Below are 40,571 nucleotides of genomic sequence, written 5' to 3' on the forward strand. Positions count from 1 at the left end.
CTATGAAATTAAAAGCACGAAATTATGCCCTAACTCAATCTTGGTCGGTCATTTTCGGGAACTTGTTCACGCATTATGAAGAAGTTGCTTACAAGAAGAACAAAAGCAAAACCATTATTGCTTAACAAGAACCTATAAAACGAAGGATTACTCATTTTGAAGGAGTAAATCCTTTTTTTGTACTCTTCACTTGACGGGAATAGAGTCTGTTTATTGTTTATTGAGTCTGAATACAAATTATTGAGTCTATTTTCACTTTATTGGGTCTAATTTTACTTTATTGAGTCTAACTACTAATTAATGAGTCTTTCTTCAAAATTCGACACTTTCGGGCATGCATGAAAGCATAAAAAAACAGACTCCCAAACGGAAGTCTGCCTCAGCATATCATTAAATATTCGCTTGTTTCTTAAGCTCTTCTGCTTTATCTGTTTTCTCCCAAGGAAGCTCAACATCTGTACGGCCAAAGTGACCATAAGCAGCAGTTTGCTTGTAGATCGGACGGCGAAGATCAAGCATCTTGATGATTCCAGCCGGACGCAGGTCAAAGTTGTTGCGAACTAGTTCTACAAGAACTTCTTCAGATACTTTCCCTGTTTCGAATGTGTTTACAGCAATGGATACCGGTTGAGCAACACCGATTGCATATGCAAGCTGAACTTCAACTTTGTCAGCAAGACCAGATGCAACGATGTTCTTTGCCACATAACGAGCAGCGTATGCAGCAGAACGGTCAACTTTTGTAGCATCCTTACCAGAGAATGCACCGCCACCGTGACGAGCATATCCACCATAAGTATCAACAATGATCTTACGGCCAGTAAGTCCAGCGTCACCTTGAGGTCCACCGATAACGAAACGACCTGTTGGGTTGATGAAATATTTTGTGTTCTCATCGATTAATTCAGCAGGAACAACTGGCTTGATTACTTTTTCTTTAACATCTCTTTGAATTTCTTCAAGCGTGTTTTCCGGGTGATGCTGAGTTGAAATTACGATTGTATCGATACGAACAGGTTTGTCGTTCTCATCATACTCAACTGTTACTTGAGTTTTTCCATCTGGACGCAAGTAAGGAATCTCTTCAGACTTACGAACTTCTGTAAGACGGCGAGATAATTTATGAGCTAATGAGATAGGAAGAGGCATAAGCTCTTCTGTTTCGTTACAAGCGAATCCGAACATAAGACCTTGGTCACCTGCACCGATTGCTTCAATCTCAGCATCTGTCATAGAACCTTCTCTAGCTTCTAACGCTTGGTCTACACCCATAGCGATATCAGCAGATTGCTCGTCGATAGAAGTTAGTACTGCACAAGTTTCAGAATCGAAACCATATTTCGCACGATCATAACCGATTTCTTTGATTGTTTCACGTACTACTTTCGGGATATCTACATAAGTAGAAGTTGTGATCTCACCTGCAACAAGTACTAGACCAGTTGTTACTGATGTTTCACAAGCTACACGTGCATTTGCATCATGAGTTAAGATTTCATCTAAGATCGCATCTGAAATCTGGTCACAAATCTTATCTGGATGCCCTTCTGTAACGGATTCAGATGTAAATAAACGACGACTTACTTTTTTGGACAAATTAATATCCTCCCTTTAACTGCTTTCAGTATGATACGGTACTTTATTCTTATCTATTTTGCACAGTTTATGTTCTTTACTTGAAAAAGGCATAAAAAAAGCCCTTCCCTGTTCAACATATCTTAACGAGGGAAAAGGTTTAAAAAATCCACATGCCTTCAACCTCTTATTGTCCAAGGTTATTTTCACCTTGCAGGTTAGCACCTTTTCATTTCAAGTGGAGCGTTTTACCACCACTTTCATGTCGGTTGCTGGGTTTCATAGGGCCTGTCCCTCCACCTACTCAGAATAAGAGTAGCCGTTCTCGAAATATGATAGCGCAATGGGACATCTATGTCAATAGAAAACACTAGGAATAACAAGAAGTTTAGAGTGTTGAGACGTTACTATTGAAAGCGTTTTTAATATGAGTGATAATACACTTGGATTTATAATCTTTTTTTGTGAAGTACGAACTTTTTTGATGCACAATCATAAAATAGTATACATTATTTAATTTAATGTGTTATACTAATTTTCGAATATATCACTCTAGGATAAAGGATGGTACTGTCTGATATGAATACTTTGGAATTTACGACAACCTTAAATGAGCTTGTGACCCGCGAAACAACTCACCAGAACTTACCTGTTCCGGTTTTAGTAGAAAAATCTCTTAAGCGCAAAGAGGGCATCCTGACATCCACAGGAGCACTTCAAGCTACTACGGGAAAATACACTGGCCGTTCCCCTGAGGACAAATTTATCGTTGAAGACGCTTCCGTTAAAGATTCAATTGACTGGGGAAAAGTAAATAAGCCCTTTTCACCCGAAAACTTTGATAAATTATACAAAAAAGTACTTCAATACTTAGGCAGCAAAGAAGAGTTATTTGTATTTAAAGGATATGCTGGTGCAGACCGTGAGTACCGCCTTCCTATTCAAGTTATTAATGAATACGCTTGGCATAACCTGTTTGCTCATCAAATGTTTGTACGCCCGAACCAAGATGAGCTGGCTGCTCACGAATCTCAATTCACGGTAGTTTCCGCGCCTGGATTCCAAGCGAATCCAGCAGAAGATGGAACAAATTCTGAAACATTTATCATTATATCCTTTGAGAAACGCATCATCCTTATCGGTGGTACAGAATATGCTGGTGAAATTAAGAAATCCGTATTCTCAGTTATGAACTACATTCTCCCCGAAAAAGGAATTCTCTCTATGCATTGTTCAGCAAATGTTGGCAATGAAGGAGACGTAGCGCTTTTCTTTGGTCTCTCTGGAACTGGAAAGACTACCCTTTCTGCTGATCCAAACCGCCGTTTGATCGGTGATGATGAACATGGCTGGGCTAACACAGGAGTCTTTAATATTGAGGGCGGATGTTATGCCAAAACAATCGATCTATCGAAAGAAAAAGAACCCCAAATTTGGAACGCGATCCGTTTTGGTAGCGTATTGGAAAATGTAATGATCGATCCTGATTCAAGATTAGCTGATTATAAGGACTCAACTTTAACTGAAAATACTCGAGCTGCATATCCAGTAGATGCAATACCGAATATCATTCAACCGAGTGTTGCGGGTCACCCTAATACGATTATCTTCTTAACAGCTGATGCATTCGGAGTATTGCCTCCAATCAGCAAACTAACGAAGGAACAAGCGATGTACCATTTCTTGTCTGGCTACACAAGTAAACTTGCTGGAACTGAAAGAGGTGTAACATCACCACAAGCAACGTTCTCTACTTGCTTCGGTGCGCCTTTCCTTCCATTACCAGCAACAGTTTACGCTGAAATGCTTGGAAAGAAAATTGATCAGCATAATGTGCAAGTGTATCTTGTTAACACTGGCTGGTCTGGCGGTGAATACGGGGTAGGAAGCCGTATGAACTTAGCCTACACTCGCTCAATGGTGCAAGCAGCACTTGAAGGTGAACTAACTTCTGTTGAAACGGTTGTAGATCCAATCTTTGGTCTTCATATCCCAACACATTGTCCAGGTGTACCTGATCAAGTTCTTCAACCAAAGAAAACATGGGAAGATCAAGATCAGTATGATGTGAAAGCAAAAGAACTTGCGCATAAATTTAAAGCAAACTTTGAAAAGTTTGACTCGGTGTCATCTGAGATCTCACAAGCTGGACCATTAGTATAATCAAAGAAACAGTCTCCCATTGTTAAGGGGAGACTGTTTTTTTGTATTTATTGGAATTTTTTCCTTGCAAACTGACACTAGTGTCATTTATAATAGTGACATAGATGTCAATTATATTTTAGGGGCTGATCAATTGGAACAATCTTCAGAAACACTTCTGCGTAACAAACCGTATCGATACTTAGTTTCTGCTCAACTTATTTCGAACCTTGGTGACTGGATATCCATACTAGCCATATTTACTCTTGTAGGGCTAAAATGGAATGCAACACCACTTGAAGTTTCTTTGATTATCTTATCCCTCGCAATTCCCATGACATTATTAGGACCGATCACGGGGGTTTTTGCTGATCGTTTAGAAAGAAAATACATCATGATCGCATCTGATATCGCAAGAGGATTTGTCATTATGGGTTTGATTTTTGCTGATCAATTATGGCACATCTATTCGTTATTATTTTTACTTGGTGTATGTTCTTCTCTTTTCAATCCCGCAAAAAACGGAAAGATTAAGGAAATTGTACCAAATCAGCATATGCAGCAAGCGGCATCTATAAGCTCTTTGATTGAAAATGGCACAAAAATTATCGGTCCTGCATTAAGCGGATTTCTTCTTCTTCTCTGGGATATCAAAATGATCTTTGTCATTGATTCGTTATCATTCTTTCTATCTGCTCTTCTATTGCTTATGATTCCAGTCAACCCTTCCAAACTCCAAACTTCATCAATAGAAAATAAAGCTTCACAGAGTTTTACAGGAGAAATGAAAAATGGTTTTTTGTTTATTAAATCTGTTCCATTCATTTTTTATGGAACGATATTAATGGCCGTGATGATGTTCGTATTGCAGATGGCCGACTCACAGTTTGTTGTTTTATTTAGAGACCTTAAAGAGGTTTCCTCGAGCTTGATTGGAACAGTTATGGCAGCATCAGGTGCTGGATTTATTATTTCAGGTCTTTTACTAAGCAAGATCGAAGTAAAAAAAACAGTGAACAGTATGATAAGCGGTTGCTTCATATTAGGAGCAGGTTTCGGAAGCATCGCATTTCTTACTTATTTTCAGTTGCCATTCCCTTATGTATGGGCGTCTATCTTGGCATGCATCGGCTCATTAGGAGCAGGTTTCGTCTTTATTCCGTTCCAGTCAACTGTTATGAAGGCTACACCTTCTGAAATGAGCGGACGAACACTTGGCACAATCGGGAGCATCATGATGTTTTCAAGTTTAACGGGACCTCTTGCCGGCGGAATTCTAGGAAACTATATTGGCGTCGTTCCTTTGTTCCTGGCAGCATCTAGTGGATTATGCCTAATAAGTGTGATAGCCTTTTTCTTAAGAAAATCATTTGGAAAGGAAAAAGCAGAATATGTCACCGAAAGTAACAGAGAGTCACAAAGAGCAGCGGAGGCTCAGCATTCTTAATGCGGCTAAAGAGATCTTTGCGAAAAAAGGATACGAAGCTTTTGTTATGCAAGATGTAATCGATGCCGTTGATTTGAGCAGAGGTGGTGTGTATTCTTACTTTTCCAATAAGGAAGATTTGTTTGAATCCGTCTTGCACTCCATGAATGAATCGTTTCGTGATGGAATTGAACGGCTAGCTCATACAGATTCGATCTGGCAATCTCTTTCTAACGAATTTGAGAGCTTTAAGGAGATTGAAGACAAACAAGATTCATTTACTGCTGTACAGATCGAATTCTTTCTGATTAATCGAAGAGTACCAGAGAAAGCTGCTTATTTTAAAAACCGTTACAAATATGCGACTGACCAATTTGTTTGGCTGTTTCAGCAAGGGGTAGAAAAAGGAGAATTTCAGCCAAGATATCCGGTAGAGGCCATCGCAAGATATTATATTACCTTTAACGACGGCATTCATATTTCAACGATATTCGTATCAAAACAAGATATTGATTACAACCAGCAAATTGACCTTTTCTTGTCCCAATTGGCATACATGTTAGGCGTCAAACAAAAGTAAAAGGAGCTCATTGAGCTCCTTTTCCATGTTCCTTCATCCATTCACAAAGTGCGTATGTAATTTTCCGATTTTCTTTTGGCGGGAAGTAGTGCGTATATTCGGGATAGATCCATGTTTCACATGGCTTTCCTAGCTCTTTTAACCTTTTTTCAATTCTATGTGTATGCTCCACACTTACGTTTTCATCCTTCATTCCATGGATACAAAGCAATGGCGCTTCTAACTCCCCTATATAATTTAGAGGTGATCTCCACTCAAATTCTTCCGGGTATTTATCTGGTGTTCCTCCAATAACCCGCTTCATCATCCTCCGCAAGTCTTCTCTCTCTTCGTACGTAACAGCCATATCCGTTACTCCACCCCACGTTACAACCGAGCGAATCTCTGGAAACTTTATAGCAGTAAAAAGAGCCATCGGCCCCCCTCTTGAAAAACCAAACACATGAATGTTGTTTTCATCTACTTTTGGGAACTGTTTTAGTACTTCAAATGCAGCAAAAGCATCTGTTCGGTCTTCGCCAGCAAAATCCTCGTTCCCCTCACCACCTTGGTTGCCACGATAATAAGGAGCCATAACAACAAACCCTTGAGAAGCGAACTGAATGATTCTAGCAATCCTTACCATTCCTACCGATTTAATTCCGCCTCGAAGGTATAAAAATCCCGGAAATGGCCCTTTTCCTTCTGGTAAAGCGGCAAGTCCTTTAATTTTCAATCCATCATTTAAATAAGTGACCACATACAGGCGAATGGTTGGATGTGGGGAAGGAAATCGCTGCCACTCTATCATTTTTGCTTTTTTCATTCCGACACTCCTTGTTTTTTAGTAGGCAAACACACATTTAACGCAATCACATACATTATTACATAAAAGTCATGACTTCATCCCTATTTGCAGGAGGATCCGATATGATACAGATTAAAAGAAATTTAAGCATACTGTTCACTTGTTTATTAGCCTTCTCCTTGCTCTTTGCTGGGTGCAGCACTTCAAGCCCTAAACAAGAAAAAGTCCGGATTGCAGAAGTAACCCGCTCCATCTTTTATGCCCCTCAATATGTTGCTATTGAAAAAGGATTTTTTAAAGAAGAAGGTTTGAATGTAGAGCTGACAACCACCTGGGGCGGGGACAAAACGATGACTGCCTTATTATCAGATGGTGCTGATGTTGCACTTGTTGGTTCAGAAACAACAATCTACGTACATGCACAAGATTCAACAGATCCAGTTATCAATTTCGCACAATTAACCCAAACAGACGGTACGTTTTTAGTGGCCCGTAAAAAGCCTGAGTTCTTTTCTTGGGATCAGTTAAAAGGCAGTACGTTCTTAGGACAGAGAAAAGGCGGCATGCCGCAAATGGCTGGTGAGTTTGGTCTTAAAAAGCATGGCATCGATCCAAAGAATGACTTAACGATGATACAGAATATTGATTTCGCCAATATCGCAAACGCGTTTGCATCTGGCACAGGTGATTACGTTCAGCTTTTCGAGCCTCAAGCAAGCCTTTTTGAACAAGAAGGAATCGGACACATCGTAGCCTCTTTCGGGACAGAATCAGGCAAGATTCCTTATACCACATTCATGGCAAAAGAAAGCTACATGAAAGAGAACAAAGAAACCTTAGAAAAGTTTACAAAAGGGTTATACAAAGCACAGCTCTGGGTGGAAAACCATTCTTCTAAAGAGATCGCTGAAGTGATTGCACCATATTTTGAAGATACCCCTGTTGAACTAATCGAAACAGTTGTTGAACGCTATAAAGGTCAGCACAGTTTTGCACTCAACCCTATTTTAGATGAAGAGGAATGGAATAATCTTCAGACGATTATGGATGAAGCTGGAGAGCTTCCGAAAAAAGTGGATTATAACGTTCTTGTTAACACCTCATTGGCAAAAGAAGCCATTAAATAAAAGGCTGTTATTGTATCGTTCTTAAAACCGTTGAGTCTCGTTACAGATGCTCCCCCGTTGTGAGGTGAGCATAAGCAGCTAAAGCGGAACAAAAAAATCAGGAGGGATCGTCGTGGCTTTTTTACAACTAAAATCAGTCGGGCAAACCTACTTTTCTAAGACCTCTGCCACAACGGCCTTGGAGGATATAACGCTTTCTGTCAATGAGGGAGAGTTCATTTCCATTCTAGGACCTAGCGGATGCGGAAAATCCACACTTCTATCGATTATTGCAGGCTTGTTGCTTCCCACTGTCGGTTCAGTCATGGTAAACAACCAACGAATTACTCAGCCACATCCAAAGATAGGCTACATGCTGCAGCAAGATTACTTGTTTCCTTGGAAAACCATAGAGGATAATATTACGATTGGTTTGAAATTGAGAAATCAATATTCATTTGAACACATTCAAGGTGCATTCACATTATTAAAAGAAATTGGATTAGACCATACAAGAAGCAAATACCCTTCAGAGCTTTCTGGAGGAATGAGGCAGAGGGTTGCGCTTGTTCGCACTTTAGCTACCCATCCGAAGATGCTTTTACTAGATGAACCCTTTTCTGCACTTGACTATCAAACCAAGTTAAAGCTTGAGGACCTTGTATCTTCTACTTTAAAAGAACACGGTAAAACGGCTATTCTTGTAACACATGACATCGGTGAGGCGATTGCAATGAGCGACACTGTTATCTTGTTATCAAGCAACCCAGGACGTATCTTCAGAACATTTAAGATTCCAGAAACCCTGAGAGCACTCCTGCCCTTTGAAGCACGACAGCATCCAGACTTTTCTGCAACCTTTCAGCAAATATGGGAGGAGTTGGAGCACATTGAACAAAACGATAATGAATGAGAAACATAGAGAATACCTTCAATCCTTAAAAAAAGAAAAACGAAACATCCGATTTGTTCAGCTGCTCATATTTATCAGCTTTTTCCTACTATGGGAAATCTCTTCAGTTAAGGGGTGGATTAATCCTTTATTGTTCAGCTCACCAACGAAAATATGGACGCTCTTTCTTGAAAAAGCCAGCGATGGCTCACTATACCTCCACGTTATCTTTACCCTTGGAGAGACTGTCTTAGGATTTATTTTAGGAACTTTGTTAGGTACCTTGCTGGCAGCTTTACTTTGGTGGTCACCATTCTTATCAAAAGTACTTGATCCCTATCTTGTCGTTTTAAACGCTATGCCGAAAGTAGCATTAGGACCGATATTAATCGTTGCGATCGGTCCGAACTTCGGGTCCATTATCGCTATGGGGATCCTCATTTCCATTATTATTACTACACTTGTCGTATACACGGCATTTCAAAATGTTGATGCTAATTATGTTAAAGTCATTCGGTCTTTTGGAGGAAATAAAAAACAGTGCTTTAAGGAGGTTATCCTTCCAGCCTGTTTTCCAAATATTATCTCATCTTTAAAAGTAAATGTAGGGTTATCATGGGTTGGGGTAATTGTAGGAGAGTTCTTAGTCTCAAAACAAGGGTTGGGATACATGATCATATATGGTTTCCAAGTCTTTAATTTTACCCTTGTATTAATGAGTCTTCTCATTATAGCTATAATGGCAACAGTTATGTATCAAGGAGTAGAATTATTAGAACGGAAACTTATTAAACACCGCTCATGAATCAAGAAGATTAGGCCAGGGAATGTTTGAGTGCATATTTCATGCTCTCACTCAGAACCTGGTCTTTCATCATGAAGCTAAACGACTTATTCGTAGATACATCTTCAGGAAGCTCGCTCAATAAAACAGGTCCGTTCGTTTCAAAATATCGGTTTTTTAACAGAATCTTATCTACAGTTGCAACATATATATTCTTAATAATTTTTCCGCCTTTTCCATCCACGTAATATTGACCAATATATTTGAGATTTGAAACTCTTCCACCTGTTTCTTCAAACACTTCACGAATAGCAGCTTCATCTGCAGTCTCACCTGGTTCCACTTTTCCACCTGGAAACTCTATTCCACGCCTTGGATGCTCGGTTAGCAACCATTGATCTTTAAACTTACACAAACACCATACATGTTTAGGTGTTTCCGAAAAGGGGTGGTCTGAAAACGACAATTGTACAGTGTTGTTATAAAAGTCTTTAAACGTAATTATATCCATCACACTACTCCATCTCGACTGTTTCCTTTATTGTAAAGTTCACAACATTTAAAGTCCATTTGTTTTAATCGTGAAAAAACATGGGAAGGGATACCCCATGTTTAATCAACAGATGCAAATGTAATAATCCAATTTCCATCCAAATATTCATAACCTAGTGTAATCTCATATGTACCATAGAGATCTGATGTGTTCTTCTGATAGACCCGATAAGAAGTATCAGAAAGCTGTTTAATGTTAACGGGTTCATTTTCCTCAAGCCATGGTGGGAGCTCTGTAGGAATAATGTACAACGAACTCTCTTTTTCCTCAAATAATCCGTCTGTATAATATGCAGCTATATCTTTTGACACAAAATTCATTAAGTATGTCATATATTCCTCTTTTGTGGAATAATGTAAAACTCTATAGTTTTCATCTGTTTCTTGTTTTAAAGCTTCAATAAAGAGATTTGCTCTTTTCTTCGCAATCTCCTCCGTAAAGGCTGGAATCTCTTGATTATTGCTACTTTTATTGTTTTCCTCAGCCTTAACAGGTTGATTGATTATTTCATCCGGAGCACCGGGTTTCTCTTGTACGTTCTCTGAAATGTTAGGGACAATTAGAAATGATAGCATAACAGCAAAACAAAGTGCTATAAAAGCTTTCATGATCATTCACCGCCTGACATTGTTTTCTTACTATAATCTATTCACTGTATCCGTATTTTTAAACATTTTTTAAAAAGAAGATTTTGGAAAGCTTTATTGCTTTTGGAAGCGGTTGATTTTCTGCTCCAGGATGCTCGCTTTCCGCGCGGTCCTCGTCGCATGCCTTGCTCGATGTATCTCAGGTAGTAGGCGGTAGTAGGCACGCTCCAATCAACTTATCAAGGAAGAAATTCGAATAAAAAACCTCTAAAGCAAATTTCTTTTTGGAAAGTTCAATTCAAATATACGAAATAAAATAAAACAAATTTAAAATTCTAACAGGTTCTTTTTGATTTTTTACTTTTCTTGCCGATTTCATACAATCCAGTTGCTGCCAAGCCGGCTATTCCTCCAGACCACAGCCTTAGTTCGGCATTCATATTCGTAAAAGGGGAAGCTAGTAAACCGATAAATAGCCCTACAAAAAAACTGCAAATCGGTATATATTTTTTCGGAAACGGGAAAGTACGTTTTAAGAGCTCCATCATCGCTGTCACCAAAGGAGCCAATAGTGACGAAAACATGAGTACTTGCTCCAACAGGACCACCCCTCCCTATTTTCTAGCACGACCTTCCTTTATGTATTTTAAAGATTCAAGCTTCATAACTTATTTCCTGCCAGACAAAAAAATACTTTTTGTCCTAAACAGAAAAAAAACACCATGCATAAAATAACGTGTTATGATTTTTTTCGATTATTTTATTGAAATGAGTCCATACTAAATTGTAACGAAAGGCAAGACAGGAGTGAGTTTTATGGTAAAAGGCGACGATCTATTTTTAATACGTTTGGAAGCAAATGAAATCTCTTGGTGGGAATATGCAAGAAATGTCTCCCCAGTGTCTAGACCAAAACAATACTTAACCTACTGGTCATTTTTAAGAAATAGAGGGAAACTTCCCAGAAGAGTAGTAAAAGAAGCGGAATGGCGTATGGAAGCCAGAAGAAAAGGATTACTCGATACTTAAGTACAAAAAAGCAAAAGACCTTTAAAAAGGCCTTTTGCTTTAATTTTTTGTATGGTTAGGCTGTATCGTTACTTCTTCTTACTAATCCAGCATCCTTTGCCTGATCTGTTTTATCCATCTAAATGTTATTAGTTATGTAATTTTCTTAACAGACCGTTCAATTTCCGTACTTTTGATTCATATTCAGGCTTTAACTCATATTCCAAATCTTTCAGTTCAGAGTCTACCACTTCATAAGCATATCCCTGACTAAGTAATGCATCAATTAATAGTTCTTTATCCTCGTCTGTAAGGTTATTTTTCGTTTTTGTATTCATTGATGTGCCCCCTCTCGTATATAAAATCATTATAACGTGAGGCTATCTAGCGTATCCTTACTAAAAATTTGGAAATTTTAATTTTATCGCTAACTTGTAATCACAACCCAAGCAATAGCACCTAGTATGATAAGAATGTTTGTAAAAATATCTAGAATTCGAGTGTCCTTTTTAAGGATATTTCCAGTAAAAAATAATAATAGGCAAATACAGAAAATGATAGCTAAATAAAACCCAATAGCTGACCATGAAACGTACAGTAAGTGATTATACATAGATATCCCCCTAATATCAGATTTCATAAATCGAAGGATAAGTCTCGTAAGGTAGCTGGCTGGCATATTGACTAAAATGAAGCCCCTATAGCTTTGCGTCCTCACTTTTCAGCGAGTTTGCCTTTATCAAACGATTTATGGCAGATCATCTCGTATTTTGTCGTAAAGACAAGACATATTTCCCACTCATAGGGATATTATACCAAAGAAACACTTATTTAGATGCATATTTTTTTACTATTTAAAAAAATCAGCTAATATGGTTTTCTTGATCAATGTATTGAGCATTCTTCCATTCTAACTCTAGTTCACTTAGTGTGAATTCGGTTAAATGTCTGTGATCTTCATATCCATACAACCCTTTATGAATCAGATGTTGAATCAATCGCTGTTTGCGGCCTTCAACAGCTCTGCGAAGCTGCCCTTTATTATGATTCATTTAAATCTTCTCCTTTTTGTTAGCTGTTAAACATTTTAACCACATAAAAGAAGATTCAAGCCTTATTTTTCTAAACAAATAAAAAAGTCCCTTCGAGGAAAGGAACTTTAATGTAAACCGCGTTTAATGCAAGACAGATTTACTCCACTGTTCATAAACAGAATTAGGCGCATTCCAGCACAACCAGGAAACCATTGTTTTAATACCTTGTTGACTAACTTCCCAATATTCCCAGCGCCTCTTGGAGAGATTCTCATAGATTCCTGTTTGGTTTACCCAATCATCCACATTAAACGCCTCCTATTTATTTGCTTTATAAAAACTTCTTGTTACATTCCTTATTTCCTTTTTTTTACGTTTGTAAAACTTCGACAAAAGGAAACATAATACTACAATCCTATCGTTATTGTACTTATATAAAGCAAAAGTCATACATATGAGGAGAATAAAATGGACTTATTTTGTTTACCAACACTAGAACTTGCAAAAAAACTGTTAGGTATGGAGCTTATTCATCAGGATGATAATGATGGTTTAGTTTCAGGATATATTGTTGAAACAGAAGCATATCTAGGGCCTGAAGACCGTGCAGCCCACTCTTATGGAAACCGAAGAACACCAAGAACAGAAGTAATGTTTCATGAGGCAGGAACGATTTATACCTATTTCATTTATGGAATGCACGTATGCTTTAACATTGTTTCAGGACCATTTAATAAGCCTGAAGCAGTATTAATAAGAGCAATACAGCCGGTAAAAGGGATAAAGAATATGAGGGAAAGAAGAGTAAATATAAAGAATGATATTCAGCTGACAAACGGGCCGGGCAAGCTTTCTAAAAGTATGAATTTTACTTTATCTGATAACGGAAAGAAACTAAATGAAAGCAAAATAAGAATTGAAGAAGGATTTAAAGTAAAAGAAGGAGAAATCGCAGCAGGTCCACGAATTGGTATTCAATATGCTGAAGAAGCGGTCCATTATCCTTATCGATTCTGGATAAAAAACAACCCTTACGTATCGCGCTAATACGCAGGGTTGTTTTCTTTTTCTTTCGTGTCTGAAGCTTCTTCATCATTCATATAATCAACATTTACAGCTCTATTCGTTTCCTGCATCCAACCCAGGTGATAGTAGGTCTGTTTTTTAATCGATACATATTTTGCTTGCATAATGAAAAGCCAGACAAGTACAAACAACGTTGTTTTTAAGACATTTTCAGCAGTGAACGCTGCAGCTTCAAGGGGCAGGACGTTAACTGCAATACTTGAGATCAAACCTATTAATAGAGCAGTCAATATAAACAAAGGGTGGTTTGTACGTAAAAATTTCAAACGCTGGTGAAGATAGGTTTGAACGAAAAGACGCTCTTGTGCATTGAATTGAAGATATCGGCTTTTGGCTGACTTTGCGTTAGCTAACAATCCCTTAGATTTATCACTCTGCCAAAGCGATTTTAAGAATAAGGTAAATTCAATATCTTGAGAGGATTCAATGACCATTTTTCGATGGATAAAATTATGAGCCTGATAAAAAGTAATTCCATTAATCATAAGGCTTAAAAGTGCCGCCCCTGCGACGATAGTGACCGCAAAAACAAACCAAAAGTTATTCGCCCCACTTTGTATTAACTCTATGAGAGGAGTAGTAACAGTCTGAATCTGTACCCATATGACCTTACCAGTAAGCATTAATATCTCTAGCCATTTTTCCAAAAAGATCACTCCGCAGTATCATTATGTATCTTTCTATTTTAGCATGTTTTCTTATCTTTGCTTACATTTATTTACTCATATTTAAATATAAAAAAAGCTGCAGAGAATTTCTCTGCAGCTTTCATATCAATCTATTATGCACTAACCTCGTGATCTCGAGCTCCAAGATGTTTATCTTCACCTTTATCAACGATTACTGCACAAGCAGCATCTCCTGTGATGTTGACAGCCGTTCTTAACATATCAAGAAGTCGGTCAACACCAAGGATTAGAGCGATACCCTCAACTGGTAATCCAACTGAGTTTAATACCATGGCTAGCATGATTAATCCAACACCAGGTACCCCTGCTGTACCGATACTTGCAAGAACTGCTGTTAGGATAACTGTCAACATCGCACCGATACTTAAGTCTACATCATATACTTGTGCGATAAAAATTGTTGCTACCCCTTGCATAATCGCTGTTCCATCCATGTTAATCGTAGCGCCTAACGGCTGTACAAATCCACTTACAGATTTGCGAACACCAAGGTTTTCTTGAGCTGTTTTCATGGAAATTGGAAGTGTAGCATTTGAACTTGATGTACTGAATGCTACTGACATTGCAGGCGTAAATCCTTTAAAGAACTTTACAGGATTCATTTTACCTAAAAGTGCAACAGATCCACCGTACGTGACGATTGAATGAATTGCTAAGGCCGCAATTACGATCGTCATGTAGAGTCCCATAGCTTTAATCGCATCCATACCCTGGCTTCCGATTGCCGAAGCGATTAGAGCAAAAGCCCCGTATGGAGCAAATTTCATTACTACATTTACAAGGTACATCATGATATCGTTACCTTGTTCAATCAAATCCATAATTCCTTTTGTTTTGCTTCCAAGCATCGTTAACGCGAAACCAACAAATACTGAGAAAGCAATGATTTGAAGCATGTTTCCATCAGCCATAGCCTGAACAGGGTTGGTAGGAATAATTCCTAATAACGTATCTGTAACAGCTGGAGCTTCTTGTGCTTCAAATTTAGCTCCTTCGGTTTTAAAGTCACCTACGCCTGGTTTAAAAATAAGTGCTAAACTCATAGCAATAATGATGGCGATTGTTGTAGTAGCTAAGAAGTAACCGATTGTTTTTGCACCGATACGTCCTAATTTCTTCGGATCACCTAATCCTGCAGTTCCTAAAACGATTGAAAAGAAAACAATTGGTACAACAAGCATTTTAATAAGATTTAAAAACAATGTTCCCACTGGCTTTAAAACGTATTTATCCAGTGTTGCGAACGCATCTGGCAAGGCTAAATTAAGAATAAGTCCTGCTACAACCCCTAGTGCCAGCGCGATCAAAATTTTCGTTGACAATTTCATAAACGCATCCCCCTTTATTAGAAAATTCTTACTATTGTTACTATAGTATGAGGAGTGTGTCCTAATACATGCCTAAATTTTTATGTTTGCTGCACATAAAAACCCACGAAAATAGAGAGGATTTTCCGTGGGATACACCGCAACACATAGACTTAGCCCATGTATTAAAGCTCTCTCTCCAAAAACGCTTACGAGGTTAGCTGTCGGATTAGGGAATTGAGAGTTATCCCTTTTGTATTATACAAATTCATCCCGAGGCGTAATGCCAATGTTGTGGTTCCCCCGCTTCTTCTCTTCAGTCCTAAGAATAGAAGTGAAGAATTCAGCGAATCATATTAATATGCTCTAATTTTATCAACATACATAAAAATTTGTCAAGAAAACGCGATATACTTATTTATTCCAATTAAAAGTTTCATCATTAATGTTTTCCATATTCTTCTTCTACCCCATAAGTATCAGGGTAACATCGAAATATATAGAAGGTTTTATTTTTCAGGGAGGTATAGTTAATGAAAATTGTATTTTATGAAAAAGGTGAATTAAGTATTATCGTTGGTGCTTCAAAATTAAAAGGAGAGCTGACGATTGAACAGATAAAGAACGAAAGTGAAAAGAAAGCAAAAGAACTTGGAGAGTTATTAGGCCGAGAGATCGGGTTCTTAATCGACATGAACGGCAAATTGGATGCTCAATTTAAAAAATAGTAACTTTGTTCTGCTTGTACGCTGTGGAACTTCAAAAGGAAAATAAAAAAACCGGTATCTCCGGTTTTTTTTATTTATACATAAGCTAGCGAAAGCTTTTCTCTATTTTTTTTAAATACTGCCTCTGGCCTTCCTGCCTCCTGAATCTTTCCATCATGCATTAGAACAATCCTGTCTCCAATCGCACGAGCATCCTCTTCGTCATGTGTAACAAATATAGAGGTAATACCAGTAAGCTTTATAATGTCTTTTAAATCATCACGAATTTGTTCTTGAAGCTTACTGTCCAAATTACTAAAAGGTTCATCGAACATAATTAGCGATGGATTCGGCGCTAAAGCTCTCGCTAAAGCCACTCGCTGCTGCTGCCCCCCACTTAATTCATAGGGATAGCGAGATGCAAACTCTTCCATTCCTACCAAAGTGAGCAGCTCCTCCATGCGGTTTTGCTTCTGTTTACGACTCATTTTATGGAGGCCAAACTTAATGTTCTTTTCAACCGTCATATGTGGAAACAGAGCATAGTCTTGGAAAACTAGACCTACTCCGCGTTTTTCAGGCTGTACGAACCGTAATGAATCATTCATAACGGCACGATCAATCGAAATCGATCCTCTTGCAGGTATTTCAAGTCCTGCAATTAGACGAAGCAATGTGCTTTTCCCGCTGCCGCTTTGCCCTAGGATTACAGTAACTTCACCTTGCTTAAACCCTAAAGAAAGGTTCTCAAATAGAGGTTTACGGGAATTTTTATAATTGAACGTTAGATCTTTAATTTGAACAAACATTATTTTGGCTCCTTTTCTAAAACTTTGTGTAAAAAGAATATCGAAAGTGCACTTATAAAAATTATCACAATAGACGAAACAGAGGCTTCATGAATCCGTTCATCACTAGCATATTGAAATGTTTTTGTAGCCAATGTGTAGAAGTTAAATGGCTGCAGGATGAGTGTTAATGGCAATTCTTTCAAAATATCAACGAAAACCAGAATAAAACCGCCAGCAACCGCTCCTTTTATCATTTTAATATCCACTTTAAAAAAAGTTTTCGTAACAGACATTCCTAATGTCCTAGAGGCATCTGTAAAAGCAGTCCCCACTTTTTCAAAACCAGATTCAATTGAGTTGTACCCGACGGCCAAAAAGCGGACAACATAGGCAAAGATCAGCATGCTGATACTTAAGCTTAAAACAAGCGTAGGCTCAAGCCCTATCCATTCATACAAGACTATAACTTTTTGGTCGAGTGCAAGAAATAACGTAAGTACACCAATAGCAATAACTGCACCAGGTAATGAATATCCTAAAACCGTTATCTTTGAAAAAAACTGGCTGAACCATCCTTTTGAAAGACGACTAAAATTAGCGATTATAAGAGCGGTAATAACAATAAGTGCTGAACCAATTGAAGCCACAAACACTGAATTCCAAATTAAATCAAGAAAAACCTCATTTAAGATCACGTCGTATGTCATATACACCCACTGTAAAAGTTGGATGGAGGGAATCAAAAAAGCAAATGCAAACCATGTAAGGAAAAGGCTTAGAACAGAGTACTTTTTCCAGCCTTTTAGTTCCTTTGGCTGCAGGGGGCGTACTTTTGAGGTTGAATAGCTGTACCGCTTTCGACCTCGTATTAACTTTTCTGCAATGAGAATAAAGACAACGATTACCATCAATGTACCTGCTAATTTTATAGCAGATTGAATATCTCCCATTCCAAACCAAGCTTGAAAAATCGCTGTGCTAAACGTTTGAATTCCAAAATATTTAACTACGCCATAATCGTTAAATACTTCTAAAATGACTAAACTCACACCGCCTACGATTGCTGTTCGAGATATGGGAAGTACTACTTGAATAAAGGTTTGAAAGGAACTTTTTCCTAAAATACGTGCATTTTCGATTAGTGAAGAAGACTGGTTTTCTAAGAAACTTCTTGTAATGATAAAAACATACGGATAGAGAAACAAAGTAAAGATAAAAATGGCTCCTGGTATGTTCATAATGTCAAAAAACTTTTGATCGACCTTAATATCAAAGTGGTTTCTTAGATTGGTTTGGATTACTCCTGTATAGTTAAGGATCCCATGATACGTATACGCTCCGATATAAGGAGGAATAGCAAGAGGAAGAATCATTCCCCATTTAAAGAAACGCTGCAAAGGAAACGTATAGGCAGTCACTAGCCACGCTGCACATACACCAATGATTACAGTAAATAGCCCTGTGAAAATAACGAGTGTTACCGAATTTATAATATAGTTCTTAAGCATGAATTCTTTAATATGTTCCCAATTTTCATTACTCTCCGCGAATAACTGAACCATGATGAGCAAAGCCGGTAAAATGATTAAAATTGAAAAAATAAAGCTAAGCAAAGCCCAACTATTGAATTGCGATCTCATTTTTCGAATCAAATACAACATTTTCACCTTCTTCTTTACTCATCTGCTTAAATCATGCTGTTCGTTGCTACATACGATTAGCCGTATCACAAAATGCGATACGGCAATTTTTAACAGTTTATTTCCAGCTTACTTCATTTAAAATTTTCACGGCATCTGCATTATTTTCCCCAAGCTCCGAAAGGTTAAGATCTTGTTCTTTAAACTCACCCCAAGATTTTAAAAGCTCAGAAGGTTCAACTTCTTTATTAACAGGGTACTCATAGTTCGCTTCAGCAAAAACTTTTTGAACATCAGCGCTTGATAAGTATTCCATTAACTTGATGGCATTTTCTTTGTTCTTGGCATACTTTGTTACACCGATTCCACTGATATTAATATGTGTTCCTGTAGTCTCTTGGTTAGGGAAAAACACACTTAGCTGTTTAGCAACCTTAACTTCTTCAGGATCCTCAGAGTTTAGCATCTGTCCAAAATAGTAAGAGTTCATGATCGCCACATCACCTTCACCAGCAACGATACCTTTTGCTTGATCACGGTCACCGCCTTGAGGGTCGCGAGCCATGTTTTTAACGATACCTTCTGCCCAATTCTTAGCTTCTTCTTTTCCGTTTAAAGAGATAAAAGAAGACACTAATGATTGGTTGTAAATATTTTCAGAAGAACGAATAAGCACTTTCCCTTTCCATTTGTCCTCTGTTAGTGCTTCATAAGTAGATAACTCAGATGGATCCACTTTATCCTTAGAATAAACGATTACACGCGCACGTTTCGTTAATCCGTACCACTGTTTGTCTTTATCTGCTAAATTCTCAGGAATGTTTTTATTTAAAGTCTCACTTTCAACGCTTTGAAGTAGATCTTTTTCCTTTGCCCAATGTAAACGGCCTGCATCAGATGTGAAGAATAGATCTCCTTTTGTAGCCTTTCCTTCTCTAGAAAGGCGCTCGATCAATTCATCTTCTTTTCCCTTAATTACGTTTACCTTAATTCCAGTCTCTTTTGTAAAGTCAGCAAAAATTTGATCGTCAACATCATAATGACGGCTTGTGTATAAATTAACTTCGCCGCTATTTTTCTCTTCTTTACTTGCTGCTTTGTCATTGCCTGAACTTGCCCCATCATTTGACTTCCCGCATCCTGCCATAATGACAGCTACTATTAGAACCATAATGATCGTTGTGAATAAATTCTTTTTATGCATGATCCCCTTGCTCCCTTTATGTATAAAATTTAATTGAAAACGATTATCAACTTCAATTTTAATTATAATGATAATCATTCTCAAGTCAATGGTTTTTTCATTAAAATTAAAGGCTTTTCTAAAAGATTGTTGACTTGCAAACCTCATTTTTTATTTTCTTCTGTGTCCGTTGATTGGAGTGTAAGGTGTGAGACTCTCGGCTAGGACAGGCTGGCAGTCCGAAAAGTGGAAGTGGCTCGTTCAGCCCCGACAAGCAAAAGGTGAATGGACTAGGAAGGCGCACTTTGCCTTCTGACCATTTAGCTTTTGACCTCGAGGGGCTAGCCACTGCAACTAGACAGGTGAGACACTAAAAAGTGAAACGTTACCAATGTGGCTCACCGCCTGCCCCGCGGTAAGCGAGCACCTGGAACGGAAATCAACTACTTCCAAAAGCAACTAAGTTTAAGCTGCAACCAAAAAACCTCCATGAAGTCATAAACTTCTTTGGAGGCTACTCTTGATTTAGAGGTTTCCACTGGTTATATACCCAATTTCCCAGCTTATTATATCCCCTGCGATTAGGATGCAAAGAATCAGAAAAATACATATCCTTTTCAACATTTTCGTAAAGTTCAAATGTTGAGATGTACTTTGTAAGTGTGCTTTCTTTACTTACCTCAATGATCGCTTCATTCCAAGACCGGATGCTATCGGAAGCAGTTGGATCATATGCTTCGCCAAAATAAGGATTATATAGTCCTAATACATAGACTGGAGCAAACGAGTTATTTTCCCTTACAACAGTCAATGTTTTGCTGAGATTGTTTCTTAACTTTTCTTTCCCAAGCAGAAGAGGCTGCTGAGGCAGCTTACGGAAGTTCCAACCTGCAGAATGCCTAAAATCATTGGTTCCTATGAATACAAACACATGATCAGCTTGCTTTAACGCTTTAAGCACTACACCATTTTCAAGTTGTTTTAACAATTGATCTGAACGTTGTCCGCTAATTCCAAAGTTATTAACGATAACATTACGCCCTGTTTGTTTTTGAATATTTCTTCTGACAATGCCTATATAGCCTGTTTTAGAGGGATCTCCCACACCGTATGTCAACGAATCTCCAAGAGCAACAATTTTTATAGTTTTTGTCTCACTCGCAACTTCTGACTTACCAAAGTTCTGAAAAATGAGGAATAGAAGTATAGCAAGAGCTGCTCCGCCAATTAGCCATTTCTTTGATACTTTCCGCACATCATATCCTCGATTCTAGTTATTGTTATCTTACTTTTTACCATAATGCGGGAAAATATCAAGTAATGAATGTGCTATTTGATGCGATAATCTTCAGATGTAAGAGATGTGTCTTCCCAAAGGTTTTCTTTGTCATACTGATACGTATCTTTTTTTACAAAAGAATGAATGAGAAGTGCTACTCCCCCGCACAATAGACATGCAGGTACTAATGTAATAAGGAAACCGGTCATATTCATCCCCCCTGTACAAAACTATATGAGGAAGAGATTGCGATTATGAGACAGAGAATGATTTATAGAAAATGAGGGTAAAGGACATAGAAGAATTTAGACGGAGGTGCCTTTGTGGGATTCATATTCATATTATTGTATTTCGCAATTATTGCGATTGTAATTGAAATTAATGTACTGCTCTTCACCCTTACCGGCTTAAAAAAGGAAATCGCCCGCTTTCAGGTAATCTCAATGTTTACTGCTACTGGATTTACAACAGGTGAATCTGAGTTAATCTTAGAACACCCTATTCGAAGACGGTTAAGTACGTTCCTTATCCTGTTCGGTGCTTTTTCACTTGCCGTCATTATCTCCTCGATCAGCAACATTCTAGCTGATGAGTTTAAATCTATAGAGCTTGGCGTTATTATTTTAGTCCTGATTGCGCTGTATCTGACTTTAAGCATCCCAAAGTTTAAGAACTTTATGAGTAAATCGTTTGATAAACATCTGCAAAAGAACTACAACATTTCCGATCTGCCATTGCGTGAAGTTATGTATTTTGAAGAAGATGATGTTGTCGTAGAGCTGCCCATACACAAAGGGTCTTCTATAATTGGAAAGAAGTTAGAGGATGTTATTCAAACAGATGAGGACTTGCTCGTATTATTTATTAAACGTGGGGATGTAACAATTAGAAAAGATAGCTACACGACAGAGATCCAAGAAGGAGATATGATTTTTCTTTATGGACACCAAGATTCACTACAAGAACGATTTAAAGATGAGATGGAAGAATTGAAAAAGAGCGAGGAAAAAAAAACATCTAATGGGAGCCACTTGTAGCTCCTGTTTTTTATGCCTAAAGAAGATTTTTCAAATGAGGTAAGTAAAAAAAAAGAACCTCTTCATTAGAGATTCTGTATTAACCCACTTCCCTAACTTGTACAGGGACAAAGGACAATAATAAAGAAATAATATTATTTATTTGCTCAGGAGTAATATGTATTCCATCGTTTGCTAATAACTCTTCTTTAAGCTTAATGATTGAATCTACTTCCTCAAGAGTTGCATCTGTCAGGCAATAATCTATCGTATTTAGTAATTCCAATAATTGATTGTTTTTATTAGTTATGTAATATGTAGTATCCACTAATAAACACCCCCCACTATCATTATTATCGAAAATAAGGTAATTTTCCTACAAAAACAATTCGTCAAATGACGACATATCTTACTTATTATGGATTATCCACTATACTACCCACCTATTTATGTCGAAAAAAATCGAAATAACAGGAATAAAGTCCTAATTTAAAAGTTTGTGTTATCTTCATTTCCTAAAAGGTTTACATATAAAAGCAAAATTACTTTAGTTAAATAACTTTGATAAGGAAGCAAATGGGGATATACTTTCTTCCGCCTTTGTTTTATAAACCAGTTTTTCAGGTTCGAAAAGCTTCGACTCCAAGTATGAAGTAGGATTTTTAACAATCTCTATATTTTTATAGATTCTCTTAAAAATTCTTGCTGTGTTAATAGCATCATCTAAAGCTCTATGTTTTGAACCTTGATGTGAGAGTTCCATCGTTTGAAGTGCACGTGACAATCCATAACGAAACCCTTTCTCACTATCGTGAAGCAAACTAAAATGAAATTGAAGATCATTATGGTTAATAATCCAATCTGTTTCTGCTTGGTGAAAAGTCGAATCTGTTATGAGCGCCCATTTATCCTCTGGCCCCCACGAACATAAGTAATACTCCTCAAGCCCGATCCACGATCTAAAATTTTCTATAGCTTCTGCATAAACGGGAGCAGAAATTAAATCTTTTTTTGTTATACCCGTTAAATTCGTTATCCGTGAATTCAGCTTATCCATTTTTGGCTGGACAAACGTTTGGAACGTATCAAGTATTGTCAGCTCTCCATTGACTTCTGTCATTCGGATAGCACCAATTTCAATAATCTCAGATAACCTGTTGGTCATTTCTAAATCATAAACAATATATTGCATCCCTTTTCACACCTGCCTTTCATCATTCGCGTCGTTAAATGGGTTCCTACCATATATTGTAGATGATATGTTAACAAAATGAAATATTACATAAGCTATTTACTACATGTAAAAGGGTGCCACAGTTAAAAGAAATAGGTTTTTCTTTTGGCTCACCTATTTCCTTGTTGAGAACAGCTTGAAGTGGAAAGAAATTTTACTTAAAATGCCTTACTTCATTTTATGTAATGATTCAGCTTAGATGTCAGTCTATTCTAAATGGCTATAAGTTTCTTAATCTGCCATATTTTCATTTTCAATTTATGCATTCTTTTGTTAACATTGTTATTGGCTATTTAACTATATGAATTACATAATGAGGGATTATCATGAAAAAAATATTACTATTTGTTCTTATAATTGGTTTGCTTACTACTACTGCTTGTTCAAAAGAAACTAAACAAGATGAACAAGGTGCAACAGAAACGAAGACTGATAACAATAATGAAAAAGCCACCGAATCTTCTAGTGGTGAAGACAAAGAAGATGCAGATGCAGCTGAACCAGCAGCAACAGAAGATGATAACAATGTAGATGCTGATGAAGAGAATGCAGATACAAATGAAAAAGAGTATTTAACTGAAAATCACGAATTTGTAGCAAGTGAACTAACGAACCTTTCTGAAAAGCAAATAAGCGATAAATGGGGGAAACCAACGCGATCTGAAGAAATAAAATATCGATACTCTGGCACGACAGAGTTTGTCCCTGCAGTCGTAAAATATTATCAAAACGAGAAGTTTGCTGTCACTTTTGTTGAGGGAAAAGCTGCCCGCCTAGTCTATTCCGTAATTGAAGAGGAAATTCTCTTTACGGATGATGAAAAAGTAAGAGCACTTGAACTTGCCGGACTTCCAACAGACATAGAAGAAACAACTGATACTGATACAGCTTTTGTCTACAACGAGCTTGGTGATGTATATGAAGTAACGATGTTTTCAAAAGGGGAATTTGTAGATTATCTTTATATCATTTTAGATGAAGCTTACAAATAATTTATTAGACGGCAACTCCATGAAATAAGGCGTTTATCACCGTTTCTATGCTTATCCATCTTGCATAAAATAGAGTGAGGAGAGAAATCGGCTTCTCATAGTGCAAGAAGAGGAGTGAAACCATGTCGTCGAGAAAGTACTGTTCTGATAGCTTTACGCTTTATGTGGTACTATTCGTGCTGCTCATTATTGTCGGAGCCGTTTCGTTTAGCGGTAACTGCTGTGTTTATTCTTATCCTTGCTCATATGGATACGGATTCTCAGCAAACGCACCCATTAATGGTTATTGGAACGCGTAAAAAAACAAGACCACCATTTCTGCAAAGAAAATGGCGGTCTCTTTTTTTATAGCTTCTCTCTCATGCTGTCTGCAATCGGTTCAACTTCTGACCCTACTACTACCTGTATATTTTGGTTATTCAGCTTTATTAATCCTTTGGATCCAGCTTTTCTCAGACCCTCTTCATCTACTTGGGAAAGATCTTTAATCTGAACTCTCAATCTCGTAATACAGTTATCAAGCTGAACAATATTTTCTATACCTCCGAGCGCATCTAAATAAGCTAAAGCCGTTGCATCATATTTTTCATTTGTTGTTGTAGAAGTTGCTGCAGCCTCTGAAACAATCGTTTCTTCATCTTCTCTACCAGGTGTTTTCAAATCAAGCTTAACAATTAAATAACGGAATACGCCATAGTACAGTACAAAATAAACCGCTCCTATCGGCAACAGCAACCAGCCATTTTGAGCAATCCCAATATTTAAGAAGTAATCGATTGCTCCAGCTGAAAACGTAAAGCCATGATGAATATCAAATAATACTGCTACAGACATTGAGGCTGCTGTTAATACAGCATGGATCACATAAAGTAGTGGTGACAAGAACATAAAAGCAAATTCAATCGGTTCTGTAATCCCTGTTACAAAAGATGTAAGTGCCATACTTCCTAACATCCCCGCAACTGCTTTCTTACGGTGTTTTTTTGCTGTATGAATCATTGCTAAACAAGCAGCCGGCAACCCAAACATCATAACAGGGAAGAATCCTGCCATATAGAATCCTGCCTTAGGATCTTCAGCAAAAAATCTCCACAAATCTCCCGTTACTACCTTTCCGTTTTCTCCTGTAAACTCCCCAAATACAAACCATAAAAAGCTGTTAAGTACGTGATGCAGACCTAGTGGAATTAATAAGCGGTTAAAGAAACCAAAGATACCTGCACCGATTGCACCTGCACTCGTAATCCAAGTCCCAACGTTCTCTAATCCCATTTGAATGTATGGCCAGATGAATCCAAAAACTAAGGCTAAAACTACCATCGTTCCTGCAGTCACAATGGGTACAAAACGTTTACCGCCAAAGAATGATAACCATTCGGGAAGTTTTGTATTATAAAATCTATTATATAAGAGCCCAGCAACAACCCCGGCTAAAATTCCACCGAGCACCGACATATCAAAGTTGCCTTCAAACCCTAAATTCTCAATGGCAAACGCTTTGGCACCTTCTGTTAATACAAAGTACCCTATAGCCCCTGCAAGACCCGCTGCTCCACTGCCGTCTTTAGCTAGCCCAACAGCAACCCCAATTGCGAAAATCAATGCTAAGTGACCGAATATGGCATTACCTGCTGCCGCCAAAAAAGGAATGTTTAGTAAATCTTCTTGACCAAATCGCAGAATGAGTCCCGCTGCTGGAAGAACAGCAATAGGAAGCATGAGTGCGCGGCCTATGCGCTGCAAGAATCCTAACATAATAACCTACCCCTCTCACTTTTTAGTGAACATGCGTATCGCTTCCTTTAATTTGCCATCATGTTGAGCTAGATAAAGTTTTGCGTCATTTGGAGCTACTCCTGTTATTAACTGAAATATCGCTGCCTTCGTATTACCCTCTTGGGCACGCATTGCGTCCTCTGCTTCTTTTTCTGACACACCAGCAGCTTCCATGATAATATTCTTTGCACGCAGTTTTAGTTTTTCGTTGGTTGGCTGAACATCTACCATTAAGTTGCTGTACACTTTGCCCCATCTCACCAAGCTGGCTGTACTGATCATATTAAGAACAAGCTTTTGAGCGGTTCCAGCTTTCATACGGGTAGAACCAGTAACGACTTCTGGTCCTGTTATAACAGGAATACTGATATCCGCAAGCTTCTGCATAGGTGTGTCTGCAGCACAGATGAGTGCAGCCGTAAGTGCACCTTGTGCTTTGGCGTAATCCATTGCACCTAAGCAATAAGGAGTTCTGCCAGAAGCTGCAATCGCGACGACAACATCTTTATTCGTAAGATTTAGTTGTTGAAGATCAGATTTCCCTAATTCTGAATCATCTTCTGCACCTTCAATAGCATGCTGAAGTGCATAATCACCACCTGCGATCACCCCTACTACTAAATTCGGGTCCGTCCCATAGGTTGGCGGACACTCAGAAGCATCTAAAACGCCTAACCTTCCGCTCGTTCCTGCCCCGATATAGATAAGTCGTCCTCCATTTTCAAAAGCTGTCACCACTTTTTCTGCTACCTTACTAATCTCAGTTAAGACAGGAGTAATACAACTGACAACTCCAAGATCGGCTTCGTGTATTTTTTGGACCACTTCTAGTGTTGAAAGTTCGTCAATATTTAATGTGTCTGGATTCCTTTTTTCTGTAGCCAATTTGGTTAAGTCCATCATGATCTCCTTTAAATTTGTTGATTTAAAAACACAAACTTCTTTCCGCTCCCCACGTACTTTAACAATGGCAAGCTTTCATCTCTTACCATCCCAACTGCATTTGTTTTAGGATTAGCCGGCAAGTCGTCCAAGCAGATTTGAAGCTCTCCTGCATACCTGCCATATAATTGGTTGTCTATCGTAATTGTGCCCTTTGTAAAACACGTTGGATTTTGAATTTCTTGGAGCCATTTAGAAGGCTTTGTTCTAGATTCAACCGAACGAATGACGTATTGTGCAGCATCCATTCTATTTGTGTGAACCGAGTTATATAGGTTGACGTATCCTTCGCTAATATCAACATAAAGCGGAACTATACCATCCATTAAATATCGGAAAGCCTCCAGAGTCTGGTCAGTTAGATTTAAATCTCCCACACAAATTTTGTCTGTACCTAGTTCGCTTAGTTCAAATGATCCATGTACAGGTGTTGTAGATCTCTGATTTTCAATCGTAGGAAGTCCCTCATGCAACGGACCGCGTAATAAATCGTCACCTTTAATAAAGCCCATCGTTTTTATACCGTAACGGTGAAACAAATCATTTCGTGCTTTCAATGAATGACTTGAAATGCCTGTATATGGTTTTGGATAAAAGTTATGCCAAGCTTCTGTTTGAGTTACTTGTAATCCTTCATCCACTAATTCCTTAAGCTGTACTTCATCAATGGTACTCGCGTTCAATCCAATTTTAAGAGAATGGGACAGCCAAGCAATCTGCTTGGCTGTAAACCCATAGTCCATCCTGATTCCTGTGATGCCCCAGTCTTTTAAGGAAGGCAGTTCAGAAATCCCTAAATCTAATCGTTCAAGGGAAGCTGGAGAAATATCTGCCATTACGTCCATATGAAAACTTTGAGCTGTATTGCCTAACCATTTTACTTGTTTAATAAAATCTACATCTCTTTCTTCTGGGATATGAAGAGAAGTAAAGATGTACTGAAAACCGTTTTTAGCAGCCTTTTCGATCCAGTTTTTATTGAATGTGTCTGATTCGCTTAGATAAATTGAAATGCCATAACACAAAGAAGGTCCACTCCTGTTTAAATGTCTTTTGCCATGCTCTCTTTAAATCCGAATGTCCATGTAAATAAGAAACCAAAGATATAAGCAATGACTAAACCAACTAAATAGAGAACCATTTCATTCGCATGGACAAGAAATACAAGCGGGATACCAGAAACACCAATTGCAACCGTTGCTATTTTAAAGAATGCTTGGAATGCTCCACCAACAGCAGCACCCAAACATGCCGTTAGGAAAGGGCGACCGAGCGGAAGGGTAACACCAAAGATTAACGGTTCACCGATCCCTAACATTCCGACAGGAAGTCCGCCTTTAATAACTTTCCGCAGCCTTTGATTTTTCGTTTTGAAATAGATGGCAAATGCAGCACCAACTTGCCCTGCTCCTCCCATCGCCAGAATCGGCAATAATGGGTCATCCCCAATCGTATTAATAAGCTCCATGTGTACTGGTGTTAAACCTTGATGAAGTCCTGTAACAACTAATGGTAAGAATGTACCTGCTAGAATAAGTCCTGAGAAAATACCGCCTACATCAAGAATATTTAATAAGCCTTTCGTGATGATATCTGATAAGAAACCACCTACTGGCTGAAGTACATACAGTGTGGCGAAACCTGTAATTAATAAAGCTAGTGTTGGAGTTACGATAATATCAATGGCTGCGGGAACAAATTTACGAATGCGCTTTTCAAGAAAGACAATAAATGCAGCAGCTAACATAACACCTATTAATCCACCACGCCCAACAACAAGCGGGTCACCAAAAAGCGTGATATTTGCCAGGTTCGGATTGATAATTAAGATGCCTGCTGCTCCTCCTAGTGCTGGTGTTCCTCCAAATTCCTTCGCAGTATTTATACCAACAAATACAGCCAGGTAAGCAAACAATCCTCCACCGATGACACCCATCATCTGCATGAATGATGTTTCTCTATCTACACCGTAGTTAATCGCAGCGTTTGTGATTCCCATGATCAAACCTGATGCAACAATTGCAGGAATTAACGGAATGAAGATGCTTGCAATCTTGCGTAAAAACTGTTTAAAAGGAGTTGCGTTCTTCTTGTTAATGGCATCTTTATTCATGCGCGCCATCTGCTCAAGATCCATTGGGTTTGTTTCATCAACCGATTCGATGTTCATTCCTGTTTCTTCGCTCATTGCCAGTGTTACACGGTTTACAATTCCAGGTCCGACAATAATCTGCAGTGTGTCATCTTCTACTAATCCCAATACACCATCCACATCTTTTAACCCTTTTAAATCTGCTTTTGAAGGGTCGTGTAAGTTCACACGAATTCTCGTCATACAATGCATCAATGATTGAATGTTTGATGAACCTCCAAGTTTTTCAATGATGCTATGAGCCATTTGCTGCTCTTTCCCCATTATCCTTCCCCCTCTTCGTAAACGCTTTCATTTTTATATAAAACGCTTGGATTAGCGTTTCATATCGATCATAAATTTGTAACGGTCACCTCTATAAACTGAATGTACTAACTCCAAAGGCATACCATTCGTCAAAAAGGTTTGCCTTTCAATGAGAAGCACGGGTGCACCTTTTGTTATCTCTAGTATTTCACTTTCAGCATCACGGGCAATTGATGCTTCTAAGCTTTGTGTCGCATAATCAATTTTAAAGCCTGCATTTTCTACCTCTGAATACAGTGAGCCCTCTTTAATATGACTTTCCTGAAGATAAAGCAGTTGAGCAGGAACAAAAGTGGTCTCAAACGCCATCGGAATATCATTTGCAAGGCGAACCCGTTTGATCTCATAAATTTTTTGGTTCTCTGGAATTTCTAAAGCTTTCGCTAATCTTTGATTGGCACTTATGGTTTGAAAGGATATAAGTTTTGATGCTGGCCGATATCCCCTTGACCTCATATCTTCTGTAAAACTCGTAAGTCCCAGGAGCTTCTGTTCTATTTTTTTAGCAGATACAAATGTCCCTTTTCCTTTCTGGCGTGTTAAATATCCATCATTCACAAGATTATTTATTGCTTGACGGACAGTCATTCGACTGACTTCATAGTTTTCAGCAAACTCTCGTTCAGAGGAGATCATCGTTCCCGTTATCCATTCTCCCTTTTCAATCTTTTGTTTGATTGCTTCTTCAATCTGAAAATAAAGAGGCATTGGTGATTTTTTATCGATCATATAAATGTTTCAACTCTCCTTACCTAAAAAAGATTCCTTGCAACTTCTACTTTTCAAATGATCTACCTGCCAGGAACCTTGAAGTGCTTTTTTTTTAGTAGTTGAAGCTTGATGAAAGAAAAGTTTTCATGTCCACTCCCATATTACTTTATGCCAAGCGTATCATTGTTATAACTAGTTGTCTATACCAGTCAGAAAATTCAAATAAAATGAGCTAAGGCTAAAGATTAGCGCCTTAGCTCGATAAAGTTAGTACAACAAATATTGTGCTCTTAATTTCTTAAATTCCTCAAGTTCATCATTGTAACGAGCGACGATTTCATCAACACTGCGTCCTGATTTAATATAGTCTCTTACCCACCCATTGCCAATTAAAAGGTCAAAGAAAGAGATTCCTTTACTGTCTTCTGCGCGGAAATGAAAATCATTCGGGTATAGGTCATGGATAGCCTTTACTAAAGTAATTCCTGATAAAACTGGCTGAAATAATTTCTCATCCGTCACATGAATCTCTACACCGTGAGATAGCTTACCGACATGTTTTGAAGAGGCAGGGATAAAGGATGCTGAACGGAATTTAATACCCGGTAAAGCTTCATCATTTAGTTTTTTTGCTAGATCATCCCCATTTATAAATGGAGCTCCAATTAACTCAAACGGTTTCGTTGTTCCTCTTCCCTCTGAAACATTGGTTCCTTCAATAAGCGCACTTCCTGGGTAAACCAGCGCTGTATCTTTTGTTGGCATGTTTGGAGAAGGAAGCACCCATTCGAGTCCGCTATCTTCATATGCCCAAGATCGTTTCCAGCCTTTCATTTCTACTACCTTTAAATCGGCTCCGATGTCAAATTCTTCGTTAAACAAGTTCGCCAATTCTCCTACAGTCATACCGTGTCTTAATGGAATCGGGTATAAGCCTACAAACGAGGAATAAGCGGGATCTAACACTGGACCCTCCACTTGTTCACCGCCTAAAGGATTTGGACGGTCTAAGACAACAAAAGGAATGTTGTTCTCTTTTGCTGCTTCCATCGCATAAGCCATTGTATAAATGTACGTATAGAAACGCGTTCCAACGTCTTGAATATCAAATACAAGAACATCGATTCCTTCAAGCATCTCAGGAGTAGGTTTTTTTGTCGCTCCATATAAGCTATAGACGGGAAGCCCCGTTTTTGGATCTGTGTAAAACTCAACATATTGACCGGCTTGTGCACTGCCTCTCACTCCATGTTCAGGACCATACAATGCTTTCAGCTCAATGTCAGGGTGATTGTATAAAACATCAACGATGCTGTTTAAGTTACGGTCAATTCCTGTAGGATTCGTAATCAAACCTACATTTTTACCTTTTAAAACGCTCATCTCCTGATCTAACAGTCTCTGTAAACCGGTTTTAAAGTTTTGCCTATGCTCATAACTTTTATTTTGATTAGTAGCTTGTGCACCTGGAAGTACAAAAGATAACATGAGCAACAGCGTTAAAAAGATTCCCCATTTTTTCATCTTCTTCTCCCCTTTTTAGTAGCTTAATCCATGACCAAACGGATAGAGAACACTTGCTGCATCTTTAAAAATGGTAATCGGTAATTTTCCTGAAGGGTTGTTCATACCAAAGATTGTTTCTGCTGCAGCTCCAAAGCTCGCATCTCTAAAGCCGTATTGTGTGATATAGGCTGCGACTTCTGGAAAAGCCATAATATCGTAAGGATTTCGAATGCCTACTGCAATTGTTTTTTCTGAAGCTGCATCAATCACTTGATTGACCATCTGCATTTGAGGAGAAGATGGCAAGCGTCCAGAAACGTTAAACGTATATGTTCCAAGCACCACTAAATCAGCATTTTGTACTTTTTGCAATTGTTCTTGACTTAAAGGCTGAGCAGATTTAATTAATTCAACCGAAGAATGATGAGCTGACAAAGCTTGTGTAAGATTTTCGCTATACGTGTTCCCCACTACTACAATCGATTTCTTTTCAGCTTTGTTAACGGGTAACACACCATTGTTTTTAACGAGCGTTATTGATTTTTTAGCGACTTCATTTTCTAAGTCTTTATGTGCTTTGTTTCCGACTACTTCTTCAGCGTGTGCAATTTTTTCATCGATTGGTGTTTCATTGACTTTTTTATAAATGCTGCGCTTAGCTTTTAACATTAATAAGCGTTCAACAGATTGATCTATTCTTTCTTCAGTAATTTCACCTTTCTCTACAGCCTCGTATAAACCGTTAGCTACTTCTTCTAATCCAACAGGCATTAAGATGATGTCTGTACCCGCATTAACAGCACGAATTACCGCATCAACTGAGCCAAAATGATCAGCGATCGCTTTCATATTCAATGCATCTGTAGAAATTACACCTTCAAATCCCATTTCTTTTCTCATTAAATTTGTTAATACTTCATGTGACAAAGTAGCAGGGAGAGCGATCTCTGTGCCATCCTTTTTTGAGATAACAGTGGTTGGATCAATTTTCGGGAAAGTTACATGGGCTGTCATAATGGCATCAATCCCTTGATTCATAGCCTGCTGAAAAGGATAGAGTTCTACCTCCAACAGCCTTTCTTTATCATGCGGAACAGAAGGAAGTCCTAGATGTGAATCAACCGCTGTGTCACCATGCCCTGGAAAATGTTTAGCTGTCGCAGCCATTCCTGCTGATTGTAGCCCTTTCGTATATGCTGTTCCTAAGTCAGCAACAAGCTGAGGATCGCCACCAAATGACCTGACACCAATAACTGGATTATCAGGGTTATTGTTTACATCTAATACTGGAGCTAGGTTCATGTTTATACCAAGCGAGTGAAGCTCTGAGCCAATAGCGTGTCCGACAGATTCCGCCAGTTCTGTTGATCTTGTTGCACCAAGCGCCATATTTCCTGGGAAATCGGTACCACTCTGCAAACGTGTCACAATTCCGCCTTCTTGGTCGATTGATATTAGTAATCCATAGTCTTCATTCGCCTTCTTATACTCATCAACTAGTCTAGTTGTTTGCTCTGTGGTTACAACATTCTCTCGGAAAAGAATCACACCGCCAAGATGATATTTTTTCACGAGCTCCTTAATCTCATCATTCATTTCTGTTACATTTTTTCCATTCCAAGTACGAAAATCAGGCATTAACATTTGTCCGATCTTTTCCTTTACAGACATTGATTCGATAGCTTTTGTAATAAGGTCGTATTTTGCACCTTCTTGTTTTAATAACTTTGTTTCTCCGTCTTTCACATGGATGCCAATTCTGTCGAAAGATTTGCCATCTGTTACGACAATATATGTTCTGCCGTTCTTTCCACTTAGAGTTACAACACCGTCTTGATTAACTGTTGCAACCGTTCTGTTTAGTGAACTCCATTTCAAGTTTTTTGTTGTTTCAACATACGTTCCATCTACCTTTGTCGATAATGCGGTTAAATCGATGGAATTACCCAGAATCACATTAGAAAGTTGCGGCATATTTTGAGCAATGATTAATTCTGTTTCACTGTTTTGTTTGGCTAATACAGAATTTTCTTTTCCCACCCCTGCAAACATTGGGATCATTAACAAAGCAACTAATAAAAGATATCGAAACTTTATGGAATTCTTCAACACCAGTACCTCCCTTTATTTTGGTAGCGCTTTCTTTCTTTGTCACTTTTCGGTAGATAAAGTGCGGTTCCTGTCGCAAGGAAACAAAACAGAACTTAAGTACTTAACTCTTATAGGACTAGTTGTCTATACCAGTTTAATGAATTCACTTTTAAGGTAAAAAAGGCTTATGTAAAAAAGCTTTATCTACTTTTGGACAAAGCTTACACATTTATAGTAAACAATCTTATTTCATTGTGTGAGAATAAGAAGTTTGTTATGCAGATTTAGCCAAAAAAGCTTGCTCACTTATTGAATTAGATTTATAATTTTCTATGTCAGCAGCAAATGGGGGCTTAGCTCAGCTGGGAGAGCGTTTGGCTGGCAGCCAAAAGGTCAGCGGTTCGATCCCGCTAGTCTCCACCATACATAACAGTCAAAAACCCTTGATATACAAGGGTTTTTCTTTTTTGTTTATTTTGGATTTGCAATGACGATTTCCCTCTTGTCGCCGAATTGTCGCCGAAATCAATTTTTTAATGAAAATCGACCCTAAATTCCAACAGCAAGTGTTCCTAAACTTTTTAAGATTTTAATAAATATTGGAGACATTTGAACAAGTAAGTAAACAATTGATATTTTGCCTATCCCTTCCCAAATTTCCCCCTGATCCTTAAAGAACCCACAGAAAATTTTCCATACGATCATAGCTGAAGCAACAGGGAAAGAAATTGCAATCATTAGATCAATGAGTGGATCAAATAAATGTGCAAACGCTGCTATTACATCCCCCATTACTTTATCCGTTACTGCATTAACTGGTACCGCTGTTGCTGAAGATGATACTGCTATAACCTGACCGCATTGATTAATAGATTCCGCAGCAAATGCTTTTGGTGCAAAAATGAGCGGAACTAGTGTACCAGTTGCTATGGCTTTATACTTGCTGTAATCCTTCACTTTTAGTTCCTGAATATTGTGTTTTCTCTGCATAAATTCTGAAATTGTTCCAACTCTTTCAATCTTCTTTTGTCTGAACATGGTGAACCACTCCCCTATTTAATATCGTCAATCGTGAACACGTTGCAGGGAATCCCCCGGCATAGTTCCAGTAACTTCTTTTGTCGATAATCGTTTGTAGTCACCCATAACAGCAACGGGAAGTATCCGTAATCTCTGTGATTTTGGAATACTTTACTTTCATACAACTTCTTATACTTTTCGATTTTCTTCTTGTTGGCCGTCATGGTTGCATTATTATCCACTTCAAGAAAGTGCCACTTATTACTTTGTTTAAATGCTGCATCACATACAATCTGACCGCCAATCTTCTGTTCGATCTTCCATTCCTTTGGACATTGCGCAAAGATGTAAAACTGGTTCCTCATAATAAAGTGTTGCACTTGAGGAGTTTTCTTGCGGATCCGCTCACACCCAACCATTTCACGCCCTTCTTTTGAAAGATAATAAATGGTTTCTTTTCCTTCTTTTATTGATGAAAGATATTGTTTCATATCAGAAAGAACTCTATTGGTGTTCCTTGAACTACTTAGTGAATGTAATATCATTATCTGATCGCGGTTAAGAAAGTGGAGTGTTTTCAAAGAGAGCAAAATCCCCTGTTGCCTTTGGTTCATCTTTAGCTATCTCCTTTCTTGGTTGAATATGATCTTGGATGATTTCCTCCATTTCGTTATCAGGTAGCCACGGAGTTTGTAAGGTATACTTATCCGCACCGTTTTTATATATCGCCCTCCCTCTTATTACTGGAAGTGACTCAGCTCCCGGACTATCTAAAACCACCATAGATGCGCTTGTTCCATCCACTCGGAAGCAAAGCCTTGAATCACAGTTACGTTTCACTTGAATCGGAACAACATCCGCTGTTGGATGCTGGGTTGCAACAATAACCCGAATTCCCATAGCTCTACCAAGGCGTGCAATATTTGAAAGATAATACTCACATTTTTCTTTAATTTTTTTTGTGTCAGCATCCACTTCTTTGTGGCTGGCCAATTCTCCGATCTCATCAATAATGATGAAGTGACGCTCCTTTATTCCTGCATCAATTACGTTTCGGGCATTCATTTGTTTTAGTCGTTCAAGGATCTGTTTCATTTCCTCTACAACATTTTTTAAAGTTTCTTTCGCTTCGGCTGCCGTTTCTGCAAATCCTACAACCTGTTTACAGTCCCGAAAACGATTAAATTCAACCATTTTTAAATCGATAAGGGTAAATTTCACATTATCTGACTGTGTTCGCAAGAAGTGCGAGATCACCATATCTAGGAAAGCAGATTTCCCTCCTCCAACTGCGCCACCTACCAGCATGTTGTAAATCTGATCAAAGTCATGGAAAATGGTTTCCGTCCGATTTGATCCCATAGGAACGCGCCAACCTTCTTTCAATTCAATTTCTTTATAGTCTTTTTTATCTGGCATAGGTTGATTGTAAATTTTTATTTTAAGCATTCCGTCATAGGACATTTCAACTTCCTTTTGATGCGATTTTTCTTTTTTAAATATGTTTTTAAAATCTCCCTTTCTAAGCGCTTGAAAATCTAATGTTTGTGTTCTTTTCTTTGTGTTTAACCCATCTTGAATAGAATTTATTTTGCTCTGATAATCTTCAAAAGAACGACCGAGTGGAATTCTGTAAACTAATTCACGACCCCATTTTCTTTTTTTGTTCCGCACCAGCTGAGCAGTTAAAATCTTATCTCCCTCTTTTACATTTAATCCTGTGTTTGAAAAGATCCGCTGTATTTTTTGTCCTTCATTCATTCCTATACTGCCAACACCTGAACCTTTTGTTTTGGCATAAACGGCAATCGAACCAAATAGAAGGGAAGAAGCAATTTCAAAGAACATGAGCAACAACTCCTTTTTTTCATTTTTGAAAGAAAGCAGCACCACCGTTTTAGGTATTCTTCAGAGAGAATAAGTTAAGCAATCCAGAACAGTTTAAATTGACACCAAAACGGTCAACGATGCATTTAAACAGGTTTCTCGATTACTATGACAAGTGGGTAATTAATCAAGAAGTTTGTTCGGGAATAATAAAGGATATGGGCGCAGAGCTTGTCACTTGCCTGTACATAAAAAGATAAATTTAAAGGACAAGTATTTTTTTTGAAGAATTAATAAGCAGGAGGGTGATGGTAATGCATTTGGAGTGTATTTTAAATAAGTTGCTAAAGGAAAATGGAATCAAGCAAAGATTCATTGCTCAAAAGGCGAGTATTAGCGAAGGTACCTTGAGTTTAATTATTCGGGGAAAAACACTCCCTACTTTACCAGTTGCATTTAAAATTGCTGAAATAGTTGGAAAGCCAATAGAGGAAATCTGGATAAAAAGAGAACCCACCGAATAAGGCGGGTTCTTAATATGCATATTGAAATTTGATTGAAAGTCTTTCGCGATCTTCTTCTGAAACTGATTTAATCACTTTTAACGTTCTGGTCCTTCCTTCTTCCCACCGAATGTAACCAGCAGCCTTTAATATTTTCAAATGTCTATGTACTGTACTTTTTGATCTATGGCCGGATACCATAAGGATTTCTTCTATGGAAGGTGCATAGTTTCTACGCCTTATGTTCGTAACGATCGCATCAAAAACATTAAGTTGTGCCCTGGTTATTCTTTTCATGTCCATTCCCCTTTTAAACTGCAGCCTTTTTATAGTTAATGGAGAGTATGTTCTCCAATTTAAACACTCGTTGGGTTTTTCTCAGATGACAGTAAGCTCTTATTGTTGTTTCATTCATATCGTTTATAGAAATGATACGTTGGCTTACTTGGCCATTATTAGATATGTACATAATTTCAACGGGTATCTTATTCAAATGACATCTTGATAAGAAGCTTTTCATACTGTCATCCTCCCTTTATTCCTTATTATACCGAACATCTGTTCTTACTTTCAATATAAATAGAACGTATATTCGTATATAATTATTTCCATAAGGAGTGAATTTGATGCGATACGGGATTATGTTTACGGTTAAAGGTAAAACATAGAGCTGGAAAGTAACAATTATGGATTTTAAGAAGGCAAGGATGATTACATTTACAGTTGATGAAATCGAAGGCGACGAAATGGAAGATGATCTAAAGGAGTTCATGCGCGATCAATTGGAGAAGGTTGAAAGTGGGTATTGGGATTATACAGGAGCACATAATAAATAAAAAAACTAAGCTCACCTGCTTAGTTTTTTACCCATTTATAAAATTGTTTTAAATCATTAAAATAGCTATATCTTATTACTTTATCACGTTGTAATCTACCTACTACTATACCAGGGGCAATATTTATTGAATTTGCAAATCTAATAACTTTTTGTTTTGTTATTGGTTTTGATGTAATTAAATTCTCATAAAAATGTTTAGGGATTAATGTATTTGCCGCAAAACTATTTGCTTCGTCTTCTTTTTCAGCATAGATCTCATCGGTAATACCTTCAATAAATGTGAGTTTTTTACCGTGTAATAATATATGTGCTGCTTCATGAAAAAAAGTAAACCATAAATGGTCATTCGACTTATAACGCAAGCTAAGACTTATTAATGCTTTTTGAGAATTGACCCATTTCGTAGCTCCACTGACTTTACAACCTGGTATTTCTTGAAGAAACACTACTGCGACACCGGCTTTCGAGCAAATTTCTACCAATTTAGGGATGAAAACATTAGGGTCCTTTTCGTTGGTTAGCTCTCTGCATTCTATAATTGCTTCTTTAAACATTTTTTCATCAAATGGACTACATGAAATTGACTCAGCATTAAGTTCTGCCTTTCTTAACCATGCAGAGATAGCACCTTGATTACTATCATCGGATTTCCTAAAGGCTACTTTAGGATTCCAGATATCTTCCCAAGTTTCTACGGAGGCTACACCAAAAAACTTCAAAACTTCCCTAAGTTGATCAGTATCATTTTTAAAAGAGCTTATCCATCCCATTTTTTTCATTTCTTTAATGGGGAACTTTTCTAACCAGCCTTCACTCTCTTTTAAAAGTTCACTTTCTTTAACAAGGGCAAGTGATTCACGATAATTTTTTTCGAGGTTGTTCCAAAAAGACGCTGGAACCCCTAATACTTTTTCAAACTGTAATGCAGTATCTGGTGTGATACTTATCGTCCCTTTAATTATACCGTTAATTGTTTTGGTAGGTCTTCCTGTCCGTTTTGCTAATTCAGCTTGACTTAAACCTTTTGACTCAATAGTTTCCATTAGCGTCTCGCCTGGGATTACTATAAAATCGGGCTCGAAATCATAAAATTGTTCAACCATGATAATCAACCACCTCTATTATTAAAATGGCCGTAATTTGCCACCAATCATAACCACCATCCGGTTTTAAAGGTGGTGGATCGTTATATGGCTCGAAAACCAACCTAAACGGCTGTTTCAGTGTAACTGCAAATTGATTATCTCTATTACCAGTTAACTGATGGCATTCAGGTCCAGGTAAACAACTGATTTCCCCAAGGTTGCTTGCTGCTTTTAGCTCGGAAAGTCTCATCATTAATTTCTTCGCGATGTCCGGACCCCATTTTTTGACCATTTCTTGCTTATTTGAACATTGTTTTTGCAATTTTTGCTTCTTAAATTTTATATCCATTATATTCCCCTGTAGTGGAAAAGTTATTCACCTAAAAGGTTAATGAAAATGTTGACTGTATTCAGAATACACTTATCCCCTAAAATTGTAAATATATTTACATAATAAAAAAAGCCCCTCTCCGAAGAGAAGGGCTTTCACTTAACGTTCATCTAATTCTTCTTTTAAAGGTTCTTTCCTCAGTAATGATCGTTGACTATCGCCAATTCCCTCTACTGTAGGATCCTGCACGATACCTAGCATAGATAAAGCCACAAAAATAGCGTTAGCCACAGCCAACACCCATCCTTTAATCTCTTCAGTTAATACAAAGTCTGTCACTCCTGCACCATTTAGACCAATTGCAATCAATTGCGTGATGATTAATAGCTGAGAAATAAAAGCAGTTAGCCATACCGTATTTTTGAAACGAATTTTCCAGTTTATCATTACGATCCCTCCCTAAAATAGCTTCTCCCATGTAGCTGGGCCAACAATTCCATCTTGCTTAAGTTTCTTTCTCTTCTGATAAGCTTTAACAGCTGCTTCAGTTTTTGACCCAAAAATACCGTCGGCTTCTACGCCAACGGCTCGTTGAATTCTCTTTATGTTTTCTTTATCATTAGACCCTTTTTTAATAAGGTGACCTGGATAAGAAACGATTGCCTTTGATGATGGTTTCTTTTTTCCTTGAACTGGTTTTTGTTGAGCCGGAGCAAGCTTAGCAAATGTCTGTGGACCAGCTATACCGTCAACAGATAGTCCCTTTCTTTGTTGAAAATCCCGAACAGCATACTCTGTTTTCTTACCAAAGATGCCATCAACTGTTAAAGTGAATAACCCCGTTGCATTTAACTTTTGCTGCAGCTGTTTAACTGCCTCTCCTCGAGATCCGTATTTTAGTAAATCCTGTGGGGCTGGTTCTTTAGGTTGGTTCTCAACGATAGCAATTGGCTCTTCAATCGTTTTACGCGGTCCTGCATTTTTAGGCAAAATGATAAGACGCTTATTATCATTATTAAAGTTATGTTGAACTTCACCATATTGTTTGAAAGCAATTTGACCACGTAACGAGTCCATATCAAGTG

48 protein-coding genes, 1 tRNA gene and 3 riboswitches (1 of these 52 running past the window's edge) are annotated in these 40,571 nt (G+C 38.0%); of the genes, 16 read left to right on the plus strand and 33 right to left on the minus strand.

The genetic code is table 11. The features are described 5' to 3' along the window. On the plus strand, positions 1-125 hold the 3' end of the coding sequence (locus AWM68_RS15900) for a glycosyltransferase family 4 protein (protein ID WP_066243987.1). Its footprint begins 1,033 nt before the window's first position; 125 of the gene's 1,158 nt are visible here — the last part of the coding sequence; the start codon falls outside the window, past its left edge; the stop codon is at positions 123-125. 265 nt (positions 126-390) lie between these two features. Here the strand turns inward: AWM68_RS15900 and metK are convergent, their stop codons facing one another. Beyond that, positions 391-1,596 (minus strand): methionine adenosyltransferase, encoded by a 1,206-nt coding sequence (metK, locus tag AWM68_RS15905; RefSeq protein WP_066243990.1) that lies wholly within the window; start codon positions 1,594-1,596, stop codon positions 391-393. 163 nt (positions 1,597-1,759) lie between these two features. Continuing rightward, a riboswitch (SAM riboswitch) is annotated at positions 1,760-1,891 on the minus strand. Positions 1,892-2,154: 263 nt separating this feature from the next. Between metK and pckA the strand changes: the two genes are divergently transcribed. The 3 genes from pckA to AWM68_RS15920 all read left to right on the plus strand — a co-directional run bounded on the left by pckA (position 2,155) and on the right by AWM68_RS15920 (position 5,723). Beyond that, the gene (gene pckA, locus AWM68_RS15910) at positions 2,155-3,738 is read left to right on the plus strand and encodes a phosphoenolpyruvate carboxykinase (ATP) (protein WP_066243992.1); all 1,584 of its coding nucleotides are present in this window, start codon (positions 2,155-2,157) and stop codon (positions 3,736-3,738) included. 133 nt (positions 3,739-3,871) lie between these two features. Further along, positions 3,872-5,164 (plus strand): MFS transporter, encoded by a 1,293-nt coding sequence (locus AWM68_RS15915; protein WP_066243995.1) that lies wholly within the window; start codon positions 3,872-3,874, stop codon positions 5,162-5,164. Next, positions 5,109-5,723, plus strand: coding sequence for a TetR family transcriptional regulator (locus tag AWM68_RS15920; protein WP_066243997.1), 615 nt, complete (start codon positions 5,109-5,111; stop codon positions 5,721-5,723). Before AWM68_RS15915 ends, AWM68_RS15920 begins: the two co-directional genes overlap by 56 nt. Before the next feature lie 7 nt (positions 5,724-5,730). Here the strand turns inward: AWM68_RS15920 and AWM68_RS15925 are convergent, their stop codons facing one another. Then, positions 5,731-6,528: an alpha/beta hydrolase family protein gene (locus AWM68_RS15925; RefSeq protein ID WP_066244000.1), complete on the minus strand. Its 798-nt coding sequence runs from the start codon at positions 6,526-6,528 to the stop codon at positions 5,731-5,733. A gap of 104 nt (positions 6,529-6,632) precedes the next feature. On the opposite strand from AWM68_RS15925, the gene AWM68_RS15930 reads away from it, so the two are divergent. From AWM68_RS15930 to AWM68_RS15940, 3 genes are all read left to right on the plus strand, one after another. Beyond that, a complete protein-coding gene (locus AWM68_RS15930; protein ID WP_156488432.1) occupies positions 6,633-7,637 on the plus strand; it encodes an ABC transporter substrate-binding protein in 1,005 nt (334 codons plus the stop codon). Positions 7,638-7,749: 112 nt separating this feature from the next. After that, positions 7,750-8,529 (plus strand): ABC transporter ATP-binding protein, encoded by a 780-nt coding sequence (locus tag AWM68_RS15935; protein WP_066244002.1) that lies wholly within the window; start codon positions 7,750-7,752, stop codon positions 8,527-8,529. Beyond that, entirely contained in the window at positions 8,522-9,313 is a 792-nt protein-coding gene (locus AWM68_RS15940) for an ABC transporter permease (RefSeq protein ID WP_066244140.1), read from the plus strand. Before AWM68_RS15935 ends, AWM68_RS15940 begins: the two co-directional genes overlap by 8 nt. 10 nt (positions 9,314-9,323) lie before the next feature. On the opposite strand, the gene ytkD is transcribed toward AWM68_RS15940, so the two are convergent. The 3 genes from ytkD to AWM68_RS15955 all read right to left on the minus strand — a co-directional run bounded on the left by ytkD (position 9,324) and on the right by AWM68_RS15955 (position 11,031). Continuing rightward, positions 9,324-9,803, minus strand: coding sequence for an RNA deprotection pyrophosphohydrolase (ytkD, locus tag AWM68_RS15945; RefSeq protein WP_066244005.1), 480 nt, complete (start codon positions 9,801-9,803; stop codon positions 9,324-9,326). Between the two features lie 101 nt (positions 9,804-9,904). Then, positions 9,905-10,453: a hypothetical protein gene (locus AWM68_RS15950; RefSeq protein ID WP_066244007.1), complete on the minus strand. Its 549-nt coding sequence runs from the start codon at positions 10,451-10,453 to the stop codon at positions 9,905-9,907. A gap of 314 nt (positions 10,454-10,767) precedes the next feature. Next, positions 10,768-11,031 carry a holin gene (locus tag AWM68_RS15955; protein WP_066244009.1) on the minus strand — a complete coding sequence of 88 codons (264 nt, stop codon included), beginning with the start codon at positions 11,029-11,031 and terminating at the stop codon, positions 10,768-10,770. Between the two features lie 217 nt (positions 11,032-11,248). Between AWM68_RS15955 and AWM68_RS15960 the strand changes: the two genes are divergently transcribed. Next, entirely contained in the window at positions 11,249-11,461 is a 213-nt protein-coding gene (locus tag AWM68_RS15960) for a hypothetical protein (protein ID WP_066244011.1), read from the plus strand. 128 nt (positions 11,462-11,589) lie between these two features. Here AWM68_RS15960 and abbA read toward each other — a convergent pair whose 3' ends face one another. The 4 genes from abbA to AWM68_RS21525 all read right to left on the minus strand — a co-directional run bounded on the left by abbA (position 11,590) and on the right by AWM68_RS21525 (position 12,780). Beyond that, the gene (abbA, locus tag AWM68_RS15965; protein WP_066244014.1) at positions 11,590-11,778 is read right to left on the minus strand and encodes an antirepressor AbbA; all 189 of its coding nucleotides are present in this window, start codon (positions 11,776-11,778) and stop codon (positions 11,590-11,592) included. Between the two features lie 89 nt (positions 11,779-11,867). Further along, positions 11,868-12,053, minus strand: coding sequence for a hypothetical protein (locus AWM68_RS15970; RefSeq protein WP_066244019.1), 186 nt, complete (start codon positions 12,051-12,053; stop codon positions 11,868-11,870). Positions 12,054-12,100: 47 nt separating this feature from the next. Continuing rightward, positions 12,101-12,185, minus strand: a riboswitch (cyclic di-GMP riboswitch). A 118-nt stretch (positions 12,186-12,303) separates the two neighbouring features. Continuing rightward, positions 12,304-12,492, minus strand: a complete 189-nt coding sequence (locus AWM68_RS15975; RefSeq protein ID WP_066244022.1) for a Fur-regulated basic protein FbpA — start codon at positions 12,490-12,492, stop codon at positions 12,304-12,306. A 123-nt stretch (positions 12,493-12,615) separates the two neighbouring features. Then, positions 12,616-12,780, minus strand: a complete 165-nt coding sequence (locus tag AWM68_RS21525) for a hypothetical protein (RefSeq protein ID WP_156488434.1) — start codon at positions 12,778-12,780, stop codon at positions 12,616-12,618. Between the two features lie 162 nt (positions 12,781-12,942). Between AWM68_RS21525 and AWM68_RS15980 the strand changes: the two genes are divergently transcribed. After that, positions 12,943-13,521, plus strand: coding sequence for a DNA-3-methyladenine glycosylase (locus AWM68_RS15980; RefSeq protein ID WP_066244025.1), 579 nt, complete (start codon positions 12,943-12,945; stop codon positions 13,519-13,521). Here AWM68_RS15980 and AWM68_RS15985 read toward each other — a convergent pair. After that, the gene (locus AWM68_RS15985) at positions 13,518-14,207 is read right to left on the minus strand and encodes a hypothetical protein (protein WP_066244028.1); all 690 of its coding nucleotides are present in this window, start codon (positions 14,205-14,207) and stop codon (positions 13,518-13,520) included. The genes AWM68_RS15980 and AWM68_RS15985 overlap by 4 nt on opposite strands. Positions 14,208-14,341: 134 nt before the next feature. Beyond that, a complete protein-coding gene (locus AWM68_RS15990; protein ID WP_066244031.1) occupies positions 14,342-15,577 on the minus strand; it encodes a dicarboxylate/amino acid:cation symporter in 1,236 nt (411 codons plus the stop codon). Between the two features lie 170 nt (positions 15,578-15,747). Continuing rightward, a riboswitch (cyclic di-AMP (ydaO/yuaA leader) is annotated at positions 15,748-15,915 on the minus strand. Between the two features lie 174 nt (positions 15,916-16,089). Between AWM68_RS15990 and AWM68_RS15995 the strand changes: the two genes are divergently transcribed. Next, positions 16,090-16,284, plus strand: a complete 195-nt coding sequence (locus tag AWM68_RS15995; protein WP_066244037.1) for a hypothetical protein — start codon at positions 16,090-16,092, stop codon at positions 16,282-16,284. A 74-nt stretch (positions 16,285-16,358) separates the two neighbouring features. Here AWM68_RS15995 and AWM68_RS16000 read toward each other — a convergent pair whose 3' ends face one another. From AWM68_RS16000 to AWM68_RS21530, 5 genes are all read right to left on the minus strand, one after another. Next, positions 16,359-17,072, minus strand: coding sequence for an ABC transporter ATP-binding protein (locus tag AWM68_RS16000; protein ID WP_066244040.1), 714 nt, complete (start codon positions 17,070-17,072; stop codon positions 16,359-16,361). Next, positions 17,072-18,715, minus strand: coding sequence for an ABC transporter permease (locus AWM68_RS16005; RefSeq protein WP_066244043.1), 1,644 nt, complete (start codon positions 18,713-18,715; stop codon positions 17,072-17,074). Before AWM68_RS16005 ends, AWM68_RS16000 begins: the two co-directional genes overlap by 1 nt. A gap of 97 nt (positions 18,716-18,812) precedes the next feature. Next, positions 18,813-19,898: a Fe(3+) ABC transporter substrate-binding protein gene (locus tag AWM68_RS16010; RefSeq protein ID WP_066244144.1), complete on the minus strand. Its 1,086-nt coding sequence runs from the start codon at positions 19,896-19,898 to the stop codon at positions 18,813-18,815. 493 nt (positions 19,899-20,391) lie between these two features. Beyond that, positions 20,392-21,132 (minus strand): GDSL-type esterase/lipase family protein, encoded by a 741-nt coding sequence (locus AWM68_RS16015; RefSeq protein ID WP_066244046.1) that lies wholly within the window; start codon positions 21,130-21,132, stop codon positions 20,392-20,394. A gap of 74 nt (positions 21,133-21,206) precedes the next feature. Further along, positions 21,207-21,365 (minus strand): hypothetical protein, encoded by a 159-nt coding sequence (locus AWM68_RS21530; protein ID WP_156488435.1) that lies wholly within the window; start codon positions 21,363-21,365, stop codon positions 21,207-21,209. A gap of 114 nt (positions 21,366-21,479) precedes the next feature. Here AWM68_RS21530 and AWM68_RS16020 point away from each other — a divergent pair, with 114 nt between their 5' ends. After that, positions 21,480-22,193, plus strand: coding sequence for a TrkA C-terminal domain-containing protein (locus AWM68_RS16020; protein WP_066244049.1), 714 nt, complete (start codon positions 21,480-21,482; stop codon positions 22,191-22,193). Between the two features lie 79 nt (positions 22,194-22,272). Here the strand turns inward: AWM68_RS16020 and AWM68_RS16025 are convergent, their stop codons facing one another. Together AWM68_RS16025 and AWM68_RS16030 are read right to left on the minus strand one after the other, a co-directional pair. Further along, positions 22,273-22,500 carry a hypothetical protein gene (locus AWM68_RS16025; RefSeq protein ID WP_066244053.1) on the minus strand — a complete coding sequence of 76 codons (228 nt, stop codon included), beginning with the start codon at positions 22,498-22,500 and terminating at the stop codon, positions 22,273-22,275. 219 nt (positions 22,501-22,719) lie between these two features. Continuing rightward, positions 22,720-23,364 (minus strand): 3'-5' exonuclease, encoded by a 645-nt coding sequence (locus AWM68_RS16030; protein WP_066244055.1) that lies wholly within the window; start codon positions 23,362-23,364, stop codon positions 22,720-22,722. Between the two features lie 368 nt (positions 23,365-23,732). Here AWM68_RS16030 and AWM68_RS16035 point away from each other — a divergent pair, with 368 nt between their 5' ends. Together AWM68_RS16035 and AWM68_RS21085 are read left to right on the plus strand one after the other, a co-directional pair. Next, complete coding sequence (locus AWM68_RS16035; protein ID WP_066244058.1) at positions 23,733-24,398, plus strand: hypothetical protein; 666 nt, start codon at positions 23,733-23,735, stop codon at positions 24,396-24,398. Positions 24,399-24,520: 122 nt separating this feature from the next. Beyond that, on the plus strand, positions 24,521-24,697 hold the full coding sequence (locus AWM68_RS21085) for a YjcZ family sporulation protein (protein WP_082820738.1): 177 nt from the start codon (positions 24,521-24,523) through the stop codon (positions 24,695-24,697). Between the two features lie 46 nt (positions 24,698-24,743). Here the strand turns inward: AWM68_RS21085 and nagE are convergent, their stop codons facing one another. From nagE to nagZ, 7 genes are all read right to left on the minus strand, one after another. Then, positions 24,744-26,153 carry an N-acetylglucosamine-specific PTS transporter subunit IIBC gene (gene nagE, locus AWM68_RS16040; RefSeq protein ID WP_066244063.1) on the minus strand — a complete coding sequence of 470 codons (1,410 nt, stop codon included), beginning with the start codon at positions 26,151-26,153 and terminating at the stop codon, positions 24,744-24,746. A 15-nt stretch (positions 26,154-26,168) separates the two neighbouring features. Further along, positions 26,169-27,074, minus strand: a complete 906-nt coding sequence (gene murQ, locus AWM68_RS16045; RefSeq protein ID WP_066244066.1) for an N-acetylmuramic acid 6-phosphate etherase — start codon at positions 27,072-27,074, stop codon at positions 26,169-26,171. Between the two features lie 11 nt (positions 27,075-27,085). Further along, positions 27,086-28,141, minus strand: a complete 1,056-nt coding sequence (locus tag AWM68_RS16050) for a DUF871 domain-containing protein (protein ID WP_066244068.1) — start codon at positions 28,139-28,141, stop codon at positions 27,086-27,088. 17 nt (positions 28,142-28,158) lie between these two features. Next, entirely contained in the window at positions 28,159-29,532 is a 1,374-nt protein-coding gene (locus AWM68_RS16055; RefSeq protein WP_066244071.1) for a PTS transporter subunit EIIC, read from the minus strand. A 51-nt stretch (positions 29,533-29,583) separates the two neighbouring features. Continuing rightward, entirely contained in the window at positions 29,584-30,303 is a 720-nt protein-coding gene (locus tag AWM68_RS16060) for a GntR family transcriptional regulator (RefSeq protein WP_066244074.1), read from the minus strand. A 249-nt stretch (positions 30,304-30,552) separates the two neighbouring features. Continuing rightward, a complete protein-coding gene (locus AWM68_RS16065; RefSeq protein WP_066244076.1) occupies positions 30,553-31,809 on the minus strand; it encodes an exo-beta-N-acetylmuramidase NamZ family protein in 1,257 nt (418 codons plus the stop codon). 15 nt (positions 31,810-31,824) lie between these two features. Further along, the gene (nagZ, locus tag AWM68_RS16070; protein WP_066244149.1) at positions 31,825-33,852 is read right to left on the minus strand and encodes a beta-N-acetylhexosaminidase; all 2,028 of its coding nucleotides are present in this window, start codon (positions 33,850-33,852) and stop codon (positions 31,825-31,827) included. Positions 33,853-34,229: 377 nt separating this feature from the next. On the opposite strand from nagZ, the gene AWM68_RS16075 reads away from it, so the two are divergent. Next, positions 34,230-34,305: transfer RNA gene (locus AWM68_RS16075), tRNA-Ala, on the plus strand. A 126-nt stretch (positions 34,306-34,431) separates the two neighbouring features. On the opposite strand, the gene AWM68_RS16080 is transcribed toward AWM68_RS16075, so the two are convergent. From AWM68_RS16080 to AWM68_RS16090, 3 genes are read right to left on the minus strand one after another with little or no spacing between them, the layout of a single operon-like run. After that, entirely contained in the window at positions 34,432-34,920 is a 489-nt protein-coding gene (locus AWM68_RS16080) for a hypothetical protein (RefSeq protein ID WP_066244079.1), read from the minus strand. Positions 34,921-34,934: 14 nt separating this feature from the next. Continuing rightward, entirely contained in the window at positions 34,935-35,516 is a 582-nt protein-coding gene (locus tag AWM68_RS16085; RefSeq protein ID WP_066244083.1) for a replication-relaxation family protein, read from the minus strand. Further along, entirely contained in the window at positions 35,461-36,750 is a 1,290-nt protein-coding gene (locus AWM68_RS16090) for an FtsK/SpoIIIE domain-containing protein (protein WP_066244085.1), read from the minus strand. Before AWM68_RS16090 ends, AWM68_RS16085 begins: the two co-directional genes overlap by 56 nt. 293 nt (positions 36,751-37,043) lie before the next feature. Here AWM68_RS16090 and AWM68_RS16095 point away from each other — a divergent pair, with 293 nt between their 5' ends. Beyond that, on the plus strand, positions 37,044-37,253 hold the full coding sequence (locus AWM68_RS16095; protein WP_066244088.1) for a helix-turn-helix transcriptional regulator: 210 nt from the start codon (positions 37,044-37,046) through the stop codon (positions 37,251-37,253). A gap of 9 nt (positions 37,254-37,262) precedes the next feature. Here the strand turns inward: AWM68_RS16095 and AWM68_RS16100 are convergent, their stop codons facing one another. Continuing rightward, the gene (locus AWM68_RS16100) at positions 37,263-37,529 is read right to left on the minus strand and encodes a hypothetical protein (RefSeq protein WP_066244093.1); all 267 of its coding nucleotides are present in this window, start codon (positions 37,527-37,529) and stop codon (positions 37,263-37,265) included. A 410-nt stretch (positions 37,530-37,939) separates the two neighbouring features. Between AWM68_RS16100 and AWM68_RS22045 the strand changes: the two genes are divergently transcribed. Next, positions 37,940-38,068, plus strand: coding sequence for a hypothetical protein (locus AWM68_RS22045; RefSeq protein WP_269446798.1), 129 nt, complete (start codon positions 37,940-37,942; stop codon positions 38,066-38,068). A gap of 19 nt (positions 38,069-38,087) precedes the next feature. Here the strand turns inward: AWM68_RS22045 and AWM68_RS16110 are convergent, their stop codons facing one another. From AWM68_RS16110 to AWM68_RS16125, 4 genes are all read right to left on the minus strand, one after another. Next, positions 38,088-39,173 carry a helix-turn-helix domain-containing protein gene (locus tag AWM68_RS16110; RefSeq protein ID WP_066244098.1) on the minus strand — a complete coding sequence of 362 codons (1,086 nt, stop codon included), beginning with the start codon at positions 39,171-39,173 and terminating at the stop codon, positions 38,088-38,090. Continuing rightward, complete coding sequence (locus AWM68_RS16115) at positions 39,166-39,504, minus strand: type II toxin-antitoxin system RelE/ParE family toxin (protein ID WP_066244102.1); 339 nt, start codon at positions 39,502-39,504, stop codon at positions 39,166-39,168. Before AWM68_RS16115 ends, AWM68_RS16110 begins: the two co-directional genes overlap by 8 nt. A 141-nt stretch (positions 39,505-39,645) precedes the next feature. Beyond that, positions 39,646-39,933: a phage holin gene (locus AWM68_RS16120; protein ID WP_066244106.1), complete on the minus strand. Its 288-nt coding sequence runs from the start codon at positions 39,931-39,933 to the stop codon at positions 39,646-39,648. 12 nt (positions 39,934-39,945) lie between these two features. Then, a partial coding sequence (locus tag AWM68_RS16125) for a peptidoglycan-binding domain-containing protein (RefSeq protein WP_197468190.1) occupies positions 39,946-40,571 on the minus strand: 626 nt, incomplete at its 5' end.

This window comes from Fictibacillus phosphorivorans (assembly GCF_001619875.1).
In the GTDB taxonomy this organism is placed as follows: domain Bacteria; phylum Bacillota; class Bacilli; order Bacillales; family Fictibacillaceae; genus Fictibacillus; species Fictibacillus phosphorivorans_B.

What these genes read in the sequence shown, in the direction of transcription:
- pckA (WP_066243992.1), top strand. Translation starts at nt 2,155, where the DNA reads ATGAATACTTTGGAATTTACGACAACCTTAAATGAGCTTGTGACCCGC.
- AWM68_RS15920 (WP_066243997.1), top strand. Translation starts at nt 5,109, where the DNA reads ATGTCACCGAAAGTAACAGAGAGTCACAAAGAGCAGCGGAGGCTCAGC.
- AWM68_RS15925 (WP_066244000.1), bottom strand. Translation starts at nt 6,528, where the DNA reads ATGAAAAAAGCAAAAATGATAGAGTGGCAGCGATTTCCTTCCCCACAT.
- AWM68_RS15930 (WP_156488432.1), top strand. Translation starts at nt 6,633, where the DNA reads ATGATACAGATTAAAAGAAATTTAAGCATACTGTTCACTTGTTTATTA.
- AWM68_RS15940 (WP_066244140.1), top strand. Translation starts at nt 8,522, where the DNA reads ATGAATGAGAAACATAGAGAATACCTTCAATCCTTAAAAAAAGAAAAA.
- ytkD (WP_066244005.1), bottom strand. Translation starts at nt 9,803, where the DNA reads ATGGATATAATTACGTTTAAAGACTTTTATAACAACACTGTACAATTG.
- AWM68_RS15950 (WP_066244007.1), bottom strand. Translation starts at nt 10,453, where the DNA reads ATGAAAGCTTTTATAGCACTTTGTTTTGCTGTTATGCTATCATTTCTA.
- AWM68_RS15960 (WP_066244011.1), top strand. Translation starts at nt 11,249, where the DNA reads ATGGTAAAAGGCGACGATCTATTTTTAATACGTTTGGAAGCAAATGAA.
- abbA (WP_066244014.1), bottom strand. Translation starts at nt 11,778, where the DNA reads ATGAATACAAAAACGAAAAATAACCTTACAGACGAGGATAAAGAACTA.
- AWM68_RS15970 (WP_066244019.1), bottom strand. Translation starts at nt 12,053, where the DNA reads ATGTATAATCACTTACTGTACGTTTCATGGTCAGCTATTGGGTTTTAT.
- AWM68_RS15975 (WP_066244022.1), bottom strand. Translation starts at nt 12,492, where the DNA reads ATGAATCATAATAAAGGGCAGCTTCGCAGAGCTGTTGAAGGCCGCAAA.
- AWM68_RS15980 (WP_066244025.1), top strand. Translation starts at nt 12,943, where the DNA reads ATGGACTTATTTTGTTTACCAACACTAGAACTTGCAAAAAAACTGTTA.
- AWM68_RS15990 (WP_066244031.1), bottom strand. Translation starts at nt 15,577, where the DNA reads ATGAAATTGTCAACGAAAATTTTGATCGCGCTGGCACTAGGGGTTGTA.
- AWM68_RS15995 (WP_066244037.1), top strand. Translation starts at nt 16,090, where the DNA reads ATGAAAATTGTATTTTATGAAAAAGGTGAATTAAGTATTATCGTTGGT.
- AWM68_RS16000 (WP_066244040.1), bottom strand. Translation starts at nt 17,072, where the DNA reads ATGTTTGTTCAAATTAAAGATCTAACGTTCAATTATAAAAATTCCCGT.
- AWM68_RS16005 (WP_066244043.1), bottom strand. Translation starts at nt 18,715, where the DNA reads ATGTTGTATTTGATTCGAAAAATGAGATCGCAATTCAATAGTTGGGCT.
- AWM68_RS16010 (WP_066244144.1), bottom strand. Translation starts at nt 19,898, where the DNA reads ATGCATAAAAAGAATTTATTCACAACGATCATTATGGTTCTAATAGTA.
- AWM68_RS21530 (WP_156488435.1), bottom strand. Translation starts at nt 21,365, where the DNA reads ATGACCGGTTTCCTTATTACATTAGTACCTGCATGTCTATTGTGCGGG.
- AWM68_RS16030 (WP_066244055.1), bottom strand. Translation starts at nt 23,364, where the DNA reads ATGCAATATATTGTTTATGATTTAGAAATGACCAACAGGTTATCTGAG.
- AWM68_RS16035 (WP_066244058.1), top strand. Translation starts at nt 23,733, where the DNA reads ATGAAAAAAATATTACTATTTGTTCTTATAATTGGTTTGCTTACTACT.
- AWM68_RS21085 (WP_082820738.1), top strand. Translation starts at nt 24,521, where the DNA reads ATGTCGTCGAGAAAGTACTGTTCTGATAGCTTTACGCTTTATGTGGTA.
- nagE (WP_066244063.1), bottom strand. Translation starts at nt 26,153, where the DNA reads ATGTTAGGATTCTTGCAGCGCATAGGCCGCGCACTCATGCTTCCTATT.
- murQ (WP_066244066.1), bottom strand. Translation starts at nt 27,074, where the DNA reads ATGGACTTAACCAAATTGGCTACAGAAAAAAGGAATCCAGACACATTA.
- AWM68_RS16055 (WP_066244071.1), bottom strand. Translation starts at nt 29,532, where the DNA reads ATGGGGAAAGAGCAGCAAATGGCTCATAGCATCATTGAAAAACTTGGA.
- AWM68_RS16060 (WP_066244074.1), bottom strand. Translation starts at nt 30,303, where the DNA reads ATGATCGATAAAAAATCACCAATGCCTCTTTATTTTCAGATTGAAGAA.
- AWM68_RS16065 (WP_066244076.1), bottom strand. Translation starts at nt 31,809, where the DNA reads ATGAAAAAATGGGGAATCTTTTTAACGCTGTTGCTCATGTTATCTTTT.
- nagZ (WP_066244149.1), bottom strand. Translation starts at nt 33,852, where the DNA reads ATGATCCCAATGTTTGCAGGGGTGGGAAAAGAAAATTCTGTATTAGCC.
- AWM68_RS16080 (WP_066244079.1), bottom strand. Translation starts at nt 34,920, where the DNA reads ATGTTCAGACAAAAGAAGATTGAAAGAGTTGGAACAATTTCAGAATTT.
- AWM68_RS16085 (WP_066244083.1), bottom strand. Translation starts at nt 35,516, where the DNA reads ATGAACCAAAGGCAACAGGGGATTTTGCTCTCTTTGAAAACACTCCAC.
- AWM68_RS16090 (WP_066244085.1), bottom strand. Translation starts at nt 36,750, where the DNA reads ATGTTCTTTGAAATTGCTTCTTCCCTTCTATTTGGTTCGATTGCCGTT.
- AWM68_RS16095 (WP_066244088.1), top strand. Translation starts at nt 37,044, where the DNA reads ATGCATTTGGAGTGTATTTTAAATAAGTTGCTAAAGGAAAATGGAATC.
- AWM68_RS16100 (WP_066244093.1), bottom strand. Translation starts at nt 37,529, where the DNA reads ATGAAAAGAATAACCAGGGCACAACTTAATGTTTTTGATGCGATCGTT.
- AWM68_RS22045 (WP_269446798.1), top strand. Translation starts at nt 37,940, where the DNA reads ATGATTACATTTACAGTTGATGAAATCGAAGGCGACGAAATGGAAGAT.
- AWM68_RS16110 (WP_066244098.1), bottom strand. Translation starts at nt 39,173, where the DNA reads ATGGTTGAACAATTTTATGATTTCGAGCCCGATTTTATAGTAATCCCA.
- AWM68_RS16115 (WP_066244102.1), bottom strand. Translation starts at nt 39,504, where the DNA reads ATGGATATAAAATTTAAGAAGCAAAAATTGCAAAAACAATGTTCAAAT.
- AWM68_RS16120 (WP_066244106.1), bottom strand. Translation starts at nt 39,933, where the DNA reads ATGATAAACTGGAAAATTCGTTTCAAAAATACGGTATGGCTAACTGCT.